General features: G+C 40.4%; 39 protein-coding genes, 2 tRNA genes and 2 rRNA genes (2 of these 43 running past the window's edge). 28 read left to right on the top strand and 15 right to left on the bottom strand.

The genetic code is table 11. The features are described from left to right. The 5 genes from ACOQO1_RS17380 to ACOQO1_RS17360 form a co-directional block, all read right to left on the bottom strand. Nucleotides 1–84 (bottom strand): 23S ribosomal RNA (locus ACOQO1_RS17380); it reaches 2,742 nt to the left of the window's first position. Between the two features lie 203 nt (nt 85–287). Continuing rightward, nucleotides 288–364: transfer RNA gene (locus ACOQO1_RS17375), tRNA-Ala, on the bottom strand. 110 nt (nt 365–474) lie between these two features. Continuing rightward, a tRNA-Ile gene (locus tag ACOQO1_RS17370) sits at nt 475–548 on the bottom strand. A gap of 108 nt (nt 549–656) precedes the next feature. Beyond that, nucleotides 657–2,180: ribosomal RNA gene (locus ACOQO1_RS17365) — 16S ribosomal RNA — on the bottom strand. The 16S and 23S rRNA genes sit together here with 2 tRNA genes alongside, the layout of an rRNA operon. Before the next feature lie 320 nt (nt 2,181–2,500). After that, on the bottom strand, nt 2,501–4,513 hold the full coding sequence (locus ACOQO1_RS17360; RefSeq protein ID WP_420604150.1) for a putative porin: 2,013 nt from the start codon (nt 4,511–4,513) through the stop codon (nt 2,501–2,503). Between the two features lie 157 nt (nt 4,514–4,670). On the opposite strand from ACOQO1_RS17360, the gene ACOQO1_RS17355 reads away from it, so the two are divergent. The 4 genes from ACOQO1_RS17355 (at nt 4,671) to ACOQO1_RS17340 (ending at nt 9,863) form a co-directional block, all read left to right on the top strand. Next, a complete protein-coding gene (locus ACOQO1_RS17355; protein WP_420604149.1) occupies nt 4,671–5,267 on the top strand; it encodes a ribonuclease HII in 597 nt (198 codons plus the stop codon). A 27-nt stretch (nt 5,268–5,294) separates the two neighbouring features. Then, on the top strand, nt 5,295–7,754 hold the full coding sequence (locus ACOQO1_RS17350) for a ribonuclease HII (protein WP_420604148.1): 2,460 nt from the start codon (nt 5,295–5,297) through the stop codon (nt 7,752–7,754). Nucleotides 7,755–7,866: 112 nt separating this feature from the next. Further along, nucleotides 7,867–9,180, top strand: a complete 1,314-nt coding sequence (locus ACOQO1_RS17345; protein ID WP_420604147.1) for an OmpA family protein — start codon at nt 7,867–7,869, stop codon at nt 9,178–9,180. Nucleotides 9,181–9,182: 2 nt separating this feature from the next. Next, nucleotides 9,183–9,863 carry a hypothetical protein gene (locus ACOQO1_RS17340; protein ID WP_420604146.1) on the top strand — a complete coding sequence of 227 codons (681 nt, stop codon included), beginning with the start codon at nt 9,183–9,185 and terminating at the stop codon, nt 9,861–9,863. A gap of 31 nt (nt 9,864–9,894) precedes the next feature. On the opposite strand, the gene lipB is transcribed toward ACOQO1_RS17340, so the two are convergent. Genes lipB through ACOQO1_RS17325 form a run of 3 tightly spaced genes read right to left on the bottom strand, consistent with a single transcriptional unit; the run spans nt 9,895 to nt 11,544 of the window. After that, nucleotides 9,895–10,611, bottom strand: a complete 717-nt coding sequence (gene lipB, locus ACOQO1_RS17335; RefSeq protein WP_420604145.1) for a lipoyl(octanoyl) transferase LipB — start codon at nt 10,609–10,611, stop codon at nt 9,895–9,897. A gap of 32 nt (nt 10,612–10,643) precedes the next feature. After that, nucleotides 10,644–11,378 carry a hypothetical protein gene (locus ACOQO1_RS17330; protein WP_420604144.1) on the bottom strand — a complete coding sequence of 245 codons (735 nt, stop codon included), beginning with the start codon at nt 11,376–11,378 and terminating at the stop codon, nt 10,644–10,646. Between the two features lie 10 nt (nt 11,379–11,388). Continuing rightward, on the bottom strand, nt 11,389–11,544 hold the full coding sequence (locus tag ACOQO1_RS17325; protein ID WP_106143045.1) for a YqaE/Pmp3 family membrane protein: 156 nt from the start codon (nt 11,542–11,544) through the stop codon (nt 11,389–11,391). Nucleotides 11,545–11,635: 91 nt separating this feature from the next. Here ACOQO1_RS17325 and ACOQO1_RS17320 point away from each other — a divergent pair, with 91 nt between their 5' ends. From ACOQO1_RS17320 to ACOQO1_RS17290, 7 genes are all read left to right on the top strand, one after another. Beyond that, the gene (locus ACOQO1_RS17320) at nt 11,636–12,685 is read left to right on the top strand and encodes a response regulator transcription factor (RefSeq protein ID WP_420604143.1); all 1,050 of its coding nucleotides are present in this window, start codon (nt 11,636–11,638) and stop codon (nt 12,683–12,685) included. A gap of 98 nt (nt 12,686–12,783) precedes the next feature. Next, on the top strand, nt 12,784–13,338 hold the full coding sequence (locus ACOQO1_RS17315; protein WP_420604142.1) for a TlpA family protein disulfide reductase: 555 nt from the start codon (nt 12,784–12,786) through the stop codon (nt 13,336–13,338). 49 nt (nt 13,339–13,387) lie between these two features. Next, the gene (lysS, locus tag ACOQO1_RS17310; RefSeq protein ID WP_420604141.1) at nt 13,388–15,076 is read left to right on the top strand and encodes a lysine--tRNA ligase; all 1,689 of its coding nucleotides are present in this window, start codon (nt 13,388–13,390) and stop codon (nt 15,074–15,076) included. A gap of 94 nt (nt 15,077–15,170) precedes the next feature. Further along, a complete protein-coding gene (locus tag ACOQO1_RS17305; RefSeq protein WP_420604140.1) occupies nt 15,171–17,903 on the top strand; it encodes a PSD1 and planctomycete cytochrome C domain-containing protein in 2,733 nt (910 codons plus the stop codon). 1 nt (nt 17,904) lies between these two features. Then, nucleotides 17,905–19,413, top strand: coding sequence for a DUF1501 domain-containing protein (locus ACOQO1_RS17300; RefSeq protein ID WP_420604139.1), 1,509 nt, complete (start codon nt 17,905–17,907; stop codon nt 19,411–19,413). 35 nt (nt 19,414–19,448) lie between these two features. Then, nucleotides 19,449–20,324: a sugar phosphate isomerase/epimerase family protein gene (locus ACOQO1_RS17295; protein ID WP_420604138.1), complete on the top strand. Its 876-nt coding sequence runs from the start codon at nt 19,449–19,451 to the stop codon at nt 20,322–20,324. Between the two features lie 8 nt (nt 20,325–20,332). Continuing rightward, complete coding sequence (locus ACOQO1_RS17290) at nt 20,333–21,727, top strand: c-type cytochrome domain-containing protein (protein WP_420604137.1); 1,395 nt, start codon at nt 20,333–20,335, stop codon at nt 21,725–21,727. Between the two features lie 21 nt (nt 21,728–21,748). On the opposite strand, the gene ACOQO1_RS17285 is transcribed toward ACOQO1_RS17290, so the two are convergent. After that, nucleotides 21,749–22,294, bottom strand: a complete 546-nt coding sequence (locus ACOQO1_RS17285; protein WP_420604136.1) for an RNA polymerase sigma factor — start codon at nt 22,292–22,294, stop codon at nt 21,749–21,751. A gap of 91 nt (nt 22,295–22,385) precedes the next feature. On the opposite strand from ACOQO1_RS17285, the gene ACOQO1_RS17280 reads away from it, so the two are divergent. From ACOQO1_RS17280 to ACOQO1_RS17270, 3 genes are all read left to right on the top strand, one after another. Next, the gene (locus ACOQO1_RS17280) at nt 22,386–23,555 is read left to right on the top strand and encodes a FecR family protein (RefSeq protein ID WP_420604135.1); all 1,170 of its coding nucleotides are present in this window, start codon (nt 22,386–22,388) and stop codon (nt 23,553–23,555) included. Nucleotides 23,556–23,632: 77 nt separating this feature from the next. Next, nucleotides 23,633–26,878 carry a TonB-dependent receptor domain-containing protein gene (locus ACOQO1_RS17275; RefSeq protein ID WP_420604134.1) on the top strand — a complete coding sequence of 1,082 codons (3,246 nt, stop codon included), beginning with the start codon at nt 23,633–23,635 and terminating at the stop codon, nt 26,876–26,878. A 121-nt stretch (nt 26,879–26,999) separates the two neighbouring features. After that, nucleotides 27,000–28,430 carry an SLC13 family permease gene (locus ACOQO1_RS17270; protein WP_420604133.1) on the top strand — a complete coding sequence of 477 codons (1,431 nt, stop codon included), beginning with the start codon at nt 27,000–27,002 and terminating at the stop codon, nt 28,428–28,430. A gap of 68 nt (nt 28,431–28,498) precedes the next feature. On the opposite strand, the gene ACOQO1_RS17265 is transcribed toward ACOQO1_RS17270, so the two are convergent. Both ACOQO1_RS17265 and ACOQO1_RS17260 read right to left on the bottom strand, forming a co-directional pair. Continuing rightward, a complete protein-coding gene (locus ACOQO1_RS17265; protein ID WP_420604132.1) occupies nt 28,499–28,801 on the bottom strand; it encodes a hypothetical protein in 303 nt (100 codons plus the stop codon). A gap of 353 nt (nt 28,802–29,154) precedes the next feature. Continuing rightward, on the bottom strand, nt 29,155–29,892 hold the full coding sequence (locus ACOQO1_RS17260) for a hypothetical protein (RefSeq protein WP_420604131.1): 738 nt from the start codon (nt 29,890–29,892) through the stop codon (nt 29,155–29,157). A 268-nt stretch (nt 29,893–30,160) separates the two neighbouring features. On the opposite strand from ACOQO1_RS17260, the gene ACOQO1_RS17255 reads away from it, so the two are divergent. The 11 genes from ACOQO1_RS17255 to ACOQO1_RS17205 all read left to right on the top strand — a co-directional run bounded on the left by ACOQO1_RS17255 (nt 30,161) and on the right by ACOQO1_RS17205 (nt 39,274). After that, nucleotides 30,161–32,659, top strand: coding sequence for a zinc-dependent metalloprotease (locus tag ACOQO1_RS17255; protein WP_420604130.1), 2,499 nt, complete (start codon nt 30,161–30,163; stop codon nt 32,657–32,659). 172 nt (nt 32,660–32,831) lie between these two features. Further along, nucleotides 32,832–33,020 (top strand): hypothetical protein, encoded by a 189-nt coding sequence (locus ACOQO1_RS17250; protein ID WP_420604129.1) that lies wholly within the window; start codon nt 32,832–32,834, stop codon nt 33,018–33,020. Between the two features lie 103 nt (nt 33,021–33,123). Then, complete coding sequence (locus tag ACOQO1_RS17245; protein WP_420604128.1) at nt 33,124–33,570, top strand: hypothetical protein; 447 nt, start codon at nt 33,124–33,126, stop codon at nt 33,568–33,570. Between the two features lie 120 nt (nt 33,571–33,690). Next, the gene (locus ACOQO1_RS17240; RefSeq protein WP_420604127.1) at nt 33,691–34,068 is read left to right on the top strand and encodes a VOC family protein; all 378 of its coding nucleotides are present in this window, start codon (nt 33,691–33,693) and stop codon (nt 34,066–34,068) included. Nucleotides 34,069–34,131: 63 nt separating this feature from the next. Then, a complete protein-coding gene (locus ACOQO1_RS17235) occupies nt 34,132–34,695 on the top strand; it encodes a Crp/Fnr family transcriptional regulator (RefSeq protein ID WP_420604126.1) in 564 nt (187 codons plus the stop codon). A 66-nt stretch (nt 34,696–34,761) separates the two neighbouring features. After that, nucleotides 34,762–35,256, top strand: coding sequence for a hypothetical protein (locus ACOQO1_RS17230; protein WP_420604125.1), 495 nt, complete (start codon nt 34,762–34,764; stop codon nt 35,254–35,256). Between the two features lie 3 nt (nt 35,257–35,259). Then, nucleotides 35,260–36,147 carry a sterol desaturase family protein gene (locus tag ACOQO1_RS17225; protein ID WP_420604124.1) on the top strand — a complete coding sequence of 296 codons (888 nt, stop codon included), beginning with the start codon at nt 35,260–35,262 and terminating at the stop codon, nt 36,145–36,147. Next, nucleotides 36,144–36,860: a VOC family protein gene (locus ACOQO1_RS17220; protein WP_420604123.1), complete on the top strand. Its 717-nt coding sequence runs from the start codon at nt 36,144–36,146 to the stop codon at nt 36,858–36,860. Before ACOQO1_RS17225 ends, ACOQO1_RS17220 begins: the two co-directional genes overlap by 4 nt. A 139-nt stretch (nt 36,861–36,999) precedes the next feature. Beyond that, a complete protein-coding gene (locus ACOQO1_RS17215) occupies nt 37,000–37,809 on the top strand; it encodes an SH3 domain-containing protein (RefSeq protein ID WP_420604122.1) in 810 nt (269 codons plus the stop codon). A 134-nt stretch (nt 37,810–37,943) separates the two neighbouring features. Further along, complete coding sequence (locus ACOQO1_RS17210) at nt 37,944–38,552, top strand: transcriptional regulator (protein WP_420604121.1); 609 nt, start codon at nt 37,944–37,946, stop codon at nt 38,550–38,552. Next, nucleotides 38,549–39,274, top strand: a complete 726-nt coding sequence (locus ACOQO1_RS17205) for a DUF3307 domain-containing protein (RefSeq protein WP_420604120.1) — start codon at nt 38,549–38,551, stop codon at nt 39,272–39,274. The genes ACOQO1_RS17210 and ACOQO1_RS17205 overlap by 4 nt, the downstream gene beginning before the upstream one ends. A 48-nt stretch (nt 39,275–39,322) precedes the next feature. Here the strand turns inward: ACOQO1_RS17205 and ACOQO1_RS17200 are convergent, their stop codons facing one another. After that, nucleotides 39,323–40,159, bottom strand: a complete 837-nt coding sequence (locus ACOQO1_RS17200) for an NAD(P)H-binding protein (protein WP_420604119.1) — start codon at nt 40,157–40,159, stop codon at nt 39,323–39,325. Between the two features lie 19 nt (nt 40,160–40,178). Beyond that, on the bottom strand, nt 40,179–40,577 hold the full coding sequence (locus tag ACOQO1_RS17195; RefSeq protein ID WP_420604118.1) for a DUF5367 family protein: 399 nt from the start codon (nt 40,575–40,577) through the stop codon (nt 40,179–40,181). A 21-nt stretch (nt 40,578–40,598) separates the two neighbouring features. Here ACOQO1_RS17195 and ACOQO1_RS17190 point away from each other — a divergent pair, with 21 nt between their 5' ends. Next, on the top strand, nt 40,599–41,732 hold the full coding sequence (locus tag ACOQO1_RS17190; protein ID WP_420604117.1) for an adenylate/guanylate cyclase domain-containing protein: 1,134 nt from the start codon (nt 40,599–40,601) through the stop codon (nt 41,730–41,732). Nucleotides 41,733–41,741: 9 nt separating this feature from the next. Here ACOQO1_RS17190 and ACOQO1_RS17185 read toward each other — a convergent pair whose 3' ends face one another. After that, a complete protein-coding gene (locus ACOQO1_RS17185; RefSeq protein WP_420604116.1) occupies nt 41,742–42,599 on the bottom strand; it encodes a helix-turn-helix domain-containing protein in 858 nt (285 codons plus the stop codon). A gap of 69 nt (nt 42,600–42,668) precedes the next feature. Here ACOQO1_RS17185 and ACOQO1_RS17180 point away from each other — a divergent pair, with 69 nt between their 5' ends. Further along, nucleotides 42,669–43,085, top strand: coding sequence for a VOC family protein (locus ACOQO1_RS17180; protein WP_420604115.1), 417 nt, complete (start codon nt 42,669–42,671; stop codon nt 43,083–43,085). A gap of 52 nt (nt 43,086–43,137) precedes the next feature. Here the strand turns inward: ACOQO1_RS17180 and ACOQO1_RS17175 are convergent, their stop codons facing one another. Continuing rightward, the gene (locus ACOQO1_RS17175; protein ID WP_420604114.1) at nt 43,138–44,046 is read right to left on the bottom strand and encodes a DUF6607 family protein; all 909 of its coding nucleotides are present in this window, start codon (nt 44,044–44,046) and stop codon (nt 43,138–43,140) included. A gap of 103 nt (nt 44,047–44,149) precedes the next feature. Between ACOQO1_RS17175 and ACOQO1_RS17170 the strand changes: the two genes are divergently transcribed. Beyond that, nucleotides 44,150–44,785, top strand: partial view of a TonB-dependent receptor plug domain-containing protein gene (locus ACOQO1_RS17170; RefSeq protein WP_420604113.1) — the 5' portion only. It continues 1,467 nt past the right edge of the window; the window shows 636 of its 2,103 coding nt (coding positions 1–636); the start codon lies at nt 44,150–44,152; the stop codon falls past the right edge of the window.

The following is a 44,785-nucleotide window of genomic DNA, read 5'->3' as shown; positions in this document are numbered from 1 at the left end:
CCCGCGGCTTTTCGCAGCTTATCACGTCCTTCTTCGCCTCTGAGAGCCCAGGCATCCCCCATACGCCCTTCTTTTGCTTGTCACACCTGTACCTATGTACAAATGCCCTCGTAATCCTTTATTATATTCTATTCTACTTCGTGTTTCTTCTTTGACTTCGCAATGACGATAAAATCGTCACGCTCCGTCCCAATATGTCAATGAACTTGTGGCGAGTCGCCACTGACAAAAATCAATCGCGAACTCTACCGCAACACACTTGAAATTTACATCTCAAGGCATTGCCTTGGTGGAGAATACCGGAGTCGAACCGGTGACCTCCTGCGTGCAAGGCAGGCGCTCTAGCCAGCTGAGCTAATTCCCCGTCATCCCAGTGATCAGTTAACAGTTATCAGTTAACAGTACTATATAACGGTAACCCAACACCTAGAATTTCCTATTTTAATGAACGTACAGCCATAAGGCTGGTCCTCGTAGTCTCAGGCAGACTCGAACTGCCGACCTCTACATTATCAGTGTAGCGCTCTAACCAGCTGAGCTATGAGACTGTTTGGCCTAATTTGCCAGTATGTTTGCATATTATAAGACAGCATAAAAGAAAAAAACAAGCACCACCAAGATACGGGACCCTGTCGATAGGTCCGTCTCTTCTCTAGAAAGGAGGTGTTCCAGCCGCACCTTCCGGTACGGCTACCTTGTTACGACTTAGCCCTAGTTACCGATTTTGCCCTAGGCCGCTCCTTGCGGTGACGGACTTCAGGCACTCCCGGCTTCCATGGCTTGACGGGCGGTGTGTACAAGGCCCGGGAACGTATTCACCGGATCATGGCTGATATCCGATTACTAGCGATTCCAGCTTCACGGGGTCGAGTTGCAGACCCCGATCCGAACTGTGACCGGTTTTATAGATCCGCGCCCCCTTGCGGGGTGGCTTCCCTCTGTACCGGCCATTGTAGCACGTGTGTGGCCCAGGACGTAAGGGCCGTGATGATTTGACGTCGTCCCCACCTTCCTCACGGTTTGCACCGGCAGTCCCGTTAGAGTCCCCATCTTTACATGCTGGCAACTAACGGTAGGGGTTGCGCTCGTTATAGGACTTAACCTGACACCTCACGGCACGAGCTGACGACAACCATGCAGCACCTTGTAATATGTCCGAAGAAAAGTCTATCTCTAAACCTGTCATACTACATTTAAGCCCTGGTAAGGTTCCTCGCGTATCATCGAATTAAACCACATGCTCCACCGCTTGTGCGGGCCCCCGTCAATTCCTTTGAGTTTCATTCTTGCGAACGTACTCCCCAGGTGGGATACTTATCACTTTCGCTTGGCCGCCGAGACCGAGGTCCCGACAGCTAGTATCCATCGTTTACGGCGTGGACTACCGGGGTATCTAATCCCGTTCGCTACCCACGCTTTCGTCCATCAGCGTCAGTACGTTGTTAGTTACCTGCCTTCGCGATCGGTGTTCTATGTGATATCTATGCATTTCACCGCTACACCACATGTTCCGGCAACTCCACAACGACTCAAGACCTACAGTATCAAAGGCAGTCCCACGGTTGAGCCGTGGCCTTTCACCTCTGACTTATAGGCCCGCCTACGGACCCTTTAAACCCAATGATTCCGGATAACGCTCGGACCCTCCGTATTACCGCGGCTGCTGGCACGGAGTTAGCCGGTCCTTATTCTTACGGTACCGTCAGCTACTTACACGTAAGTAGGTTTCTTCCCGTATAAAAGCAGTTTACAACCCATAGGGCAGTCATCCTGCACGCGGCATGGCTGGATCAGGCCCTCGCCCATTGTCCAATATTCCTCACTGCTGCCTCCCGTAGGAGTCTGGTCCGTGTCTCAGTACCAGTGTGGGGGATCCCCCTCTCAGGGCCCCTAACCATCGTTGCCTTGGTGGGCCGTTACCCCACCAACAAGCTAATGGTACGCATGGCCATCCCTGTCCGATAAATCTTTAAACAAAATATCATGCGATATCTCGTTACCATGGGGCATTAATCCAAGTTTCCCTGGGCTATTCCCCTGACAGGGGCAGGTTCCATACGCGTTCCGCACCCGTGCGCCGGTCGTCAGCAGTTTGCAAGCAAACTCTGTTACCCCTCGACTTGCATGTGTTAGGCCTGCCGCTAGCGTTCATCCTGAGCCAGGATCAAACTCTTCATTGTAAAAAGTTGAATGTCATAAAACTTCACTACACAACAAAAGGTCCCCCGCATCAAAATGGTTCTTGTCTAAAATTCTCTTTTACGCTGTCTATACAATATGTCAAATGAACTTCTAAATCTTTCCAAAGGAGAAAAAAAACCGGGCAATACACCCCCTTGATCCTCCCCCAAAACACCCAGCCTCATCAGCTAAGCGGGTGCAAATATAAGCAGCTTATTTTTACTCCACAAATAGTTTTGACCTATTTTTTTTCAAAAAAACATCTTCTTTTTGTAAACCACTGTTTATCAACATTGAATTATACTTGTTTTTTGAAATTTTAAGAAAAGAAGTTCCAAACCAGTCCAAAACGAATAACAAAATCCCTGTATGGATAATTTGGAGCAGAATAAAAAGTAGGCTCGGAAAAAGATGAATTGAAGTGTTCCGCCTTTAAATAAATCCTTGTTTGCCGAACCTTTGCATTAATAAAAAAGTCCAACAAAGGATACCCCCCAAACTCCTCTCTATTCTGAATGTAAAATTCACCCAACAGAGGGTTATAGGCATTCATATTATAAGAGGTGAAATATTTAAAGGTAACCCCAGTTTGCAAGAACATAGCTTTCTTAAAAACATCTTTTGAAAAGTATAGTGTATTCCTTGTTACTAATTGAGGCACGTTCAACACCTGTCTATCCTGGGTGACATCTTGATACAAAACGGTATTGCTCAACGCCCACCTTCTCCATTTAAATTCTTTAGTATATTTTATCCTTAAATGGTTTATGGTCTCTGTTTGCTGAAAGGGTTTTACATATGCGGTTTCTTGAGCATTATCTATTTGCTCCTGTGTTGCCGCTGATTCAAAAAAGGTATAATTGTCCACTGCGCTATACGCTGCTTCCAGTAATCCAAACTTTTTTGAATCAAATGTAAAATTGATGCTCTGTATTTGCTGGTTTTCAAAAGTGTCTGTATTCTGCCAATTAAAATTTCGGTAGTCACTTTGATACAACAAAAAATTAAAATTTGGCATTCGAGAGGAAACATGAATGCCCCCAGATAACAAGTTATTATTATTTAGCTGATAATCCACAGAAGCGTTGAATTCATTTCCGGCCAACTCTTCTGTAATGTTATAATTGACATCTCCTTTGAGCACCAAACCTCCAAAATCTTTGAGATATGTTCCGCCTACAGCAATTTCTTCTCCCTTCAGTTGGTTTTGGATAGTTCCAGAGTCGGTTACCAAAATACTATTGAAGTAATAATTGTAATTATAAAGGCTTGCATTCCCGGTTAGCTGCCCTAAAGTCCTATTTGAAAATTCAGCCGAGACCTTATTGAACATTGTTTTTAATCTGGCTCTATCCTCTACGGGCACCACAAAAGGGTCTTCACCAAAAGCATTGTTCTGAGCAGATTGGACAAAATCATAAAACTTGGTCTCGTAATTAAACTCATGCCCCAGGGTAAGTGATGTTGGCTTTTTATCTGTTGAATCCCTTCCATAACCGAGCAGTTTAAACTGGTGATCAAGGTAATATCGTTTTCCTAGTATTCTATTGTTAGCATTATCGTATGAAATATCTAATCTGAACCTATCCGTAAAATCATCTGGATTAATCCCTGCAGCGCCTTCAAACTGGTCTCTGTTTGAAATCCCCCCATTTTCTTCTGACTCCAGGTCTTGGGCAGCGATATGCCCCCTTATATTATAATTACCTTTTTTGTTTCCATAACTGAACATGGTTCTAAAGTTACCTGACTGGGCTTGATCAAACCGATACTTACCCAATGACCTAAATCCTTTATAAGCGATAGAAACGTTAGCCCTTTCTGAAAGATTAAATGTCAACAGCGCATCCAATAATTGTCCCTGCTCCAAGGTAGTCTTGAACATCAGCTCTGTCATCGGGGTTGGCACGTTGTAATATTTGATATCCTCAACCTCAAAATAATTACTATGCCTTGCCTCGGCTCCCAATTTGGGATAAAATGAAGTATTGGAAAAGTCTACCCCCAAAGCATTGTACGGCCGACCGATATTGGAGAAAGGCATTACTTCAAAATCATCCTTTCTAAGGTAATTGTATTTGTATTCCTTTTGAATGGTGAGGGTCGTATCCAAAGACGTGGTGTCTCTGGTATATGAGATAATCTTGTAGTCCGTTATGGGCACAACCACTTCTTCCGGTTCTGGTATTGTTCTAGGCTGCGGCCTTCTTTTCTCAATTGAATCGATTTTCTTTACAGGTTTTTTCGGCTTCTTAGCCGGGGGCACGGAATCTTGCTGTGCAAACATGAATTGACCTGTAAAAAAGAGTAGGGCAAAAAATAAAAATCTCATTCCAAACTATTGGTCAGACAAAGGTATGTGTTTTGTTTCTAAAGAAATGTGAAAGTTTATCCAGCATTCAATTGTATCTATGTACTTTTTTACATTTGGTTGATTCTTCTTAGATTTCGCTATTCATATTATATATGAAGCCATATCAAAAGTAAAAATGCTCAAAAACCTTTATAAATATCAAAACGAGGCTGGCACAGATGAGGCGGGAAGGGGTTGTCTTGCTGGTCCGGTAACCGCTGGTGCCATAATTCTTCCTGAAGGGTTCACCAATGAAATCTTAAACGATTCCAAGCAATTATCTGAAACAAAAAGAGAGCATTTACGTCCCATTCTGGAAAAAGAGGCCATTTCCTTTTCGGTCTGCCATGTTTTTCAGGACGAGATAGATTCTATTAACATTTTAAATGCCTCTATTTTGGCCATGCACCGTGCCTTGGATGGCCTGTCTGACACTCCGAGTTTTATTTTGGTCGATGGCAACCGTTTTAAACCTTATCCTTCCATTTCGCATGAATGTATTATAAAGGGAGATGGAAAATTTATGAGTATAGCCGCAGCTTCTATATTGGCAAAAACCTACAGGGACGAATATATGGCCAAAATTCATGAAGAACACCCCATGTACAATTGGAAAAAAAACAAAGGATATCCCACCAAAGAGCACAGGGAAGCCATCAGGAAATATGGCTTGACCAAATATCACAGGAAAAGTTTTAGACAACTTCCAGAACAATTGACACTGGATATTTAAAACCCTAAATTTGTTGAAACTCCGAAAATGAAACCAAAGGCATACCTCTCCTTACTTATCCTTATTTTCCTTTCGTGCAAAACAGAAATAAAAACTACAAATTCGCTATTGCAGCATCTTCCACCAAATGCGGGACTGATTATAAAAATCAACAATCTATCCAACTTTAAAAGCGAACTTAAGAACAGTACTTTTATTGCAAAGACAACTGGTTTCCCTATTCACAAGGATTTGACGGAAAAACTTAAAGGTTTAAAGCACATTAAAACGGATGCCACCAGTCTTCTGGCTTTTTATGAAATAGGCAAGGACAATCATGAATTTGTTTTTATCTCCGATAACAGTGTCGATTTTTTCAATTTGGATGAAGTAACAGACAGAACTGTTGAAACATTGACCTATGAAGGCAACAATATTTCAAAATACAGTTTTGGAGATTACGAAGTATACAGCTTAATAAAAGACAAAAACATTATCCTGGGTTCTTCATTAATGCTTATGGAAAATATGGTGCGAGCCAAACAATCCTATCCTATTAATGAAAAATTAAACCGATTGTATGATACCTCCGGTCCCGCTAAATCGGCTACGCTCTTCTTTAATTTGGACGAATCACCTTCATTGATATCATCACAGTTAAAAAAAGATGGCAACAACACAAAGACATTTTCCGATTGGGTTTCAGTGGATTTTTCGGCTAATTCGGACCACATTAGTTTAAATGGGGTGGCTATTGCTTCCGATTCAACCAAAAATTTCACCAACTTATTTAAGGGAACATCCCCCCTAACCAATAAAACCCCTCTTTTTGCGCCCTTGAATGCCCAAGCAATCGTTTCCTATACTTTTGATGACTATCAAGAGTTTGCTAAAAATCAAAATACATACTTAGACAGGGTAAAGCCTGTAGATTCCCTTTTCAATACCATTGAAGAGGTTGGACTTATTTACCTTAATGGCGAAAAGGTGGTTCTTCTTAGCTCCTTTGGTACCGAAAGTATATCAGAATACTTGGATATGGACAAAACAGCTTCCTCAACATATCAAGGAAGTGAAATAATCACCTTAAAAAATCAAAAATTACTTGAGGAAAGCTTTAATCCGTTAGTGACCGATTATCAATCCACGTTTTGTACAATTCTAGAGAATACTTTTGTTTTTTCAGAAAATAGGGAAACACTCCAAACCATAATAAGTAACCACAAAAATCTGTCATCCTTTAAAAATGCCCCAGTATTTAAGACGGCAACCGAATCGTTGGCCAGTGAATCCAGCATACTTTTCATATCCAATGCTTCTGGAGCCGATTTTTTTTCAGAACGTGAGTTTGTCCCTTCACTTTTCAACGCTTTTAAACAGGCTGATTTTTCTGATCATACCTTTGCAGCACAATTGGTGGCGGACAATGATTTTGCCCATACCAACTTTCTCATTTCCAAAATACAAAAAGTGGCCAAGACCAATACAGTGACCCCATTATTCACTTTGGAATTGGACACTGACCTTGCCATGGGTCCCCAGTTTGTAAAAAATCATAGAACCAACAAGCAAGAAATTGTAGTACAGGATCAAAACAATTTTCTGTATCTAATTTCCACTGAAGGCAAAGTGCTCTGGAAGAAGCAGCTTAACGGCCGGGTAAGAGGTCCCATTAAGCAAGTGGATATTTATAAAAATGGACGATTACAATTGGCCTTTTGCACCAACAACCAATTTTTGATTCTGGACAGAAACGGAGAGGAAGTACCACCTTTTAATAAAACTTTTGAAGGAGGCAATCTAAATCCGCTGGCAGTATTTGATTACGAGGGAAACAAGGACTATCGCTTTGTTGTTACCCAAGGGGAGAAAGTATTTATGTACAACAACAAAGCCAACATTGTTAGCGGATTTACCTATACCAGGGCCCAGAGTCCCATTATAGCAACCCCAAAACATTTTAGGGTTTCCAATAAAGATTATTTGGTATTTCAGTTAGAGGACAAAAACTTGAAGATCCTTCATAGATCTGGTGGTGAGCGGTTAAAAATTTCTCAAAAAATCGACTTCTCCGACAACGAAGTATTTCTTTATAAAAACAAGTTTTCAGTTACCAATAAGAAAGGTGTATTGCATCAAATTGATACCAAAGGAAAGCTTACAAGCACCAATTTCAACCTTAATAATGATCACGGTATGTATACTACTAGCAAGACCCTGGTCTTCATGGATGATAATATCCTGAACATTAAAGGAAAAAAGGTTGAATTGGATTTAGGAGTGTATACCAAACCCAAGATTTTTTATATCTACGATAAAATTTATGTGAGTGTAACCGATATCCAGAACCAAAAAATATATCTCTACGACAGTCAAGCAAAACCCATTCCCAATTTCCCGGTATTTGGAAATTCGTTGATTGATTTGGTGGATATGGACAACGATAAAAAGTTGGAATTGGTAGCCAAAGACCAAGAAAACTCAATAATTGTGTACAAGATGAATTAATGGCCCCTTATTGCAACCTATACAATAGTTTGGCCCAAACACACATTCTTTCTTTTAATTATCCTGTAAATTTTTAATTTACAGTTGATTACACTATCTAAACACTTTGAAAATGAAAACCTCTTTCAGGAGCAAGATGCTATTTTGCTCAATTCTAGCATTTGCCTTAGGCATAAGCAGCAATGCCCAATTCTTTAAAAAACTGGCAAAAAAAGCTGAAAAAGCTGCAGAGCGCACTGTTGAACGCAGAGTAGAACACGAAACTTCCAAGAAAACCGATCAGGCCCTTGACAGCATTCTTGAACCTGGTTCAAAGGGTAAACAAAACCCAAAAGCTCCAGGCAATACTGGAGGCCAGAATACTTCTGGTGGAACAACAAACTCGGAAACATCTAGTGCAACAGGGCCAAAGACCATTCAGGTATACAGTAAGTTTGATTATGTTCCTGGTGACAAACAGCTATTCTACGATGATTTTGGCAATGATTTCATAGGAGATTTTCCCTCCAAATGGAATACCAATGCGGGTGGTGAACTGGTCACATTAGGTGATTCACCTCAAAAATGGTTAGAACTAAAATCTGGCTTTAATATTTATTACATACCGGATGTCCCCCGACTTCCAGAAGAATATACCATTGAATTCGACTTAGCCGCTGTAGGTCTGGATAACCAAACCTCCTCCCAGGCAAAAGTGGCCATTACCTTGAGCAATGATGATAAATTTAACCCTGGTAGTAACAACGCCTATGCTGAAATCCCCTTTTGCCAATACGCGGCCATTGGGGTTACGGTTCAGAATAACATCAATGGAAAAAGAGAGATTAGAAGCACCGTCAAGGCCGACTTGAGAAATGTGGTTTTGGAAAACCCCCATATCTCCATTGCGGTTAACAAGCAACGCTTTAGATTATGGGTGAACGAAGTAAAATATATTGATGTGCCCAGATTGGTTGCATCCGGTGCGGTAATTCACACTGTAAAATTCCTTGCCAACGGCTTCAAGGATGGTAAGGAAAAAGTGTTCATAAGCAATCTTAAAGTTGCGGAAGGTGGTGTTGACTTGCGTCGAAAACTCATTTCCGAAGGGAAAATATCGACCAATGCCATTCTATTTGATTCTGGCTCGGCCAATTTGCAGCCACAATCCATGGGAGTTATTCGCCAAATCTCACAAGTGATGATGCAAGAATCTTCCATTAACCTTAAAATTGTAGGACATACCGATGCAGATGGAAGTGATGTCGCCAATATGCAACTTTCTAAAGATCGGGCCGCTGCCGTAAAAAACGCACTTGTAGATATTTATAATATTGATTCCAATAGGCTAACGGTTGATGGCAAGGGCGAAAGCGAACCCGTTTCCGACAACAATAGTCCAGAGGGCAAGTCGCAAAATAGAAGAGTTGAATTTATAAAACAATAAAGATGAAAAACCTTATATCGAGTTTTGTGCTCTCCTGTTTTTTAAGTGGTACAGCCGTTTCAGCTCAAACCGATTGCAGTAAATATTACCCCGTTTCCGATGGTGCCAAGTTTGAGCATACACTTTACGGCAACAGAATGAACGAAGAAGGAAAAGTGGTATACTCTGTAACGGATGACGGCGGCGACAGCGTGCTATACACCATGGAAATGTTTGATAAAAACGGTACTCAAGTCGGTGATTCTTCCTATGGCATGAAGTGTGAAGAAAATGGTGTTTCCATTGACTTTAAATCCTTGATGGGCAGCAGCAGGGCTAGCCATTTTGATAATATGGAAGTGGATATCACTGGAAACAATATCTATATCCCAAACGATTTGTCCGTTGGTCAAACTTTACCCGATGCCGAGATGGAAATCGCCATAACCGGAGCGCCAATCGCCATGAAATCTTTTATGAGAATGTACAACCGTACCGTTGAGGGCAAAGAAAGCGTCACCACCCCGGCAGGTACTTTTGAATGTTTTGTCATTAGCTACGATACCGATATGAGAATGGGCATAAAGTCCACAGGAAAAACCAAACAATGGTTAGCTGAGAATATAGGTATGGTAAAAACCGAAGATTATAACAAAAAAGGAAAATTACGGAGCATGAGTTTGCTCACGGCATATGAACGATAGTAAAACCAATCAAAAAACAGAGGACCGAAGCTTAGGCTTCGGTTTTTTCTTTTACAAGCTCCGCTTCAAAAAGGGCTGTAAAATGATATTGTAGCTTTTGTTTCACCTCTTCCATATCTACCACAGTCTTGCCCAATTCCACATTTAAAGAAGTTACAGCCTTATCCTTAATTCCACAGGGAATCATCATATCAAAATAACCCAAATCGGCATTTACGTTGAGGGCAAAACCGTGCATGGTGACCCAACGACTGGCGCGGACTCCCATAGCACAAATTTTTCGAGCAAACGGAGTTCCAACATCCAACCAAACCCCTGTTTCTCCTTCGGAGCGAACACCTTTCAATCCGTACTCGGCAAGGGTAAGGATGACCATCTCTTCCAACAAACGAAGATATTTATGGATATCAGTAAAAAAATTGTCCAAATCCAGAATTGGATAGCCTACAATTTGTCCAGGACCATGATAGGTAATGTCTCCTCCCCTATTGATCTTGTAAAAAGTGGCTCCTTTTTCCTCTAGCTTTTTTTCATCCACCAAAAGATTATTGATATCTCCACTCTTACCCAAGGTATACACATGTGGATGCTCTACAAAAAGAAAATGGTTTGGAGTTTCAAGGTTCGCCTCTTCCCTTCTATTCTTGATTTTTAAATCAACAATTTCTTTAAAAAGAGCTTCCTGATAATCCCAAGTTTCCTTGTAATCTTTACGACCCAAATCTTGCAGATGGACTTTCTTGTTCATCCGGCAAAGATACGAAGACCTTTAGAGCGAAACTAGTCTTCCAATTCCACCTCAAGATCTAAAAGTGAGGGGTCTTTCATCAGATCCAAAAACTTAACCTCGTAGATAAGAGTCTTGCCATCTGCACTAAAAGTGGCTTCCTCCGCTGAAGTGGATTTTACTTTTTTAGGGAAATGATACTTAAGGGTATAGGTAGATCCAGAAAGGAACATTTCAGCACCCTGTAAACTATCAATCTGTTGTTGAAACAGCTCCTGATCCAGAATCTTGGCTTTTCTTGTAAAACTATTGTTGGTATAGGAATAACTTACTTCAGATGCAGAACTTTCCATTGGCGCTGGCCCAGCTCCTTGTTGTTGGGAGCCCAGTACATTTGCCCCTTGAAACGCATTAAATGCATCATTGACCTCGCTTACATTCTTAAATTCGCTGAACAAATCAAACTTCATCACCTTTTCATCTGGGTCCATAATCATATGCATTTGAAAAGGTTCCAACTTTTTTAATTTAGCCTGTTCTTCAGGTGATAAAGTCGCTATGCTGTCCTTTTTTTCTTCCAACAGATCTTTAAAGGAAATTAGGGAGTCGACAGCCTTTTCGTTGCTCTTTTTCATTTCTTCCCCAGCCATTTCCATGAGTTCGGAGCCATCAAAATTGATGGATAATTTACCGGAACCGTCTTCTTGCAAAGTGATTTCCTCGGTAAAATTGCACGAGGAGGTTAAGGCAATAAGTACTGCCCCTATTAAGATTTGGACTTTTTTCATGTTGGTGGTTTTAATTTGTATTGTTTAAAATGACAAGGGCACCAATTACTCCGGGCACCCATCCGCAAAGTGTTAAAAGTAATACAATAACAAAAGAACCACAACCTTTTCCGATAACTGACAGGGGTGGAAAAAGAATGGCCAATAAAACTCTCCAGAAACTCATTGATTTGATTTTGATTGATGTAACCTATTAGTCTTTCATTTCCCACATTTGTTACACAAAACCGTTATTTTTATCCCAGATAGCGCGCATTATGAAGATTGTTCCCTTTCTTGTCATCCTGCTCAGTAGTACGTCCATTTTTGGACAGTACAACTTTTCTGGCCATGTCTCCCTAGAGAATCAAGGGAATGCCATCTACCTTTCGTTGGTTGAGGATTACCGGAAAACCTCCCGCATCTATCTAGAACAGATCATTAGCAAAACTGTGGTAGACTCTTTGGGCTTTTTTCAATTTAAAGGCGACAATCTTTTAAAGGACAACCGACTGTACCGAATTCATTTGGATGGCTGTTCGGACAATGCAGATGCCAGTCATTTTTTGGGAACCTGCAACAGTAGCAAAAGTGTTCTCTTTATTGCGAACAATAGGGACACTTTGGAATTCCCCACTTCGTTTGAGGACCAGGCGCTATGCACCATTACTTCAACCAACCCAAAATCTTCCCTTCCTCTGGAAGTTGAAGCCTTAAAAGAAGAAATGATCTTTGATTTTTCGGATTACCGAAGCGAAGCCAATAGAAAATTGAACTCAGAAAAATGGTTCAGTACCCTTCAAAAATACGGCGAGAATTCCGGCGAACCCTTGGTGGAACTATTCATTTTTGATTTTCTCTCAGACAAGAGAAATGAAACCTACGCTCATTATCTTAAAGATATCTCAGCAAACCAGTACTACGGGCAATTGTTGGACAGGTTGAAAACCACCTACCCAAACACTGGTTTTACTCAACAATTTGAAGCGGAAATTACTACAGACCGGCAGTTGGCCAATTTTAAAAATCCTACAGATTGGAGTTGGAAATGGGCCATCTTGATTCTTCTTGCATTATCGCTAGGATTAAATCTTTATTTTCTCATTACCAGGAAATCCCTTGCACGGGCAAAAACTAATGATCTTCTTCAAAAACTGACCCCCCAAGAACAAAAAATAGTGCAGCAAATTTTGATGGACAAGAGCAATAAGGAAATCGCTTCCGAACTTTTTGTGAGTCACAGCACCATTAAAACCCACATCAATAATCTGTATAAAAAATTGGAGGTTTCCTCTCGTCAGGAAATTGCCGCCATCTTTAAAAAATAATTTCCACCTGGGGTCTAGTCCCCATTTCCAACCTCCAAAAAGCTGTCTGAGTCCAGATTTTAATGATTTTTCGGTTCCAAATTTTAAACAAGAAAATCATGAAATCATTTGTAGTTACATTTCTATTTATTAGCTCTTCCCTATTTGCCCAGGATTTCAACAAAGAGGTTGAACTTGAAAATGGTAAAAAGTTTCTGGTGGGAAAAATCAATTTAGAAGGCCTTCAGTCTGAACCATACGCCAACTGGTTCAATACCAATTATAAAAACTATGTAGTGGACAAATCCATGGTAAAAATGTTCAAAAAGAAACTGAAAAAACATCAAATCAAACTTTTTCTGGGCACTTGGTGCGGAGATAGTAAGCGGGAGGTTCCAAGAATGCTCAAAATTTTGCAAGAGGCCAAATTTCCTATGAACCAGCTGGAAGTTGTGGCCTTGGACTACCGAAAAGGACAATATAAAAAGAGTCCTACCGGTGAGGAAAAGGGTCTGAATATTATCAAAGTGCCCACTATGATCTTCTTTAAAAAAGAAAAAGAGGTCAACAGAATTGTGGAAAGTCCCTTGGAATCTTTGGAGGAGGATATGGCCCAAATCATCTCCAACAAACCCTACACACCCAATTATGCCACATTAAGCAAGGCCAAGTGAGGAATTAAAGCGCAAAAGTGTAATTTTGCGCTTTAATTTTTTATCGACTATGCAACTATCGGAACAGGAAATCGTTCGAAGAGAGAAATTATCAAAGCTTAGGGAACTGGGAATCAACCCTTATCCCGCCGCTCTTTATCCAGTGGATGCTACTTCAAAAAGCATCAAAAACGATTTTGAAGAAGGAAAACAGGTTGTGATTTCCGGTAGATTGATGTCAAGAAGAATCCAGGGGAAAGCTTCTTTTGCCGAATTGCAGGATAGTGAAGGGCGAATCCAGGTGTATTTTAACCGTGATGAAATCTGTTCAGGTGACGACAAGACCCATTACAACGACGTTTATAAAAAGTTGTTGGACATTGGTGATATCATAGGTGTGGAAGGCGAATTGTTTACCACCCAAGTGGGCGAAAAAACCGTGATGGTCAAAAACTTTTCACTGTTGAGTAAGGCATTGCGTCCGCTTCCGCTACCAAAGGTAGATGCTGATGGCAAGGTGTATGACGAATTCAACGACCCTGAACTTCGGTATCGTCAACGTTATGTGGATTTGGTGGTAAACCCTTCAGTGAAGGATACATTTATCAAGCGGACCAAAATCACAAATAGCATTCGTGAATTTTATAATAAAAGAGGGTATCTAGAGGTAGAGACTCCTATTCTTCAACCCATTCCAGGAGGAGCGGCTGCGCGTCCTTTTTTAACCCATCACAATGCCCTGAATATTCCATTATACTTGCGAATTGCCAACGAATTGTACCTAAAAAGGTTGATTGTAGGTGGCTTTGATGGGGTTTACGAGTTTTCCAAGGATTTTAGAAACGAAGGAATGGACCGGACCCATAATCCAGAGTTCACCGTAATGGAGCTCTATGTGGCCTACAAGGATTACAACTGGATGATGGAAACTACAGAGCAACTACTGGAAAAAATTGCTTTGGACGCTACCGGAGCCACAAAAGTGACGGTTGGTGATAACGAAATTGAGTTTAAAGCACCTTATGCTCGAGTGCCCATTTTGGAGGCCATAAAAATCCATACAGGTTTTGATGTGGCCGGTATGAATGAGGTTGAACTGCGGGAGGTGGCCCAAAAACTTGGTATTGAAGTGGACGACACTATGGGGGTTGGTAAACTTATTGATGAAATCTTTGGTGAAAAATGTGAGCATTATTACGTACAACCTACATTCATAACGGATTATCCAAAAGAAATGAGTCCGCTTACCAAAGAACATAGGGACAACCCGGCACTTACTGAACGTTTTGAGTTGATGGTAAACGGCAAAGAATTGGCAAATGCTTATTCAGAGTTGAACGACCCCATTGATCAACGTGAGCGTTTTGAAGAGCAGCTCAAACTTTCAGAAAAAGGAGATGATGAAGCCATGTTCATTGATCAAGATTTTTTACGCGCTTTGGAATATGGAATGCCCCCAACTTCAGGAATTGGTATCGGAATTGATCGTTTGGTCATGCTAATGACCAATAATTCTTCCATACAAGAAGTGCTTTTCTTCCCCCAAATGAGACCGGAGAAAAAGCAAGTGGAGCTGACCGAAGAGGAAAAAGTCATTATGGATCTCTTAAAACCAGTTGGTGAAATATCACTTGCCGAATTGAAGAGCAAGGCAGGGCTTAGTGGTAAAAAATGGGATAAATCCATGAAATCCTTGAATAAACACGGTCTCTTAAAAGTAGTTGTGGATGGTGACAACAAGAATGTTCAGCTAGTTTAACGATTACGTTCGTCCTTCACCAAAGGTGGTTCGTCTTTTTTGCAAAACATATAGCGTAAATTTTACATATATTTAATCCTCTAAGTATCAGGGGATGAGATCATATGTGCAATCTGGATTTTTCTTATGTGCCTTATCGGCAATGCTCCTTTTTAACCTAGCCTGCCAGCAAGCAGACCCTATTGATTTCAGCTCTCAGGTTAAACCCATCCTTAATAAACATTGTATCACTTGCCACGGAGGGGTCAAAAAAAATGGAGGATTTAGTCTTCTGTTTCAGGAAGAAGCTTTTGCGGATACAGAATCAGGGAAACCGGCCATAATTCCAGGAAATGCCTCTGGAAGTGAATTTATAAAGCGTTTGCATGAAGAAGACCCTGAGCTTCGTATGCCCTATGAAAAACCCAAGTTATCGGATGAAGAAATCAATCTTCTAACCGAATGGATAGATCAAGGTGCACAATGGGGAGAACATTGGGCCTACTCGCTACCTGAAAAAGTTGAAGTCCCCAAACTTACGGAAGAAGCGGGCTTTTCAAACTATAATACCTCTTTTGTCAAAAATGGCATCGATCATTTTATACTGAATCGATTGCAAAAAGAAAATGTTGAACCAAATCCAGCTGCTGACAACCATATATTGGCAAGAAGGGTGTCGTTGGACATTACAGGGTTGCCGCCAGGTGCTGTGTTGTTTCAGAATTTCAAACAAGGAAATATGTCATACGACGCTATGATAGACAGTCTGTTGTCTCAACCTTCTTTTGGCGAAAAATGGGCCAGCTGGTGGTTGGACATGGCGCGCTATGCCGATACAAAAGGCTATGAGAAAGATCAAGGACGGTCGATGTGGCAATATCGTGATTGGGTCATCAAAGCTTTAAATGCCGATATGCCCTATGATCAGTTCACCATAGAGCAATTGGCTGGAGATCTTTTACCAAATCCATCCATAGACCAGCTTATTGCCACTGCCTTTCACCGGAATACCATGAACAATGATGAAGGGGGCACGGAAGATGAGGAATTTAGGGTTGCCGCTGTAATAGATCGGGTCAATACCACTTTTGATGTTTGGCAAAGTACTGCCATAGGTTGCGTACAATGCCATGGACATCCATATGACCCTTTCAAACAAAAGGATTATTACAATGTGATGGCCTTTTTCAACAATACTAGGGATGAAGATACTCCCGATGAAGCTCCGGCATTACGGTTTTATTCTCCAAAGCAACAAGAATCCGTCGACAAAGTCAACAATTGGGTTTCAACCTATGGTGACCCAAAAACAGTTAAAGCATATACTGATTTTCTACGGTTTAAGGAACCAGTATACAAATCGCACGATCTTAAAGATTTTCAAAATGGTTCGTATGATGATCATGCTTCTGCCGTACTTTGGAACAATGGTTCCTGCCGATTGGAAAATGTTTGGACCCATGGAGCCGAATATATGTACCTCAATCTGTACTCTTACTATAATGGAACCTCGTTTACGGTTCGGAAAGATGATGCCAGCGGTGAAATCCTTACCCAGTTCGTACTAAATAAGACCGAAGAGCCTGAAACCAAACGGATTCCTATAAAAAAGATAGATGGTTTAACAAACATCCATATTGAGATTACCAATGCCAGCGCTCCAAAAACCATCAATGCCATGCACATCTATTGGCTTGCTTTTCTACCCGATATCCCGGGTAGTGATAAACCCGGTTTTTCCAAAATCCAAAGGGAATTTGACAAAGCTATCAACTTTAAAGCCCCTATTCTCCCTGTAATGGCCGAAAATCCGAACTATATGGGACGTACAACGCAGGTTTTTGAACGTGGTAATTGGTTGATTAAAACCGATACTGTACAACCCGGGACTCCTCCTGTGCTCAATACTTGGGAAGAATCATGGTCTAAAGACCGTCTGGGATTTTCCAAATGGTTGGTGGACAAAAAAAATCCTTTGACCGCAAGGACTTTGGTAAACAGGGTTTGGCATCAAATCTTTGGCAGAGGTCTTGTTTCTACGGTTGAGGACATTGGTTCCCAATCTGATTTTCCTTCACATCCAGAGCTTTTGGATTGGCTGGCCCTGCGATTTATGAATGAGCACCAATGGAGTATAAAATCCCTTGTAAAGGAAATTGTGTTGTCAGGCACTTATCGTCAAGAATCAGTATTGACCCCGGATTCATATCAAAGAGATCCTGAAAATGAACTTTACGCGAGAGGTCCTCGCCAGCGTTTAAGTGCGGAACAGATTCGAGATCAAGCATTGGCCATTTCAGGTTTGCTCAGCTATAAAATGTATGGTCCTGGGGTAATGCCTCCGCAGCCAGAAGGAGTATGGCAAACCGTTTATAGCGGTGAGCAATGGCTGGAAAGCAAAGGAGAAGACCGTTACCGTAGGGCTGTCTACACCTATCTAAAAAGGACAAGTCCATATCCCTCGTTTCTAACTTTTGATGCAGGCAGTAGGGAAGTCTGCACAATTCGAAGAACAGTTACCAACACGCCTCTTCAAGCATTGGTCACCTTGAACGACCCTGTTTATCTGGAAGCTTCCTACCATTTGGCAAAAACCATGTTAGTATCCGACAGTATTGAGGAGCAATTGACCCATGGTTATGAAAAAGCAACATTATCGGACATATCCCCTGAAAAATTGAATGTACTTAAGGAGCTGTACGCAACTTCCTTGAAGGAATTCAAAAATGACAATGATAGTTTGGACCAATTTTTACATTTTGATGAAAGCCCGACGGCTGAACTTGCTGCATTGACTGTCGTAGCCAATGCGATAATGAATCTTGATGAATTTTTAACCAAAGCCTAAAATGGATCAGATAGAGCGACTTATTCGAGAAAAACTGATGAGGGATGCACAGACCAAGACCCGTAGGCATTTCATCAAAGATTGTGCAACCGGTCTGGGTGGACTGGCGCTAGGTTCTATTTTTTTAGGTTGCGACCCATTGGAGCCAAAGACAAAAAAACAAAAGGTCACTTTTTCTGAACGGGATTTAAATCCCTTGGCGACATTGCCTCCACCGTATACTCCAAAAGTGAAGTCAGTGATATACCTTCATATGGCAGGTTCACCATCACAACTGGAGATGTTCGACTATAAACCTGTTCTCCATAAGTTGAACAATCAAGATTGCCCAGAATCACTCTTGCAAGGAAAAAAGTTCGCATTTATAAAAGGGACCCCTAAATTATTGGGACCACAGGCAAAGTTTTCACAAGAAGGTGAATCTGGTAATTGGGTTTCCAACTATTTACCCCATTTTAAAAAAGTAATTGATGAGGTAGCTTTTCTGAAAGCTGTCCATACCGATCAATTCAATCACGGACCCGCACAATTGTTTATGCATACTGGAAGTCCAAGGTTGGGAAGACCCAGCGTTGGTGCCTGGGCAACCTATGGTTTAGGCTCGGAAAATCAAAATTTGCCAGGGTTTGTTGTCTTGACATCAGGTGGAAAAACCCCAGATGCTGGTAAAAGTGTGTGGGGAAGTGGTTTCCTCCCTTCGGTATACCAAGGTGTACAATGCAGGTCGGAAGGAGACCCGGTTTTATATATTGAAGATCCAAAAGGTATTTCAAGAAATCTTAAAAAAAGTACTATTGATGCCATCAACAAAATCAACAAGGAAGAATACGCCAAGTATGCGGATCCTGAAATTTTGGCGCGCATCAATCAATATGAAATGGCCTACCGTATGCAAATTGCCGTACCTGAAGTCATGAACATTGAGAATGAACCAGAGAACATTAAGGAAATGTATGGAGTGGAGCCCGGTAAGGAGTCCTTTGCCAACAATTGTCTTTTGGCTCGAAAATTAGTGGAAGACGGTGTTCGGTTTGTACAACTTTTTGATTGGGGTTGGGATAGCCACGGAACGGATCATAGTACGGCAGTTGACCTGGGATTGCGAAACAAATGCCGTGAAATTGACCGCCCAATTACCGCTTTGCTATTGGATTTAAAACAACGCGGATTGCTCGATGAAACATTGGTTGTTTGGGGAGGTGAATTTGGTCGTACCCCAATGCAAGAAAACAGGGGCAATAAAGAAATGGGCTTTAAAGGTAGAGATCATCATGGAGATGCATTCACCATGTGGATGGCCGGAGGTGGAGTTAAAAAAGGAGCCTGTCACGGAAAAACCGATGACATAGGGTTTTTGGGTATTGAAGGAAGGGTCTCTGTTCATGACGTTCATGCTACTATTTTACATTTACTGGGCTTTAACCATGAGGATTTTACCTTCGAATTTCAGGGAAGAAACTTTAGGTTAACCGATGTTGAAGGAGAAATCATCAAAGAAATACTGGCATAAAACCAACCATAACCAACACTGAACTTTACATATTGATGAAAAACATTCTTACTGTCCTCTTCGTACTTCTTTTGGGCCGTCTACATGCCCAAGAGCAAAAACTGCTTTTTTTTCAAACCAATTGGGGGAACACGCTCTCCTGGGATGCCTTTTGTGAAAGAGCAAAAACTTCTGGATTTGATGGCATCGATGTATGGTTGCCTTCTGATAATGAAAGTCAAGAAGCGCTTAAAACTGCCTTAAAAAAGCACGGATTGCTGCTCAATTTAATGCATGGAACTCATAAAGGAGTTCCGTTTGACCAAAGTTTAACCCAATTTGAAGAAAAACTCAAGGTTCTTGTCAAATGGAACCCTGTGTTAATCAATTGCCATACGGGAAGTGATTTTTTCACACAAGAACAGAATCAAGCTTTTATCGATGTCGCAAACAAAATTTCCAAAGAAAGTGGAATTCCCGTTTATCATGAAACCCACCGTGGACGCTTTAGTTATAACCTTCCGGACACCAAAAAGTATGTTAGTACAATCCCAGATTTAAGATTGACCTTGGACATTAGCCATTGGATGGTAGTTCATGAATCCTTGCTTGAGGGACAGGACGGAGACTTAGAACAAATTATTGATCGTACCTATCACATCCATGCAAGGGTTGGGCATGCCGAGGGTCCCCAGGTGAACGACCCAGAAGCACCTGAGTGGAAAAAAGCTTTGGACAGGCATTTGGATATTTGGGAGCAAATCATTCGTAAACGTTGGGCCGAAGGGCAACAGAATGTCACGGTGACTTCAGAATTTGGACCTCCTACCTATTTACCGGCACTTCCGTATACCCAAATTCCCGTTGCAGACCAATGGAAAGCCAATGTATTCATCATGAATGCCTTGAAAAAAAGAATGAAAATTGAATAACCCTCCCTATGGATATTCTCAAGCAGTTTTTAGGTCGCTTACACCCTCTTTTGGTTCATTTGCCCATTGGCTTTATCATTTTGGGGCTTTTATTGCAGTGGTACGACAGAAAAATCCATGCATATACTAAAATCATCGCCCTTGTATTTTTATGGGCAGGCTTCTGTTCAGCATTTACATGTTTGACGGGTTATCTGCAGTATTTAGGTGAAGGTTACGCTTTTGCTACAATAAAATGGCATCTGTGGCTGGGTATCATTACTACACTGTTTTGTTTTTTGATGTATTTGAGACTCACTGAAACACCTTTAATGGTATTTCTGATGCGATTTCCAACTCTGTTGTTTTCTATTCTTTTATTTGTTTTGGTTTCATTCACAGGGCATTTGGGTGGTGATATCACCCATGGAAAAGGCTACTTGCTTGAACCCTTTCCCAATTCAGTGAAGTCATTTTTTGGGCATGAGACATTTGAAGAAAAAACCATCGCGCTCAATGAGGAAAACTGGCAGACCTCCCTATTTTATGAAGACGTGGTTCAACCATTGATCAATAACAAATGTGTGAGCTGTCATAATCCTAAAAAGGCCAAGGGGAAATTAAAACTCCATTCTTTGGAAGACATGTTGAAAGGGGGTGAGAATGGAGAGGTCATTGTACAAAACAATCCGGAAGAAAGCCCACTTTTTAGTAGACTTGTATTGCCCAAAGACCATGAAGACCATATGCCTCCGAAGGAAAAAACCCAACTAACCAAGGAAGAACTCATTTTGATAAAAACATGGATATCCAACGGCAATCCATCAGAAACAACCATTGGGCAATTGGGATTAGAAAAAGAGCTTTTCCTATCATTCTTTCCTCAAAAGAAAAACAACATTTATCCTGACACCACCGTTGCTGCGATTCCTTTAGATTCAATTGTGTCAATAAAGAAATTTGGAATCCATGTGCAGCAGGTTAACAACACTTCAAACTTTTTAACCGTTTCCTGTATCAACAAACCATCTTTTGGCGATAGTGACTTTGATATATTGAATCCGATAAAAGAACAAATAGTGGTTTTGGACCTTGGGGGAACCCAGATAACCGATGGTATTTTTGAAAAACTCACCACATTGCCTCATTTGACCCTATTAAAACTGGATAATACTTCCGTATCCGGAAATGGGATAGCTTTTTTGAAACAATTGCAACATTTAAAATCAATAAATCTGACCCACACCAATTTTAAAGGTTCCTTTATCCCATCGCTTGGTGAATTCAAAACACTACAAAAGGTCTATCTGTATAACACGGAAGTAAGTCAAAATGAAGAGCAAAGCTTAAATAACCACCAAATTATTTTGGATTATGGTAATTACGAACTCCCCAAAATTGCCGCAGATTCCATTGTTTATTAAATATGGGAAAGTAAGGGGAAGCTAAAACATCAATATTGAAGCATTCTCTCGAATAATGCGAAGGGCCTTGGACATCTGATTCTCGACAGTTTTAATAGAGATGCCCATATCCTGGGCTATTTCTCGATACTTTCTACGCTCCAGCTTGTTCATGATAAAAATCTCTTTACATTTTGGCGGCAGCTTATCAATAAGTTCTTCCAGTTTTACCAAAGTTGAATTCAGGTACGTATCGTCTTCCTTCTGCTCAAAATAACTCTCGTAGATCGTATCCCACCGAATCTTATCCAATAAATCGGGCTGTTTCTTTTGCTTCCGAAGCTGCTGTAAAAATTGGTTGTGGCATGACTTAAACAAATATCCCTTTAAAGAACCTTTTATGGTTATCTGTTTTTTCTTTTCCCAAATCTTTACCATTACATCCTGAACAATGTCCTTGGATAGGTTTCTATCCCCACTCAATTGAAAAATGTAATTGCACAACCAATCGTAGTATTGATCGAACAAATACTCATAAGCCTGAATCTCTCCCTGCTTCAATTTTCCAACAAGTTCTTGCTCGTCCATAGTTTGAGGTAAACTGGTTAAAATTAAAAAAATAAAATAAATAGGGGTTTTTTGAACATCCTGCATCTTTATAACACAATCCTATGTGAAAATGCAAAACAAGGAAACACTAATTGAGAAGTTTTTAGCAAGGACCATCTCGCCTGCGGAGCGGAAAATTCTAAAAAAATGGGTGCTCATGAAGAAGGAGAACCTGGAGTTTTTCAAAGAAGAGATAAGAAAACGCTCAAAAAATACCCTTTACCATCATTTTGATGAAAATGAGGCTTTCAAAAGGTTTTTAGGTACTGTCGAGAAAAAACAATCCAAAAACTGGACTCCATCAAGTTTCCTGAAATATGCTGCCATTTTTATCGGATTATTGTCCGTTGGCATATTTATATTCCAATCCCAAGGTTATTTGGAGCGGTCTGATGCTGTTGTCCAAAATGAAAGAGCTGATGAAAATGGGCAAAACAATGTTGTTATTTCCCTAGAGGATGGAACAAAGCAAATCATTACCACCGATGGCTCTACCAAACTTGTTGACAAGGATGGAAACACCATTGCTAAAAAACAAGCGCAAGGTTTAGATTTTAGCCAACTTAACAATGGAACGGACCAAAATCTTGTATTTAATGAAATTTACGTGCCATATGGGCAAACTTTTAACCTGACGCTTTCTGACGGAACAAAGGTTTGGCTGAACGCAGGAACTCGACTGAAATTTCCACGAAATTTAAGTGCTACCACTCAAAACCGAATAGTTTATCTAGACGGTGAGGCCTATTTTGATGTGACCAGGGATGAAAAAAGGCCTTTTATTGTAAATGCTGAAAACTTGGATATTAAAGTTCTAGGTACACAATTCAATGTTTCGGCTTATAAATCCGATGGGGCAATCGCGACCACACTCGTGGAAGGTGCTGTAAATGTCTATGAAAACTCTAATCCCGATGCAAAAATTTTATTGACCCCGAGTTATCAGGCGGCTTTTGTTAAAGAAAATGGCAGTATGTCCAAAAAGAAAGTGGATACCCGAATCTACACAAGTTGGATGGAAAATAGATTGATCATAGACAATCTCTCTTTTGAAGAGATTTTAGCCAAGCTGGAAAGAACGCACAACGTTTCCATTATAAATCAAGTTGAACACCTAAAGAACGAAGTGTTCAAAGGAGAGTTCGAAAACGAAAGTATTGGGACCATCTTGTCAACCATAGCTACAAGTACACCATTTACCTATAAAATTGAAGATAATGTAATTACAATTTCAGAATAAAAAAGGGAAGGTGTTGCACCACCTTCCCCAATACTAGATCGCTAACAAGGATTATTAACAATCAAACACTCAAAATTATGAAAAAAAGCATGGTTTTCAAGTCACCCTTATTCTTGGTGGCCAATGCAAAAATGTCGCTCAAAATGAAGATAAGTCTTTTGCTTACATTCTTTATTATTTGCCAGCTCTCTGCCAGTGATATCTACTCGCAGCAAAAAGTACGTTTTAACTTTAAGGATGTTCCTTTAAAAGAAGTGCTCAATGAAATAAAAAAACAGTCAGGCTTCAAGTTTTTTTACAACGTAAAGGAAATTGATGATACCAAAAGAACATCATTATCCGCTTCCAACGAAAAGATTTTTACCGTTCTTGACAGACTTACAGCCCAAGAAAGTTTGGAATATTCCATAAATGGAAACCAGATTGTCCTTAAAAAGCAATCTCTGGATAAAATGGACGCCCACACAAAAGACCAAAAAGAAATTAGAGGGTCTGTAAAGGATGCTGATGGCAATCCATTGCCTGGCGCTAACATTTTGGTCAAGGGCACCACCAATGGTACCCAAGCCGATTTTGATGGTAATTTCACTCTGGAACTTGACGATGAAAATGCAATTCTTGTGGTTTCCTATCTTGGTTTCAAAACAACGGAAATAGCCTTAAATGGTCAATCTGTCATCAATATAATTCTCGCAGAAGATGCTGCCCAGTTAGAAGATGTGGTGGTAGTGGGTTCTAGAAACCCCAATAGAACTGCAACCGAAACTACGGTACCAGTTGATGTTATCGATGTGGCAGCCATCGCCAATCAAGGTCCCCAGGTCAGTGTAAATCAAATACTGAATTATGTGGCACCCTCTTTTACTTCCCAATCGCAAACCGTTTCCGATGGTACAGATCATATAGATCCGGCTTCGCTTCGTGGATTGGGCCCCGATCAGGTTTTGGTATTGATCAACGGCAAGAGACGACACAACACCGCGCTAATCAATGTTAATGGCACCGTTGGTGCCGGTAGTGTGGGAACAGATATGAATGCGATTCCAGCAGCGGCCATTCAACGTATTGAAGTGCTTCGTGATGGAGCTGCAGCTCAATACGGTTCAGATGCCATTGCAGGGGTAATCAATATTGTTTTGAAAAAAGCCACTGGAAAATTGGACCTTTCATTAACGTCTGGAGCCAACTTTAGCGAAAACAGCAATCAATTTGAAGGCGGCAGTGATGGAGAAAAATTTCAGTTGGATGCCAACTTTGGACTACCGATCGGAGATAGGGGGTATATTAATTTTACGGGATCCCTTTCCACACGTGAACCAGCGTTGAGAAACAAAGACTACGCAGGCGATATTTTCCAAGGGTTTCACGGCGCCGAACGCATTTTCGCTGCTGGTGGAGGGACTGTTGCCGATATGACCTTGCAAGATTACGCCACCGCAGCACAAAGCATTGGTTATTTGGATCAAACCGTTAAAGATCAAATTGCGGGATTGAACTTGAATAATGAAACCGATATTGCCACATTTCGTGATCTTTTGGGCTTTGATGCCGATGAAGATGAGCTTTCTGCCCGTGGACTTACCCGTAAGGATTTTAGGTTTAAGGTAGGTACATCTCGACTTCGAGAAGGTAAATTCTTTGCCAATATGTCCGTTCCAGTATCTGAAACTACTGAAATCTATGGCTTTGGTGGTATCAGTTATCGTCAAGGCTTGGCGTCCGGTTTTTACAGAAGACCTGCCCAAGGTGATGGTCGTGCCAATACTCCGGCATTTCCGAATGGATTTTTGCCAAATATCGGTACGGATATTTTAGATCAATCGCTGGCTATCGGTATTCGCGGAAAAATAAATGAATGGGATGTGGATTTCTCCAACACCTACGGAAGGAACACTTTTGACATTACAGTTGGAAATTCAAGCAATGGTACCCTTGGTGTAGCCACTCCGCGCTCTTTTGATGCTGGCGGATTAGGTTTTACCCAGAACACGACCAATTTGGATTTCAACAGATTCCATGAAGATATTTTTGAAGGATTCAACATGGCATTCGGTGCAGAATATAAGGTTGAAAAATATGAAATTGTGGCTGGGGAAGAATCCTCATATACCAGCTATGATATCAACGGAAACCCAGTGAACAGTGTTACACCGGATGACCAATTGGTGAGAAATAATTTTACCGGAGTACCTTTAGGTGGAGGAGCCCAAGTATTCCGAGGGTATGATCCAGGTAATGCCACGGAAAAGTTCCGAAACAATATTTCACTATACGCAGATTTCGAAGCAGATTTTACAGAAAATTGGTTGCTGAGTTTGGCAGGTAGATATGAGAATTATTCTGATTTCGGCAGCACTTTCAATTATAAACTGGCCACCCGACTGAAGCTATCAGAGAATCTTGCACTTAGAGCTGCTAGCAGTTCAGGTTTCCGTGCGCCTTCCTTGCACCAACAATTTTTCAGCAGAACAAGCACGGTTTTTGTGGATAATGTTCCATTTGAACAAGGCACTTTCACCAATGATAGTAGAGCTGCCTCTCTAATTGGGATTGACAAATTAAGAGAAGAAACTTCCAACAGTTTTAGCGCAGGTCTGACTGGAAAATTTGGTGAATTCACCATAACAATTGACGGATACTTGATCAATATTGATGATCGAATTGTTTACAGTGGAAGTTTTGGCAATGGTGGTGATCCTGAGCTCACATCAATTTTCGAATCTGCAGGCGCCACCAGTGCACGCTTTTTTGTCAACGCCATCGACACAAAATCCTCTGGTTTGGATGTTGTGCTTTCGCACAAGACCACATGGGGAGATGCCACCCTTAAAAATGATTTAGCGGCAACCTTCAACAAGACCGAGGTAGAAGATATTTTTGTCCCTACCCTGATTGCCAATGCCGGATTGAGTGGTTCTTTCTTTGATGGGCAAGAGGAAGCTTTCTTGACCTTGGCTCAACCACGAACCAAATTGAACCTTACCAATATGGTTTCGTACAATTCATGGGATTTTCTTTTGAGGAATGTTTACTTCGGTGAAGTTACCGATCCAGATGATTTTAACGGAGATGCCAGAGTTGCAGGAACTACGGTAAGTGATGACGCTATTTACGGGGGAAAATTGGTGACCGATCTTACGGTGACCAAATCATTTTCCGAAAACCTGTCATTGACCGTTGGTGCCAACAATCTTTTAGATGTGTATCCGGATGAAAATAGGGCCGGTGGAACCTCTGGAGATCAATTTGTGTACTCAAGAAGAACATCGCAATTTGGATACAGTGGCCGTTACCTCTTTGCAAGATTACGTTTAAGTCTATAATTTTTTTATACTGCTTAAATTATTTGAGTTTGGTTTATTGATGAAAACCCTCCTTTAAAGGAGGGTTTTTTTTATGACCGTGAGACTGCTATCTTTAGAGCCTTGAATTCTAGCTTCTGAAATGGAAAAATCCAAAATCCTGGGACTCCTTTTAGGCCCAATCGCTTTCCTTATCTTAATTAATCTACCCATGGAGCTGGTCTCCGAAAAAGGCGATTCCGTAATTGCCGTCGCCGTATGGATGCTGATTTGGTGGATTACCGAAGCGGTTTCAATATCCGTAACCGCATTGCTTCCCTTGCTATTGTTGCCCCTTCTCAAAATACTGCCAATCGCAGAAGTTGGGGCCAATTATGGAAGCCCCATTGTTTTTCTCTTCTTTGGTGGATTTGTGATGGCTTTGGCTTTGGAGAAGGTAAATCTGCACAAGCGAATTGCCTTAAATATCATTCGGCTTACGGGCACAACCCCCAACAAAGTAATCCTGGGGTTTATGATTGCCACTGCTTCGTTGAGCATGTGGATCAGCAATACGGCCAGTACGGTTGTAATGCTGCCCATAGCATTATCTGTCATCAACCTCTTAATCAATGATGAGGACGGATTTACCAAAAACGATAAGAATTTTGCCCTGAGTGTGATGCTTGGAATCGCCTTTTCTGCGAATGCTGGTGGAATTGCCACTGTTATTGGCACACCACCAAACTCTGTGCTAATCGGGCTTTTGGAAAACGAATACAATACAGAGATTTCATTTTTAAAATGGATGACCTTGGGGCTCCCCTTTTCCATAATTATGGTCACAATTTGCTATGTGGTCCTTGTAAAATGGATGTTTCCCAATCGGGATTTAAAGTTCAATGCCTCCAAAGAGGTAATTGATACAGAACTTGAAAAACTTGGCCCTACCTCCGGAAAAGAAAAATTAGTTCTTGCCATTTTTGGAGTTACCGTTTTTCTATGGATTTTTAGAACACTTATCAACGCCATTTTCCCAAAACTAGGGCTTACAGATACCATGATCAGTATTTTTGCCGCTATTGCATTGTTTGCAATTCCTTATAACCTGAAAAAAGGAGATTTCATTATTCGATGGAAAGATACCTCTAAACTTGCATGGGGTATTTTGATCCTGTTTGGTGGTGGACTTGCTTTGGCCAAGGGAATGTCCACCAGCGGTATCGTTGATATGGTGGCCGCTGCAATTGCCAGTAGCGATATCAGTATTTTATTGACGGCATCCTTATTGATCTTGTTAATGCTCTTTATGACGGAACTAATGAGCAATGTTGCCTTAGTAGCTGTTTTAGCACCCGTAGTAGCGGGTATTGCCATAGGACTGGAGATTCCCATCCTATATTTATTGATTCCTGTGACCATTGCCAGTAGCTGTGCCTTTATGTTGCCCATGGCCACACCTCCAAATGCCATTGTTTTTGCCAGTGGTTATGTAAAAATTGCCCAAATGGCCAGGGTTGGAATAATCTTGAATCTAATTGCCGTTGGGTTATTGATACTAGTTTTTCAGTTTGTGATACCGCTGTTGTTCTAAAACAAGAACCCCTCCGGAAGGAGGGGCTCAAAACAAACTAACTAACTCAAAAAAGTATGAAACTAACTTTATTGTATATAGGGGTCAAAACCTACTGGTAAATACCCTGAAGTATCGAACCCTAATTCTATCTTATCACACTCATCAATATAATTGATGGCCTTCAATGAAAACTTTCCGTTATATGGGTCAAAGTTTTCAGGAAGATAAAGAGCAGTGTCAAATCCTAGATCCCAATCCTGATCTTCTTCAATGAACACCACTTTATTGATGTCAAACTCCTCTTTAGGAGCATTTAATTTATTGGCACTAACTGCAGTAATCGAAACAATTCCTGTAAGTGCCCCTAAGATGTAATTTCTGTATTTCATAACTGTCGTTTTTGATTTGTTATACAAAGGTAAAACCACATTATGTGAAGTTTATTACAATTAGTTTTTTGTTAACGTAGCAGGGGAAACAAGGTAAAAACGGAGTCGTTAATTCTCGGTTTCAATTATTGAAAACCTTGCTGTTTTGGAAAGGAAATTTTGTAGGATTGATAATGTTAAAACCTATTCTTTGCCATTTACACTTGGTCGATTTCTGTGTTATTTTTTTGTTAAGTGACATCAAAGCATTGTAAATAGGTTCAAATTGACCTTAAAACATCAAAAAGCCCTCTCAAAGAGGGCTTTTCATAACTAACTAACTCAAAAATTTGTAAAATGAAAATTAAAACATCCTACTTGGCTTGCCCAGTGTATGGGTCAAAGTTTTCAGGAAGATACGCTGTTGTATCAAATCCTAATTCTATATTATCTTCCTCAATAAAATTGATGGAAGCTATGCTTACAGAACCTTCATAAGGATCAAATCCTTCAGGCAACATATATTCGCTGTTCAATTCCAAGGTAAGCTCAACTTCTTCCTCAATGTATGGGATAGAATTCAAATCAACATATACTTCGTAAGGCGAAAACCCTTCTGGCAAGTAGTCCTTGGTATTGAAACCCAAATCACTATCTTCATGTTCCATATAATTGATGGAGTGAACATCCACTATTTCAGCATAGGCATCAAATCCCTCTGGCAAATACTCCGAGGTATTGAAATCCAGGTTCAACTCAGTTTCGTCTTCTATGTATATAATGGAATTCAAATCAAAATAGGTTTCATAAGGATCAAAGCCCTCCGGAAGATAATCCGAGGTGTCAAACCCCAAATCTTCCATGGATTCTTCTTCCACGAATTCTATTTCATTTAAATTAAGCTCAAAGGATTCTTCGTTATACTTAGTGTATAACCTTGAAGCCGTTTCCTTTACCTCAGCATTGATCTGCAATACTGTAAAATTGTTCTCAAACGTACTGGAAGTTTCCTCTTTGGTTTCTACAACAGGGACCGCAGTACTTTGTGGTGTTTCTGCTACGGCGGAACTGCTAAGGAGTACACAACCGTAAATCATTAATAACTTGTTCATTTTTGATTGAATTTTTTGATTGATGATGTATGCTTATAAGACTATACAAATTCTAAATTGTTACAACTTTTTCGTTTTTTTAAGGAAAAAAGAATTCCGGCTGAGCTCAACTATACGTAGCGTTTCAACGGAAACCATCAGTAAAATTGGATGCTCCCAAAGATTAATATGGATTTGAAAAAATATGAGAGTTAATATTTATTTAACAGTCTGTTTTTATGTTTTTTAGGTTCTTTGGTGGCTATTCATTATATCAAACCGACATTAAATGATCAAAAACGTTCTTACCAAAGTTTTTCTGGCCCTTTTTCTTCTAGGCGCCGCTCAAACTTCAGATGCACAACTTTTTAAAAAGAAAAAGAAGAAGACCGAACAAAAAGCGGATGCCAAACCCAAAAAAGGTGATATTAAACCTTATGATAAGGTAATCACCAAAGAGGCTAAAACTGATGAAGGGCTTTTCCAGGTTCACCAAGTAGATGACAAACATTATTACGAGATTCCAGATTCTCTATTTAATAGGGAAATGTTGATGGTAAGCAGAATTTCTAAAACTGCGACCGGAATTGGTTTTGGTGGAGGAAAAATAAACACCCAGGTACTTCGATGGGAAAAAAAGCCAAAAAAGGTATTGCTCCGGGTTGTTTCCTACGGAAATGTTGCAGCGGATTCACTCCCTGTACATGAAGCTGTTGTCAATTCAAATTTTGAGCCGGTACTCTTTGCGTTCAATATCAAGGCCTTCAATAAAAAAGATTCCTTAAATCCAGCAACTGTCATTGAGATAGATCCATTATTCACCAAGGATGTTAAAGCTGTTGGCATGCCCGATTTTTATCGCAAACGATATAAAGTGAGTAGAATGGATGGAGAACGCAGTTACATCGAATCTGTTAAAAGCTATCCCTTAAACATTGAGGCACGGCACGTAAAAACGTATGCAGCAGGTTCGCCTCCGAGCAACCAAAGTTTGGGTTCTATTTCCATAGAGATCAACAATTCCATGATTCTTTTGCCAAAAGAACCAATGAAACGCCGCTATTTTGATGAGCGGGTTGGATGGTTTGCTCGGGGTCAGGTAGATTATGGCCTGGATGCCCAAGAAAGCAAAACTGTTCGTTATTTAGATCGCTGGCGATTGGAAGTCAAGGATGAGGATATTGAAAAGTTCAAAGCCGGGGAACTGGTTGAGCCCAAAAAGCCTATCATATACTATGTAGATCGTGCAACTCCAAAAAAATGGCTTCCTTATATAAAACAAGGAATCGAAGATTGGCAGGTGGCCTTTGAGGCAGCCGGATTTAAAAATGCCATTCTGGCCAAGGAACCTCCAACAAAGGATGAAGATCCTGAATGGTCCCCTGAGGATGTACGCTATTCCGTAGTGCGTTATTTGGCTTCGCCCATTCCCAATGCCAATGGGCCCCATGTAAGTGATCCACGGAGCGGTGAAATATTGGAATCGGACATCAACTGGTACCATAATGTAATGACCTTGCTTCGAAATTGGTTCTTCGTTCAAACCGCGGCTATTAATCCTGAAGCGCAAAGTGTTGCCTTTAAAGATGAAATTATGGGCAGATTGATTCGTTTTGTCTCAGCCCACGAAGTGGGTCATACCTTAGGTCTTCCTCACAATATGGGAAGTAGTGTGGCCTATCCAGTTGATTCGTTGCGTTCCAAAAGCTTTACCCAAAAATATGGTACCGCTCCATCCATAATGGATTATGCACGGTTCAATTATGTTGCTCAGCCGGAAGATAAAGGGGTAGCCTTAATGCCAGATATTGGAATTTATGACAAATATGCCATTCGTTGGGGGTACAAACCTATCTTGAACACATCGGCAGAAGATGAAAAATCCATTTTAAATAGCTGGATCAGGGAACATGAAAACGACCCTATGTACAGATTCGGACATCAACAAGTGGGAGATGTACACGATCCAAGTTCACAAACAGAGGATTTGGGAGATGACGCCATTAAGGCAAGTTTATATGGTATTGAGAATTTAAAACGTATTGTCCCCAAACTTATGGAATGGACCACCGAAGATGGTGAGGATTATGACAATCTTGGAACACTTTATGGACAGGTCGTTTCGCAGTTCAGACGCTATATGGGGCATGTTTCCAATAATATAGGGGGTGTTTATGAGCACTACAAAACCGCAGGACAAGAAGGAGCCGTGTATACCCATGTGAACAAAGAGCACCAGAAAAACTGCATGGCTTTTATGCAAGAGCAATTGTTCAAAACTCCAAATTGGTTGATAGATCAGCAGATTTTCAATAAAACGGAATATTCTGGATCTGTGGAACGAATTCGCTCCATGCAAGTGAGTTATTTGAACAACATTTTGCAGTTGGGGAAACTTGCCCGTATCATAGAAAATGAAACCATTAATGGAAACGAAGCCTACGGTTTATTAGAAATGATGCGAGACTTAAGACGGGGTATTTGGTCGGAGACTAGAAGTGGTAAATCCATAGATACTTATAGAAGAAATCTTCAAAAAGCCCATATCGACCGTCTGGAATATTTGATGACGGCACAAAATCAAGGAAAACTACCAGACTTTGGTGGGTATAGAAAATCCACCGCGGTGAACACCAGCCAATCTGATATTCGTTCCGTAGCCAGAGCAGAGCTCAATAATTTGAAACGGGATGTTAGAAGTGGCCTGGGACGAATCTCGGATACTATGAGTAGGTACCATCTTCAAGATGCCTTGGAGCGTATTGATTTGATTCTGGAGCCCAAATAGTCCAATGTTGTAAGAATTTACCATAGGAAATGGCCTTTTTTGGATAAACAATGCATTTTATCGATTATACCACGCATTTTATCCCATTCACATCTAAAAAAGGCCATTTCACAACATATGGTGGTTAAGTGCCCTTGCTTTCCCTATTTTAGTATTCCCAAATCTCAAAATCATGACCTACAAAATCAAGAGTCTTATCTACTTCTCCTGTTTTGTGATAGCTTCCATTATCTATTATGGAATTGAACAGGAAGAAAAGTTTCAAAATCAAGTGAATTCCTCCACGGTTGTAGAAACCGATTTTGAGGATACTGATGAGCTAGAAGAAACTCAAAAAGATTTTGTGTCAGATCAAGAGTAGCACCCCATATTTTTTGTGTTAAATGCTTCATAAATTCCGATTTGTTGGTTAAACCATCATGCACGAGCATTGTCCAACCATCAAATCATTAAAATTTAAACATATGAAGCAATTAACAGTATTATTGGTCTTATTGACCACGATGGGTGCAATGGCACAACGACATGCCGGACCAAGAATGGGAAAAAGTCCAAAAATGGACATGACGGCCGAGCAGATGGCCACCCTGAAAACAAAAAAAATGACCTTGGCCCTAGATCTCACCAAAGCGCAACAAGCCAAGGTGATGGACATTAGCTTGGAACAGGTCAAGTATCGCAAAGCGCGATTTGCCGAAATCCAAGCAAAAAAGGAAAGCGGAGAATGGAAAAGACCAAGCTCCGATGAGCAATTTGAGTTTGAAAGTGCCCGATTGGACCGTCAAATTGCACATCAACAAAAAATGAAAGAGGTATTGACCAAGGAACAATACCAAACCTGGAAAAAATTGAAGTTAAAAAAAGGAATGAACGGCAAAAAGAAAATGCAGGAGAAGGGAAGAAGAGGATAGTGTTTTTTGTTGATTTTAGAAGCCACGCCGGCCATGGACGTGGCTTCTTTTTTTGTCCCATTTTTAAACTCCCCTATAAAACGAAAATCGTATTTTGGAATGTATTCTTAATCCAATTTCATGAACCTCAACCAAATTAGTGTCCCTTCACTAAACGTAGAAAACAGCATTGTTTTTTATAGCACATTGGGATTACAATTAATTGTAAAAGCGCTTCCGCATTATGCCCGCTTTGTCTGCCCCAATGGCAACAGTACCTTTTCGGTCCATTTAGTGGAAGAACTACCAAAAGGAGAAGGCGTTTCCATTTATTTTGAATGCACTGACCTGGATGAAAAGGTCACCATACTAAAAGAAAAGGGCATCCATTTTGATGAACCACCTTCGGACCGTACTTGGTTGTGGAGGGAAGCCAGACTCCGTGACCCCGACAATAATCAATTGATTCTATATTTTGCTGGTGAAAACAGGCTGAATCCCCCTTGGCGCGTCCAGTAATTTTTTTGCTCAAAGTGATTGTTGGCCATTTTGGTTCTCTCCAAAAAGAATATCTTTAAAACCATGGAAAACCTGATAGCACAAATAAGAGAGTTTTCTTTGGTTCACAAGGAACTGGAGTCCAGAATAGCTGATGTGTTTTCCAAGATTCGAGTTCAAAAAAATACCACACTCATTGAAGAAGGTAAGTATTGCAAGCATTATTACTTTGTAGAGAAAGGGATTTTTCGCTCATATTACCTTAACAAGGGCAAGGAAAGGACCTATTGGTTTTATTCGGAGAACGAATTTTTTACCTCGTGGTACAGTTTTTATGCCAACCAACCCAGTTTTGAATCCATAGAGGCGGTCGAGGATAGTGATGTATTTGTTGTTTCAAAAAGTCAGTTCCAAGAATTGATCAATGACTTTCGTGAATTTGAAAAATTTGCAAGATGTTTCATTGAACAACAGTATGCCGTCATGGATTTCATCACCAAAAACTTTCAAGATCTAACCGCAAAGGAAAAATATGAGCTTACCATGCGGGAAATGCCTGGTTTAGATCAAAGGGCAAAACTTGGCCATATTGCTTCCTTTTTAGGAATGTCCCAAGAAACTCTGAGTCGATTAAGGGCTCAAAAGTGATTTTTTGATATAGGTCAAAAAGTTATCCATACCCCCTATCTATTTTTGTTTCCTAAAGTAATAGCAATGCAGAATCTTAAATTATTGATCACTAGCTTGGGAGTGATAGCCGTTCTGGCCGGAATTCCCCATTTATTGGCCAATCAATCAAAATCAACTCAAAATAAAGTGGCTGTTAAGACTCCACCTGAAACTTTGGAACCATCCAAAGAAACCCATAATGATAGTAATGACTTTTTATTGGGAAAATGGAAGGTCCAGTATGATTCAGAAGAGTTCAGAGGGGCAGTCATCAATGAAATAAAGGAAAGTAACGAAAAAATGATAGGAGTTACCATTGCTTATTTGGATGAATACGGCAATTCCCAAAAAGCAAATGACACCATCTTGGAGATAACTCTTGAAAAATCCAAAACCTACACGGGGATTTACCGGTTGGATTATGAGGGTGAGCGTTATAAAATCCCCTGTGAAATAAGATCCATTTCCGGAACACAGTTACAATTGAGTTATGATTATTACGGCTATGCCGACACTGAAATTTGGAACAAAATACCTTAGAAAATGATAGAATTTTTATCAAAAGAACTTAGTTGGGTCGATGTGGAATATTGGTTTTCCATTTTCAACGATTGGAGTCTTGTTTATATCATCATCCCCTTCTTTTTAATTGAACTGATTCGGTACACGGTGCTTAAAAGATTGACAACGGACGTTATTTTTGACTCCATTGCCAACATCATCACCTTTGGTGGTTTTGTATTGATTGAATACATCTTGGGAATCCTTGCCATCACCAAAATCTATTTTTGGGTCTATGAAAACTTTAGTTTACCTCATCTGCCTATTAACTGGGCCACGGTTATAAGCTGTATCCTACTGGCAGATTTTGCTTACTACTGGGACCATAGAATGATGCATCGTGTTGGTCTGGGTTGGGCAACACATACCGTTCATCACAGCTCAAAACACTTTAATATGTCAGTTGCCTATCGATTTGGGCCTCTTGATGCTGTTTTTCCCATTTTGTTTTCCCTACCCATCGTAATGTTGGGCTTCGACCCCATTTTAGTATTATTATCCGAAGTTTTTGTACAGGTCTTTCAGACCTTGTTGCATACGGAGGTCATTAAAAAGCTTCCAAAACCTATTGAATATATCTTCAATACCCCTTCGCACCATAGAGTGCACCATGGGTCAAACAGACAATATTGGGACAAGAACTATGCAGGCATCCTTATTATTTGGGACAGAATGTTGGGTACCTTTGAACCAGAGGTTGAAAAAGTGAGGTATGGCATCGATAAACCCATAAACTCAAACAACCCCATCAAAGTGTTCCTTCATGGGCTACAACGTTTGTTTGCCAAAGTTTCTGACACTCCTGGTTTTGTCAACAAACTAAAAGTATTGATCATGCCCCCAAGTTGGCAACCAAAACCAAATAAATGAAAGCAAATAATTTTATCTGGACAGATCTTTCAACTTTTGACCTCAAAGTTTCCAAAGAGTTTTATTCAAAAATCTTTGGTTGGGGCTATCAGCAAGTAGATACTGATTACCACTATGCCTACAAGTCAAAAAAAGAGGTTTCGGGCCTATATCTGATGCCGGAGACTTTTGTAAACATGGGGATGCCTTCTTTTTGGATGCCTTATATTCAAGTGACCAGTGTTGCCGCTACGGTATCTAAGGCTCAAGCTATGGGAGGAAAGGTTGAATTGACAGAATCCACAGGTGATTTTGGCTCCATTGCTCTGATTAGAGATCCTTCCGGTGCTGGTTTTACGGTGTATGATGGAAACCAATTAAATGGCCGGACCTTGGATGAGGAAAATACTATGGTATGGAACGAGCTCTATGTTTCGGATGAAGGTTTGGTTTTGGAGTTCTATACCCATCTTTTCGATTGGACCATTGAAGAAACCGAAAACAAAAGATTCTTGGTTTACAACAGTCAAGGACAAAATATCACTGCAATTCAACAGGTGGACAATGAAATAAAGGGAAAACATGAATATTGGTCTGTGTTTTTCAAGGTTGCGGATATTAATGCAACCATTGCCAAAGCTTTGGAATTTGGAGGCAAATTAATTTATCAAGATAATCACTCAGCCTTGTTGGCCGATTCCTTTGATGCCATGTTCCAGATAACTGAAAAATAAATCTTATCCCTATTGGTTTATCATTACTATCTTTACTAAACGACTTTCCTAAGTGCATTACGGAAAACCATTTTAACATTTTGGCCCGTATATATTTCAACCTCCCTAAGGACTGTCCTAATCCTTAAAATTCAGAAATATGAAATCAAAATGCACAATTGCGGTCTTTGCCGCCCTGTTATCTGTCACCTTTAGTTTTGCCCAACGTATCCATTGTCCCGTCACATGTCCCTTTGAACCCGGTGAACAGGTTTATGTCTTTGGCAATGATGTTAAGTTAAGAGCTGAACCCAATACCGAATCTAAGGTCTTGGAACTCCTTAAAATTGGGGAATGGGTGAAAATTATTGAAATGACGGATTCCTCATGGCCTTACAATGGCTATGATTCCCCTTTCTACAAAGTAGAGTACAATGACATGACCGGGTATATTCTGGGTGGATTGCTCTCTTTGGAAAAGAAAACCGTAGATGGAACCAACTATTTTTTCGCCTACTCCAAGGAGGGAGACAAAACCCTTTTGAATATACGGAGCATGTATTTTGGACGCTTGTTCAAAAAGAAAATACCATTGGACAACAGCTTTATTAGTATAGAAACTTATAGCGATAGAGGCATTGAACATTTAGATGGGATAATCTATATAGATTATCATGCCAATCATGACGGGGAAGAAAATGGGGGCATTTATGTATTTGCCTTTGAAGGCGCCCTTATCGCATATGAACTTTCACAGTTTAATGATGAAGATGCGTCCTATTATTCTGAAAAATTCGTTTTCCCTGATGAAGAAGGAGGTCTACCTGAAAAAATAATCTTTAAAAAAGAGAAAGGATATGATTGTTTAGGCCCAGAAGATGAATGGCTCTATACCAATGTGGAAACCTGGAAATTGAGTTGGGACCGTGGAACGCTCGTCCCTAATTTCCGGGAAAAACCAACAAATTAGAAAATTAGGCCCTTCTGTAAATTATGGAAGGGCTTATACTTTTCTATTACTATCGGTTATTTTACCGATAATTAATATTATCTGCTATTTTGCCGATATTTGTAATTATCGGTTATTTTACCGATATTTGAATTATGAAAGTAACAACGGCCATAATAACCGGAGATATCATTAATTCCCGAAAGGATATTCCCGAAGCTTGGTTGCCCAACCTAAAAAGGGTATTGAACACCTATGGGAAGGAGCCAGCACAGTGGGAAATTTACCGCGGTGATAGCTTCCAGTTGGAGGTACTCCCGGAAAAAGCTCTAGAAGCGGCCATTCATATCAAAGCGACCCTAAAACAAAAGAAAGGCATAGATGTTCGTATGGGTATTGGTCTGGGCGAAAAAGACTATAGTTCAGACAAAATAACAGAATCCAATGGCTCCGCCTTTGTATTCTCAGGGGAATGCTTTGAGGGTTTGAAAAAACAGACCCTGGCCATAAAATCCAATTCCGAAGAACTTGATACCTCAATGAACCTCATGCTCCAGCTGGCTGCATTGAGTATGGACCATTGGTTGCCCGCTACATCAAGGGTCGTGAGGACCGCCCTAGAACATCCTAAATCCAACCAAAAAGAGTTGGCGGGCATTCTGGATAAATCACAAAGCAATATTAGCGAAGCATTGATTCGTGCCGGATTTGATGAAGTCAAAAAAATGAACCAATTTTATATCTCCCAACTCATAAAACTATGACGCTATTTGCTCTAAAATTGATACTGGCCCATTTTCTGGGGGATTTTGTATTCCAACCTGCACATTGGGTCGATGATAAGCTAAATAAAAAATGGAAATCCAAATACCTCTATTGGCACATGGGAATTCATTTGTTGGCTTTGTTGATTCTACTTCAATTTAAACATCTGGGCATCATTGCCATTATAATCGTTACCCATTATCTGATTGATCTGGGCAAACTTGCCTTCACTAACGAAAAAAACTTTAGATGGCTTTTTGCGCTAGATCAAACTCTTCACTTATTGGTCATCGTTTTCCTTATATATTGGTACGAACCCTTTCAAATTGACCCCACCGTGTTGTTCGGTGAAAAAAACCTCTTGTTCATTACCTTCTTGGTATTTGTGACCTATGTTTCTGGAATTCTGATGCGAATGCTTTTGGCGCCATACATTAAAGAAGTTCAAAAAAGTGATGATGCGGAAGGAGGTTCCCTTAAAAATGCGGGAACATATATTGGCATGTTGGAGCGCCTATTTGTTTTTGGTTTTATCCTATTGAATCAATGGGCTGCAATAGGGTTGTTGATTACGGCTAAATCGGTTTTTCGTTTTGGAGACCTGAACAAAGGCAAAAACAGAAAACTTACCGAATATGTGCTCATTGGAACCCTTTTGAGCTTTGGACTGGCCATTTTAGCCGGAATGTCATACAATCATTTGGTAGGAGCAATAGCATAAAAAAAGCAGATCTTTTAGATCTGCTTCATTTTAAATAAGAGAACCGTATCAAACTCCAACTGGCTGGTTCCAAACACCCGTTACCGCTGTTTCTTTCACATAGGCTGAAAAATCTTTGGGTTTCCTACCCAAAACTTTCTCAATGTCATGTGTGATAACTTGATTTGCTTCATTACCCAGAACTTCGGTGAAAAGATAATTGATCAACCAAACGTAATCTTCTGGAACACCATGTTCCTTAAGCATTTTGGTATAAGCAGGTAGAGCAATAGCGGTAAACGCTATCTCTCTGTCCGCTTCTTGTCCAATTTCATTGATGATTTCCCTAAAAGTCAAAAACCTTGGCCCTGTCAATTCGTAGATATTTCCGTTGTGCTGATCTCCAATCAAGGCTTCAACCGCAACATCTGCAATATCATCGGCATCAACATAAGGTACTTTTACATCTGCTTGAGGCAAGGCAACAAAACCACTCTGAATAGGTTCCAAAAAGAAACTCTCACTAAAATTCTGGTTAAACCAACTAGCCCTTACAATGGTATGATCCAAACCACTATTAATGACCACCTGCTCACATAATTCCGCCTCTCGCTCCCCTTTCCCAGAAAGCAACACCAATTTTTGCACACCTTTCCTTTTTGCTTCCTTTACCAATCCTTCAATAGCTTCCAAAGCTCCCGGAACCGCCAAATCGGGTTGAAAAGTAATGTATACCTTTTCCATTCCCTCCAAGACATTGCCCCAGGTTTCAGGTTTATCCCAATCAAAAGCAGGACTTTCACTTCGTGAACCAATACGCACATTGTGCCCTTTATCGTTCAGTTTTTGGACGATTCTACGTCCTGTTTTTCCAGTTCCCCCCAATACTAAAATGTTGTTTTTCATAATTGTTTGTTTAAAGAAATTATATGTATTTATTAAGCTTTATATAGATTTTGATATACCAATACAGTACAGCCACTATCATAAATTCAAGGGCGATCAACCAAAAGCCGAAATCAGTAAAAAAGCTGTAGTAACTACCTCCATTGGGGATAATCAGAAAGGGCACGGTGATCAATGCATCAAGGGTGACGCTTGTTAAAAACAATGTCTGACCAAGTTGCCAACCATGTGTTGTAGCTCCCTTTTTGTAGTATAACCAACACCCTGCCCAAACCAAGGGTATCACCGCTGCAAATAAGACCGCGTTGGCCTGTTGTTCCTTATCATCCATTATGGGAAGGTAAAAGGACATGGCATATGTGCTAACACCAAGTATCCAAATCAATATTCCAATTCCGATGGCTCTAAATGTTTTCATGACTGTTTGTTTTTTAATTACATGGCAAAACTAGGACGACCCTTGGGGGAGAAGTTGTTCGAAAAGGAGTATGATTTGTTCGAAAAGGATAACTTTGAACTTATGGGGCTTTCACAAACCAATAAACGTCGGTGGCGCATACTCAGGTTCTACATGATCGGATGGACCTTGGCCTGTCTTTTTCTTGCCATTGTTCGCGGTGTGGGTACACAGGAGTTGGGTCTACTTCAGTTCGATTTTCCCAATAATTTTATAATCTCCGTTATCCTTGGTCCAATTTTAGGTTTAATGTCCGGAACCGCTCAGATTTTGGTTGAGGAGCGGATTTATAAGTTTATGTCCATCCAGCGGTTATTGCTCATCCGGTTTTTGTATACCATTCTATTCTTGACGTTGATGGTCATTACTGCCTATAGCGTTTACCAATTGCTATTTGGAACTTCAGTAAGCATGCTCGACTTTGCGTTTGATCGCGGCAGTGGAGCCATTTACTTTTATATGTTTTCCGTGGATCTGTTTTTGGCGGTACTAAGACAAGTAAATCTAATGTTGGGGGAAGGGAATTTGGCCAAATTACTTTTGGGAAGGTTTTACACGCCTCGCGAGGAGCTGCGTATTTTTATGTTTCTAGATCTTCAAGATAGCACGATCCTAGCTGAAAGGTTGGGCCATGTAACGTACAGCAAACTGGTGCAGGATTGTTTCAATGATCTGGGCATTGCCATCTCCAACGAGGCAGAAATATATCAATATGTAGGTGACGAAGCAGTTTTGACTTGGCCGCTGGAGGAAGGTATAGAAAGTCAGAATTTACTAAAGACCTTTTATAATTTTAAACAGCGTCTAGAAGCAAAAAGAGCATACTACGAAGGGAGATATAATTGCCTTCCATTCTTTAAAGCAGGCGTACATGCGGGAATTGTTACCGTGACAGAAGTTGGGAAATACAAAAAGGAAATAGCCTACCACGGAGATACCATTAACACTGCTGCCCGAATTCAAGGACAGTGCAATACATTAAAAAGTGATTTGCTTCTTTCCGAAAAATTGAAAAAGCATCTGGATTCACCTGATTATACCTTTAAAGCTATGGGAAGTATTCCCCTTAAGGGGAAAAAAGAAACGGTGGCCATTTTTTCTGCTGCCAAGAACTAAGTTACTTGCTTATCTTCTTATTTCACTTGGTCTAAAACCAAATTTCTTGGCAAAGGCATTGGAAAAAGAACTCAAACTATCGTATCCCACGTGCCATGCGGCTTCCTGAACTGTAGCTTCATTTTTTCGGATAAGCTCATGGGCCTTGGTCATGCGTTCATTCTGAAGATATTTGAAAACAGGAACCCCAAAAAGCTCCTTGAAATCTTTTTTAAGTTTAAACGTGTTCAATCCTATCTGCCGTGAAAGTTCGGTTAGTGAAGGAGGAGTATCCAAATTATTAGATAGGATTTCTTTGGCCTCATATAATTTTTCACGTTCTATATTTTTAATCCCATCATCCTTCAAGGTGGACAGTTGCCAAAAAAAGTGGGACAACAAAGCAGTAATCTGACTTCGAAAAAACATCATCTTGGCTTTGCCTTCATAAGTATTTTTGAAAATGCCATCCACAATATGTTGCATCTCCGGGGTCATAAAAAATCGAGGCCCTTCTACATAATGATCCGATGGTTTCACCAATTGCCCTAACAATTCTGAAAACAATTCCCCTTCGTTATTGGGCAACTTTTGAAGGTTTTTGGGTGAGGTGGCTATAACAATACATTGCAGCGATTTTTCCGCAGAAACTGTATGTTCACATTCCACACGTTCATCGGCATAGAATGAGAGTGCCAAGCCCTTGGTATGATCATAATCCCTTTGTTCATTACCATATTTCATGGACAAATGCACATTGCCAGAGCCATACAATGCTACCGCGATTACGGGCTCATCAAAATAGCAAGAATCTGTAATGATTTTATCGGAATCGGCTACTTCCACCAGAATGGTAAAATCATTGATGTCCAAAATATCCCTGGTCATACGTCTTAATTGTACCTATTAAAATTACCTAATTTGATATAATTATAACATACACTTAATTCTTGTCCTATGAAAACAATATTCGACACCTTTAAACCTCAAGGCTTCCATACGGTAAATGCCTATTTGTTCGTGGCCAATCCTGAAGAGGAAATAGATTTTCTTAAAAAAGCTTTTTATGCTGAAGAATTAAATAGAACCATCAATGATAAAACAGGTGAGATAGCCAACGTAATCATTAAAATTGGGGACAGTTGTTTTATGGTCAGTCAGGCAAGAGGAGAGTTTGAAAATATGAGAACATCGTTTTACTTATTTGTAGACGATGTAGACCATGTCTATCAAAATGCCTTGGACAATGGCGCCCAAAAAAGTTTTGACCCTATGGATATGGACTATGAAGATAGACAAGGAGGAATCATTGACCCTGCTGGTAATTATTGGTGGATTTCCAAGCGGTTGGTGGAAAAGGAATACCAAGAATAAAAAAGCCACCCTAAAAGGGTGACTTTTCATTCAAACTAACCAATCACCAAGCCTATTTTGAAATAAATGCATCAATGGTCTTGGCAATATTATCCTCTGAGCTGTCAAAATCCTCTGAAAAAAGATGGGCATAAAGCGGCATACCATCAACTTTGGCATTGAGTTTTAAATTCTGTTTTTGTGCAAAGACGTTGTCCCACTTCGTTCGAACCTTGGCCCAATTTGCTCCATGTTCTTTCCACCAGTTTTGGGCTACTAAACATCTGCTGTCAGAAACCTTTTTATAGGTATTGAATCCCTTTTCCTCGGCCAAAACCACATCGGTGGCTCCTTCTTTTCTAATGATTTTTTTATTGTCCTGGTCATGAACCCATCCTTCTGCAGTTACAACATGTCTATTGTTTCTAAGGGTCAGGTTATAATCACTTCTTTTGGTATATTCCCTTCTCGGTAGTGGTGCGTCAGCCGCATTTTCCCAATAACTTTGTCCATTTTCATGAATCCAGGTCGCGGATCCCTCATAACGAGGACTATCATCTACCTGATATACTTTTTGCGTCCACTGTCCTTTCACACGCTCTTTTGGAAGCGAAACATAGTTCCAAACATTATCAGCATTATAGGTATATAGATCGGTATTCTCAAATAGCCAATCCTGTCTCCAATGTTTTATGACTCGCGGCGAATCTTGTTTTCCCACCACTAACAGATGTTGCATCACTATTTTGTCCTTCTCATCGGACACCAATTGTACCCATTCCAATGCTTTGTCATGCTTCACTTTGGAAGGAACATAGCTTTCATCCTCCGAATATTCAAAAGTTTCGGCAAAGTTGAAGCCTACCTCATAGCACCCACACATGCTTTTTATGGCCTGGTGGTCCTTTTTCTTCTTGCTCTGAGCATTGGATTGCAATGCAAACGCTAAACATAATACAGTAAAAATTGAAAGTTGTTTCATCGTAAACGTCTTGTTTTTTGGAATTAAAAAAATTGAAAATTTAATGTTGTTCTTATTTAGATTAAATAAAAATAAATATATATTTGCCGCAAATCTAATTAGAATGATTCTAAATAAAAACGGTTTCTTCATTTATTTTTTCCTCCTTAGTCTTTTCTGTGCAGCTCAAGAATCTTTTAAAAAGCGTAATGATTCTATTCTAATGGAAAGCTTGGATGAAGTGATCGTAACGGCCACACGTACCGTTCGTCAACTTTCTTCCCTACCCTTACCGGTAACCTTGATTTCCAAAAAGCAACTGCAACAGACGGGGGTAACCCGCCTAAATGAAATACTGAATGAACAAACCGGAATCATCATGACCCCGGATGCCACTGTTGGTGGTGGTGAAGGTGTACAAATTCAAGGTGTTGCATCAGATTATATCTTAGTACTGATAGATGGTGTGCCCGTGGTAGGCAGAAGTTCTGGAAACCTTGACCTCAGTCGCTTTGCCATAGGCAACATTAAACAAATTGAGGTGGTCAAAGGGCCTTCTTCCAGCCTTTTTGGCTCCGAGGCATTGGGTGGGGTCATCAATATTATCACCGAAAAACCGGTTTCCGATAAAATCCGAGGTCAAATATCGCATAGAACGGCCTCCTTTAACCATCAGAACACCAACATCAGCCTTAATCAATGGGCCAATAAAATTGGATATTCCTTTTTTGCAGACCGGTTGAGCACAGATGGGTATGAT

Source organism: Flagellimonas sp., from assembly GCF_965222555.1.
GTDB lineage: Bacteria > Bacteroidota > Bacteroidia > Flavobacteriales > Flavobacteriaceae > Flagellimonas.
This window is presented reverse-complemented; position numbering and strand designations above follow the sequence as displayed.

What these genes read in the sequence shown, in the direction of transcription:
- ACOQO1_RS17360 (WP_420604150.1), bottom strand. Translation starts at nt 4,513, where the DNA reads ATGAGATTTTTATTTTTTGCCCTACTCTTTTTTACAGGTCAATTCATG.
- ACOQO1_RS17355 (WP_420604149.1), top strand. Translation starts at nt 4,671, where the DNA reads ATGCTCAAAAACCTTTATAAATATCAAAACGAGGCTGGCACAGATGAG.
- ACOQO1_RS17350 (WP_420604148.1), top strand. Translation starts at nt 5,295, where the DNA reads ATGAAACCAAAGGCATACCTCTCCTTACTTATCCTTATTTTCCTTTCG.
- ACOQO1_RS17345 (WP_420604147.1), top strand. Translation starts at nt 7,867, where the DNA reads ATGAAAACCTCTTTCAGGAGCAAGATGCTATTTTGCTCAATTCTAGCA.
- ACOQO1_RS17340 (WP_420604146.1), top strand. Translation starts at nt 9,183, where the DNA reads ATGAAAAACCTTATATCGAGTTTTGTGCTCTCCTGTTTTTTAAGTGGT.
- lipB (WP_420604145.1), bottom strand. Translation starts at nt 10,611, where the DNA reads ATGAACAAGAAAGTCCATCTGCAAGATTTGGGTCGTAAAGATTACAAG.
- ACOQO1_RS17330 (WP_420604144.1), bottom strand. Translation starts at nt 11,378, where the DNA reads ATGAAAAAAGTCCAAATCTTAATAGGGGCAGTACTTATTGCCTTAACC.
- ACOQO1_RS17325 (WP_106143045.1), bottom strand. Translation starts at nt 11,544, where the DNA reads ATGAGTTTCTGGAGAGTTTTATTGGCCATTCTTTTTCCACCCCTGTCA.
- ACOQO1_RS17320 (WP_420604143.1), top strand. Translation starts at nt 11,636, where the DNA reads ATGAAGATTGTTCCCTTTCTTGTCATCCTGCTCAGTAGTACGTCCATT.
- ACOQO1_RS17315 (WP_420604142.1), top strand. Translation starts at nt 12,784, where the DNA reads ATGAAATCATTTGTAGTTACATTTCTATTTATTAGCTCTTCCCTATTT.
- lysS (WP_420604141.1), top strand. Translation starts at nt 13,388, where the DNA reads ATGCAACTATCGGAACAGGAAATCGTTCGAAGAGAGAAATTATCAAAG.
- ACOQO1_RS17305 (WP_420604140.1), top strand. Translation starts at nt 15,171, where the DNA reads ATGAGATCATATGTGCAATCTGGATTTTTCTTATGTGCCTTATCGGCA.
- ACOQO1_RS17300 (WP_420604139.1), top strand. Translation starts at nt 17,905, where the DNA reads ATGGATCAGATAGAGCGACTTATTCGAGAAAAACTGATGAGGGATGCA.
- ACOQO1_RS17295 (WP_420604138.1), top strand. Translation starts at nt 19,449, where the DNA reads ATGAAAAACATTCTTACTGTCCTCTTCGTACTTCTTTTGGGCCGTCTA.
- ACOQO1_RS17290 (WP_420604137.1), top strand. Translation starts at nt 20,333, where the DNA reads ATGGATATTCTCAAGCAGTTTTTAGGTCGCTTACACCCTCTTTTGGTT.
- ACOQO1_RS17285 (WP_420604136.1), bottom strand. Translation starts at nt 22,294, where the DNA reads ATGGACGAGCAAGAACTTGTTGGAAAATTGAAGCAGGGAGAGATTCAG.
- ACOQO1_RS17280 (WP_420604135.1), top strand. Translation starts at nt 22,386, where the DNA reads ATGCAAAACAAGGAAACACTAATTGAGAAGTTTTTAGCAAGGACCATC.
- ACOQO1_RS17275 (WP_420604134.1), top strand. Translation starts at nt 23,633, where the DNA reads ATGAAAAAAAGCATGGTTTTCAAGTCACCCTTATTCTTGGTGGCCAAT.
- ACOQO1_RS17270 (WP_420604133.1), top strand. Translation starts at nt 27,000, where the DNA reads ATGGAAAAATCCAAAATCCTGGGACTCCTTTTAGGCCCAATCGCTTTC.
- ACOQO1_RS17265 (WP_420604132.1), bottom strand. Translation starts at nt 28,801, where the DNA reads ATGAAATACAGAAATTACATCTTAGGGGCACTTACAGGAATTGTTTCG.
- ACOQO1_RS17260 (WP_420604131.1), bottom strand. Translation starts at nt 29,892, where the DNA reads ATGAACAAGTTATTAATGATTTACGGTTGTGTACTCCTTAGCAGTTCC.
- ACOQO1_RS17255 (WP_420604130.1), top strand. Translation starts at nt 30,161, where the DNA reads ATGATCAAAAACGTTCTTACCAAAGTTTTTCTGGCCCTTTTTCTTCTA.
- ACOQO1_RS17250 (WP_420604129.1), top strand. Translation starts at nt 32,832, where the DNA reads ATGACCTACAAAATCAAGAGTCTTATCTACTTCTCCTGTTTTGTGATA.
- ACOQO1_RS17245 (WP_420604128.1), top strand. Translation starts at nt 33,124, where the DNA reads ATGAAGCAATTAACAGTATTATTGGTCTTATTGACCACGATGGGTGCA.
- ACOQO1_RS17240 (WP_420604127.1), top strand. Translation starts at nt 33,691, where the DNA reads ATGAACCTCAACCAAATTAGTGTCCCTTCACTAAACGTAGAAAACAGC.
- ACOQO1_RS17235 (WP_420604126.1), top strand. Translation starts at nt 34,132, where the DNA reads ATGGAAAACCTGATAGCACAAATAAGAGAGTTTTCTTTGGTTCACAAG.
- ACOQO1_RS17230 (WP_420604125.1), top strand. Translation starts at nt 34,762, where the DNA reads ATGCAGAATCTTAAATTATTGATCACTAGCTTGGGAGTGATAGCCGTT.
- ACOQO1_RS17225 (WP_420604124.1), top strand. Translation starts at nt 35,260, where the DNA reads ATGATAGAATTTTTATCAAAAGAACTTAGTTGGGTCGATGTGGAATAT.
- ACOQO1_RS17220 (WP_420604123.1), top strand. Translation starts at nt 36,144, where the DNA reads ATGAAAGCAAATAATTTTATCTGGACAGATCTTTCAACTTTTGACCTC.
- ACOQO1_RS17215 (WP_420604122.1), top strand. Translation starts at nt 37,000, where the DNA reads ATGAAATCAAAATGCACAATTGCGGTCTTTGCCGCCCTGTTATCTGTC.
- ACOQO1_RS17210 (WP_420604121.1), top strand. Translation starts at nt 37,944, where the DNA reads ATGAAAGTAACAACGGCCATAATAACCGGAGATATCATTAATTCCCGA.
- ACOQO1_RS17205 (WP_420604120.1), top strand. Translation starts at nt 38,549, where the DNA reads ATGACGCTATTTGCTCTAAAATTGATACTGGCCCATTTTCTGGGGGAT.
- ACOQO1_RS17200 (WP_420604119.1), bottom strand. Translation starts at nt 40,159, where the DNA reads ATGAAAAACAACATTTTAGTATTGGGGGGAACTGGAAAAACAGGACGT.
- ACOQO1_RS17195 (WP_420604118.1), bottom strand. Translation starts at nt 40,577, where the DNA reads ATGAAAACATTTAGAGCCATCGGAATTGGAATATTGATTTGGATACTT.
- ACOQO1_RS17190 (WP_420604117.1), top strand. Translation starts at nt 40,599, where the DNA reads ATGGCAAAACTAGGACGACCCTTGGGGGAGAAGTTGTTCGAAAAGGAG.
- ACOQO1_RS17185 (WP_420604116.1), bottom strand. Translation starts at nt 42,599, where the DNA reads ATGACCAGGGATATTTTGGACATCAATGATTTTACCATTCTGGTGGAA.
- ACOQO1_RS17180 (WP_420604115.1), top strand. Translation starts at nt 42,669, where the DNA reads ATGAAAACAATATTCGACACCTTTAAACCTCAAGGCTTCCATACGGTA.
- ACOQO1_RS17175 (WP_420604114.1), bottom strand. Translation starts at nt 44,046, where the DNA reads ATGAAACAACTTTCAATTTTTACTGTATTATGTTTAGCGTTTGCATTG.